Raw genomic sequence first — 57,671 nt, 5'->3', positions numbered from 1 at the left:
CGCAAAGCAGCTTCAAAACTGTCATATTTAACGTTGACCAAGTTTCTACAAGTGGGAATAGGGTCCAGACTCAACGTTATCTCGGTAACAAGCCCAAGCGTCCCTTCCGAACCACAGAGCAGTCGAGCAAGGTTAAGTCCCTCTGTCTCCGGGTCATAAACCTGCTTAAGATCGTAACCTGTCAAAAAACGGTTCAACTGGGGAAAGGTCTCTTCTATTTCGGAGCGCAGCTCACGGGATGTAGACCAGACTTGGCGATAAATCTCCCCTTCTCGATCCTGCAGGTCACGTTTGGCCTTTAGAGCAGCACCTGACACGGCATGGCAGTCAAGGACACTTCCATCTTCGAGAACGGCTGTTATCTCGAGGACATGATCAGAGGTCTTCCCATAGACCAGAGAGCCTTGGCCAGAGGCGTCTGTATTCACCATACCGCCAATGGTCGCACGATTACTGGTAGAAAGCTCTGGTGAAAAAAACAGTCCATGAGGTCTGAGGAAGTCGTTCAGTTGATCCTTAACCAGACCAGCCTCTACTCGAACCCACCTCTCTTCAACATTGAGATCTAGAATCCGGGTCATGTGTCTGGAGGTGTCAACAATAATGCCGTCATTGAGAGACTGCCCATTGGTCCCAGTACCACCTCCACGTGCGGAGAAACTGACACAACAATATTGTGGATCTTGAGATAGACGCATCAGCAGAGCCACATCTGTTGTATTGCAGGGAAAAACTACAGCCTGAGGAAGCCATTGGTAAACACTATTATCAGTAGCAACCGCAAGCCGACTAGCATAGGTGGTTTCGATTTCGCCAGCAAAACCAGCCTGAACCAACGCCTTCAGAAATAAGCGGTAGACAGGTTTTATGGTTTCCTGTTGAGTCAGTTTTGGGATCATACCTATAAAGCTCCAGACAAAGGATGTCCGTTAGCGGTTGCTAGCAACCAGCGTGATATTTTTACTTTATTGATTTCAACATTGCACAAGTGGGAGTACGACAGAGCACGGTGATAGCAACATATCGCTGCTATCACCCTTGACCCATCTTATTTCTAGTGATGCTCGTCACTAGAAGGCATTTTTGAATATCTGCAGAGCATCTCTATACTCGATTTTACACGGATTGTTATTCAGCAATCGCTCTTGCTTTAAGGTCAATTCAGCCAGCTTTTCCAAATCTTCTGCGCGGATATCAAATTCACGCAACCCCTTATTCAACTCTATTGACTCGATGATGTTCTCAAGGCGGGAAATCAAATATTCGGCAGCTTCACGGTCCGATTTGCCAATGACTTCAGGAAACAGATTTCTCGACAAATCACTATACAATGTGACCTCTTTGCCTATGTTGAATCTTAGAATGTGGATCAAAACCAGAGAATTGCTCAAACCGTGGGGCAAATGGAACGTCTCGGCCAAGGCATAAGCAAAAGCATGAACGGCAGCGACCGAAGAATTAGCAAAGGCTTGGCCAGCTAATGTCGAACCTAGCAACATTTTGGAACGACTTTCTTCCGCAGCAGATACCTGAAAAGAAGCCTCTATATTCCCGAGCAGGTATCTTAAGGCCTCACAAGCCAGCATGTCTGATATAGGATTCTTTTTAGTCGAACTGGTATAAGCCTCTATGGCATGAACAATCGCATCAACGCCCGTGGTTGAAACAATCTGCTTGGGCATCGAAGACAGCATTTCAACATCCAATAAAGCAATATCGGGTAACAGTGTTGGGTCAATCACCACGTTCTTTTTTCCACTTGCATGGGAGATAACTGAGGAACTTGTCACCTCTGACCCCGTTCCAGCTGTTGTCGGGATGAGCAACAATGGGAGCCTTCCACCACGCACCTGTTCGATGCCATAGATATCAGCTAAAGTACAACCATTTTTGGCAATAACAGCGGTCACCTTTGCAACATCCATGACGCTACCACCACCTATGCCAATAATGCAGTCAACGTTATTTTCCTTCGCAACAGAGACAGAAGCGCTGACCATCTCCTCTTTTGGATCTGGTCCGATATCGGTAAAAGCCACATTGACAATGTTAGAATCATTGAGTCCCTTGATCAATTTATCAAAAAGACCCGCGTTGACGATCCCCTTATCGGCGATCACTAACACGTTTTTGTAACCTAAAGGGGAGATAATTTCCCCGATATTGGAGACTCCACCGGGTTCGTTTATAATTGTAGACACAGTCGTAAACTTAAATTTCTTCACGTGTAACTCCTGGTAATTAAAGACTTCTAGGTGTGCTTATTAGCTCAGAGATATGTGGCTCACGTTCTACGAGCGGCAATACTTGCGGCTGATAGATTTCCTTAAATGCCCGCTCATTACGATGGGCCTCCCAATCCTCTTTTTTGTCCCACTGCTCAACGAGGACAAACAGGTTGGGATCGACCTGCGAGTGATAAACATCGAGCTTCTTACAGCAAGATTCTTCCTCTAAAGTGACGGCGGAAACTTGTGCTAAAAGAGTGGCGACAGTATCAATATCTCGAGGGTTTTTAACTTTCAGTAAAACCATAATATGAAACATCTCAGACCTCATTCCGCATATCACTTGAACATCTCAACAACAGTCAGTGAAATCGCGGGGAAATAGGTAGTCAGCAAAAGCACCGGGAGACAAATCAGAATAAACCCGAAAACGTGCTTGAGGACCTTGTCAAGGGTCATATCTCCGATCCGACAGGAGACAAAAACATTGGCGGAAAACGGTGGGGTTATCATGCCTATTTCTAAGTTCAGCAGCATAATCGCCCCAAAGTGAATGGGATCAACACCATAGGCCTTGGCCGCTGGAACCAAAATTGGGGCTAACAGCAAGATACTGGTGTTCGTCTCCATAAACATGCCAACAAGCAGCATAATGATATTTGCAATAATCAGGAACACGACCGGTGAATCGGTCAAGCCAAGGAGAAAATCTGTCACCTGAGCAACAGTGTTGCTATAAATAAACATTGCACTTGGAATGGCTGCAAATGCGATCAACAGACAGATCGTTGAGCTGGTGACCCCAGACTTTCTAAAAACTGAGACCAGTGCTCCAGTCGGTTTCTCTTTGAAAAGAATTGGGAAAATCAACCAGCCGGCAATAAGACCATATCCAACAGCAACAGCACCTGCTTCTGTAGGAGTCAACACCCCACCATAAACACCGCCAAAAATGATAATCGGCATCAACAGGGAAACCATCCCACGGGGAACACGAGAAATAATTTTTCCCCAATAGTCGGAGGTCTCTCCCTCTTGCACATCTGAGATTTCATATTTAGCAAAAAATATGCGGTTATAAAGGACAAAAGCGAGAGTGAGAAGCAGTCCCGGAACCGCTGTAGCAATCCACACATCAGCAACCGAAAGCCCCGATGACAACGCATAGACCAGACCGGGAATACTTGGAGGAATGAGTATCCCCAAGAAACCTGATGCGGCAACCAAACTAACCGCATATTCTTTTTTATATCCAGCACGACACATTTCAGGAATCATCATCCCACCAATGCCACTGACAGTCGCAATGGACGAGCCAGAAATCGTACCAAACAACATGGAGGCGATAATGGTCGTCGCCCCGACACTGCCTTTGATAGGCCCGAAAATGGAGCGCACAAAGGAGACTAAGGCGGTGGTGATTCCTCCGATACTCATAATGTCTCCAGCACAGATAAATGCTGGAATAGCTAAAAAAGCAAAAGAATCAAGACTATTGTAAATAGCACTCGGAATAATCCCTAACGGGACTCCTCCCCACAGCATGCCAACGATCCCCGCCGCTGCCGCTGAAAAGGGGATTGGGACCCGAATAATGGCCAATCCCATAAAAACAGCCAGAAAAATTAATACAATCTGCATTTAAATACCCTCTTTGCCGGCCCAATCTATGCTGATTTTGGGGCCTTCATTTCATTAATATTCCCAATGAACTGGACCAACGAGTGAAAAGACATCAAAACCATACTGATAAAAATAAAACCGGAGATAAAATACAAAGGAAAACCAAGAGCAGTTGATACCTGCTCAAATTTATAATCTTCAAATGCATAAATTGAACAATAGTAAGTTATTAACATTGTAATCATTAAAGTAATGAAACATTTAATAGTATCTAGAATTAACTCAACCTTTATAATTTTATCTTTTGATTTAATATATTTTTCAAAAATTACATGTGTCACGTTTATTTCAATATGTGAACTCTCTGCTAAAGCTATTGTTGCCCCTAGATAGCTAACAACAATAAACATATACCTAGAAACTTCTTCAGACCATGCAAGTGGCATTTCCAAAAAGTATCTACAAAATACCTGTGTAAGCATAACCAAAATCATAAGAATAAATAGTTTAGTCAATAAAAGATTTTGAACTTTTACAGCTAGAGCATCTATTTTAAGTATTATTCTCACAGATCAATACTCCAATTTAGTTTTGTTTATTCTGCTTCTCTAACAATGCGATCAATAATATCTTTTCCAAATGCTTTAACTGTTTCTGGATTCGTCCACACTTTTTTGGCAGCAACTTTCATATCAGCAACCAATTGCGGGGTGGCTTCAGCAACAATAACTCCTGATTCGCCGATTTTTTGGTAATACTCATTGACGATTGCGCGATTCAATTCAACCTGAAGCTTTGCTGCTTGCTTGGCTGCATTCGCCACGATCTGCTGCTGCTCAGCGGTAAGACGCTTATATTTTTTCTGATTGATCAATAGTTGTGAGCCGCTATAAATTTGATTGGCTTTGGTCATATACTTTTGAAATTGGTGCAGACCGAAATCGTATGTAATGATGGCACCATTATCCTGACCATCAACGGTCCTCTGCTGTAGAGCGGTAGGAACTTCGGTAATTGCCATAGGGGTAGGAAGAGCACCAAGATTGCGATAGAAAGCGATATAAATCGGAACTTCAGGTACTCGTAATTTTAAGCCTTGGAAATCTGCTCCTGAATTCAGAGGTCGTTTGGAGTTGGTGAGACCCCGAAAATCATTCTCCCCATGACTTAAAATAACAATCCCCTTCTTTACGGTTTCCTTCTCAAGAACTTTCCCCATCCAACCCTCGAGATAACGTTTGTCAACATCCTCATAACCGTCTAGAAGATATGGAAGATTCACAAACCCTAGCGATGGAAAGACCGCAGCAAGACCAATATCTGACGTCCACACCATATCCAGCATTCCACGCATAACCTCGGAAACCATCTTGCGTTCACCGCCGTGAACACCCCCCATTTCAATTTGGACCTTAACCTGCCCTTCTGTCTCCCGCTCTACTTGCTCCTTAAACGCCTCGGCTCCTTTATACCAAGAGTGTTCAGGTGAAACAGTCCCTCCGACATGCAGTGTCACTCCAGAAGCAAATGCTTGACCAACCGTCAACATGAAAGCAAACCCGACAACCATCGTGACCAATGCACAGCGAACAACATTCATATTTTTCTCCTTATGGAAGTGAGGTGAGACCCATTACTCACCTAAAAGCTAATGGAAAATGAAATCAAAAGTGACTGACATGTAACATATTAGTTTTTTTAACGTCAATACAATTCTGTTATAAATATCATATAATACTTAAATTAAAAAATCATATGCAAACGCTTATATCGTTGTTTTTCAAATGGTTGTAGACTTATAACGTAAATATTTGTGGGGAATTCATCCATTAAATACAACGCAGTTCTCCTTTTACCCTTTTTACTGATATGTTAGATATTCAAATTGCAAATCCACTCAATTTGCTGTTATATTACTCGTGAGGGAAAACTTTTTCGACTAAGGCAGTGTGAGACAATAACGACTTAATTGATCACTGCCTTTCCTGAAGATTTAAATAATCGGATACAGAACAAAGCACCCCGTTGCTTGCAACAGAGGATTAATGACTCGGACTTTTTGCTGTCTTTCGCCTTACAAGACCGAGAAACGAAATTCGAATTTGATTAAAGATGGAGACATTCAGCTATGAACCAACTTAAAAGGTCGAGAACATTAACGGAATTAGCCGCGAACAGAATAAGAAAGGCGATCATTGATAATGAATATAAGCTGGGTGAGCCACTTTCTGAGAGTTTACTCGCGAACTCTATGGGAACCAGCAAAACCCCCATACGAGAGGCTCTCGCTCTTCTTAAAATAGAAGGGTTAGTGAATATTTTTCCACAAAAAGGGACATTTGTTTTTACGTTAAGTCTTCTGGAAGTTAAACAATTAATTGAAATCAGGTTTATTTTGGAATCCGCAGCAATCAAGTTAGCCTTCTCCAACAACAGAGAAAAACTCTTGGAAGCATTAAGTGAAAATCTCATGAACATGGAAAATTCATTAAGAGTCAATGACATTAATGAATATCTAACGCATGACAGCAGATTTCACGAATGTTTTTTTACACTCTGCGAGAACCATTACCTGAGCGATGCGTACAGTCATATCATTGCAATATCTTCAGCCCTAAGAACAAGGGTCTCACACCAACCAAACCACACCAACAAGACCTTTGAAGAACATCAAATCCTTTACAATTTCATTACCAAAGGTGAGCTTGAAAAAGCGCTAGAGGTCCTCCACTACCATTTTTCAAGTTTTGAGAAGCTATACGCAACCTATTGTGATCAAATTACAACGTCCCACTTTTCATCGACTCGAAAAAATCGCCAATCTCACAAAGACGAGCGGGGGGATTAATTTCGCTATCTTGGCAAAACAAGAGTTGTATCGACAACCTGCCAAAATAGGGATTGAGGCGGCAAATTCCTATTTTTAAAACTTTCTCAATTCATTTATTTTGTTCTTCCATGCAGATATTTCATTTCTTTCGATTTTTTTGTTACCTGCAATTTATAGCTTTAGTTCCAAACCACAAACCCCTCAACTTCAAAAATTGAGGGGCCTGTGGTCACTATCTATATTTTGACATCATCATTCTGCTCTAGCAGCTCTAAATGAATATAAACGGCTACAGACGACTCCCACCCAAAACCTTATACAAATTGACCAGATTAGACAGATAGGCATATTTGATGCTGGTTGCTCCCTGTTGCGCAGCAAATAACGAGCGCTGAGAATCAAGCACGATCAAAAAATTATCAAGACCATTATCATACCGTGTTTTAGACAGCTCATAGGCCTCATTCGTAGCGCCGACAAGTGCGTTCTGGGCATCAAGCTGAAGTTGATAAGTTCTGCGTGCCGCCAGTTGATCAGCAACTTCGCGGAAGGCAGCCTGAATCACCTGCTCATATTGAGTCGCTGCCATTTTTTCATTCACTTCAGCAACAGCGAGAGATACTTTCAACTTGCCACGATTGAAGATCGGAATGGTCAATGAAGGGGTAAAGTTCCAAGCATACATGGCCCCTGATTGGAGCAGACCATCAAGACTATCACTAGCAAGACCAAAAGACCCCGTCAAACTGATCGACGGGTAAAGTGCCGCCCGCGCTGCGCCAATATCGGCGTTGGCTGATTTAAGCACGTGCTCTGCCTGACGAATGTCCGGTCGTTGCAACAACAGATCAGAAGGGAGACCTGCGGGCAAATTCTCGATCACCATCACTGTGTCGATGGTCTCTTCCTGACTGAGAAGATCACTCACGTCCCCCCCGGCCAGATAAACGAGGGCATTCTGGTCCTGAGCGATCTGCCTGCTATACTGAGCAATAGCAACACGTGCGTTTTCAACTGCAGTTGCCGCTTGGGCCACATCTAATCGAGTGATCGCGCCCACCTCAAACTGACGCTTGACAAGCCGGTAAGTTTCTTCCTGGGCAGCATGATTATCCTGCGCCAGTCGCAACAGCTTCTGATCTGCCAAAAGACTTAAGTAAGCATTTGCTGTCTCGGCAATCAATGAAATGCGCGCACTGAGCAATGCCTCTTCAGTCGCTAAATAAGTTTCTAAAGCAGATTGGTTGAGACTTCTGACACGACCGAAAAAATCAAGTTCATAAGAAACTAGAGCAACATTGGCATTCAAACTAGTCGCGGTATAGCTGCTACCGGTCGTACTGGTATCTTCTGGAACTCCGGTCCGGCTGGCAGTTCCATTGGCTGCAATCGTCGGTATCAGCGCTGTACGTTGAATGCGATAGGCGGCTTGAGCCTGCTCTATATTCAGAGCCGCGATGCGCAGATCGCGGTTATTCACCAATACCCGCTCGATCAAATTGTGAAGAGTCTTTGATTGGATATAATTTTCCCAGGATATCTCAGCAGCAACGTCAGTCGAGATATCTGCATCATCTGCCTGCTCCGGCCAGGTTGCAGCAACCGGAGGAGTTGGCTGTTGATAAACAGGAACCATCGAGCATCCGGCCATTACGGTTAGCAGCAGAAAAGCGGTCAGATTTTTATAGAGCATCGTTAACCTCACTTTTAATAACTGGTTTAACTTTTTTGCGTTTCAGCGACCACTTTTCAATGACGATGAAGAACATCGGCACAAAGACCATAGCCAAGGTGGTCGCCGCAATCATTCCACCGATAACACCGATGCCGATGGCATTCTGACTCGCTGAGCCGGCACCATTGGCTATCGCCAACGGTGTCACCCCGAGGATAAAAGCCATGGACGTCATCAAAATAGGCCGTAACCGTTGTTCGGCAGCTAACATGGTCGAGACAATGATACTGCGTCCACTCTCAACCAAATCCTTGGCAAATTCGACGATCAAAATCGCATTCTTCGCGACCAAACCGACGGTCGTCAGCAGGGCAATCTGAAAATAAACATCATTGGACAAACCTGTAAACCGGGTGGCTGCAACCGTACCAATAATGCCCAGCGGGACAATCAACATAACCGCAAAAGGGATCGTCCAACTCTCATACAAAGCAGCCAAACAAAGAAACACAATCAGTAACGAAACCGCATAAAGAAGGGTCGTCTGCGAACCAGCTAAGCGCTCTTCATAAGAGAGACCTGTCCACTCCAGAGAAATTCCCTCAGGCAGTTTTTTCGCCATGTCTTCAATAGCAGCCATAGCGACACCAGAACTGACCCCTTGAGCCGGAGCACCGAGAATCTCCATCGAAGAGCGACCGTTATAACGTTCAAGACGAGACGGGCCGTACTCCCAACTGCCGGTGACAAAGGAGGAAAATGGCACCATTTTATCTTTGTTGTTACGAACGTACCAGCGTTGCACATCCTCTGGAAGCATGCGGTAAGGGGCATCTCCTTGCATATAAACCCTCTTTATCCGCCCATTATCGACAAAATCATTAACGTAGGTCGATCCCCAGGCCGTTCCAATCGTGGCAGTGATATCACTGATAGACAACCCAAACGCCGAAGCTTTCTCTTGATCAATATCAAGTTTGTATTGGGGAACATCAGAGAGACCATTGGGACGGATCCCGATCATCCGGGAATCCTGTGACGCCATTCCCAACATCATATTACGAGCTTGCAGCAGAACCTCATGTCCCAGACCTGCCTGATCGATTAACTTAAAATCGAACCCACTAGCGTTCCCCAACGCCGGGATCGGAGGTGGAATAAAAGTATAAACGGAAGCATCTTTAATACTATAAAGATTACGCAGGGCACGTTGAGCAATCGCTGCAGATTTCTGATCGGGCCGAAGGCGCACGTCCCAGTCTTTGAGACGCACGAATCCAATACCGACATTCTGCCCCTGCCCCGCGAAGCTGAACCCCGTTGCAGTAAAAATACTGTCGACGTTCTCTTCTTCCTGAGTCAAAAAATATTCTTCAACTTTTTTCGCGCTTTCACGCGTTCGCTCTAACGTTGAACCTGGCGGCGCCTGAATCATCAGCAACATGATGCCCTGATCTTCATCCGGGAGAAAGGCGGTCGGTAACTGATTGAACATGACAACCAACCCACCGAGAATGATCAGGTAAACAATAAAAAATTTAATTGACCGGGCAGCAACAAACCCAACACTTTTGCGATAGGTTCCCTTGCCACGCTCAAAGGTGCGGTTAAACCAACCAAAAAACCCTTTTCTCTTCAGTCCATGCCCCTGTTCAACCGGTTTAAGCATGGTCGCACACAAAGCCGGTGTCAGCACCAGTGCCACCAGAACTGACAACGCCATAGCGGAAACGATAGTGATCGAAAACTGGCGGTAAATAGCTCCGGTTGATCCACTGAAAAAGGCCATAGGGACAAACACTGCGGAAAGAACCATAGCAATCCCGACCAGGGCTCCGGTGATCTGTTGCATCGATTTTTTGGTGGCCTCTTTCGGCGCCAATCCCTCTTCACTCATCACCCGCTCAACATTTTCGACCACAACAATGGCATCGTCGACCAATAAACCTATCGCCAGAACCATGGCAAACATCGTCAGGACATTGATGGAATAGCCAAAAGCAGACAAAATACCAAAAGTCCCGAGCAAAACGACCGGAACAGCGATGGTTGGAATCAAAGTGGCCCGCAGGTTCTGCAAAAACAGAAACATAACCAGAAACACCAACACAACGGCTTCGATGAGAGTTTTAAAAACCTCGTGGATAGACAACTCAACAAACGGGGTCGTATCATAAGGGAAAACGATTCGATAACTCTCAGGCATAAACGCCTTTAGTTCCTGTGCCTTAGCCTTGACCATCTCTGCAGTGTCAAGGGCATTGGCCCCGGTCCCCAGATAGATCCCCATACCACTGGCGGGAGATCCTTTATATCTGGCGATACGATCGTAAGACTGAGATCCCAACTCAACCCGGGCAACGTCACGCAAACGGACTTGTGATCCATCCTCATTCACCCTGATCAGAATGCCTTCGAAGTCCTCTACTGTTTCGAGTTTAGACATCGCCCGGATAGATGCATTAAGCTGCTGACCGGTAACGGCTGGCGCTCCACCAAGTTGACCGGCGGTCACTTCAACATTCTGAGATTGCACCGCAGCTTCAATATCAGCAGGCATAAGATTGTAACTGTTCAATTGCTCTGGATTCAACCAGATGCGCATAGAGTGCTGTTGGCCAAAAACCATGACATCACCGACACCGGTCACCCGACTGATAGGTTCTGCCATTTTCGATTTTAAATAATCACTGATTTCATGTTCGCTGACATCTGGATCTGTCGAATAGATCCCAATGACCATCAAAAAACTGGAAGATGATTTCTTGACGTTAACCCCCAACTGCTGCACGGTCTGCGGCAGCAAACTGGTGACTCCTGACACCTTGTTCTGCACTTGCACCTGAGCAATATCAGGGTCAGCCTCAGGTTCAAAAGTCAAAGTGATAGAAAGGCTCCCGTTTGAATCACTCGAAGATGAGAAATAGCGCAAGTAATCGATCCCAGTCAGACTCTGTTCGATAATCTGGGTGACGCTGTTCTCCAAGACCTCAGCCGAAGCTCCCGGATAGGAAGCATTGATGGTAACACTAGGAGGGGCAATTTCCGGATATTGTTCAACAGGAAGAGTTTCTATGGCAAAGACTCCTCCCAACATAATAACGATGGCAATAACCCATGCAAAGATGGGCCGTTCAATAAAAAATCTGGGCATTACTTTATCCTGTCATCACTGGGCTGAGGTGGAGGTCTCTACTGGGGTTACTGTGGCTCCGGGTTTAATTTTCTGCAGACCGGCAACCACGACTTTGTCTCCAGCTTGTAATCCAGAACTGATCAGCCATTTATCACCCAAGGCTTTTGTCACTTCAACTGGACGTGTATTGACAATGTTATCGTCACCAACGGCCCAAACTGTTGTCACACCGCCGGTACTTCTAATGACCGACTGCTGGGGCACCAGAATGGCATTCTCAAGCTGAGTCTGCGCCACCCGGGCTTTAACAAATAGTCCGGGAAGCAAATAGCGATCAGGATTGGGGAAGAGAATCCGTAATTGAACCATGCCCGTCCCCTCATCAACGCTAATATCGGAGAACTGAACTTCACCTTTCAGTTCATAAGGTTCTTTTTCACCCTCAAGGATCAACTCGGCATTAATACTTCCGGTTTTATCTCCTGGAGCGACCTGCTTACGCAAATTCATCAATTCAGTACTGGACTGACTGACATCAACGTAAATTTTGCTCAGGTTCTGTATCGTGGCGAGAGCGGTCGCCTGATTAGCCGTCACCAAAGCCCCCTTGGTAACAGAAGATTTACCAATCTGTCCCGAGATCGGGGCAAATACCTTCGTGTAATCAAGGTTGATCTTGGACGCAGTCACAGCAGCCTGCGCCACAGCAACATCGGCCTTGGCCTGTTCCAGAGCGGCTACGGTGTCTTCGTAGCTCTGCCGACTGACTCCCCCGATCTCGACCAGTTTCTGATAACGTTTTGCTTTGGGCTCAACCGCCTTCAGATTTGCTTCGGCTTTACGCAAATTTGCAACATTACTCGCGTGTACCGCTTCATACGGAGCGGGGTCGATCTGATAAAGTTGCTGTCCCGCTTTGACCAGACTGCCTTCGGTGAAAAGACGGTCGACGATAATCCCTGTCACTTGCGGACGAATTTCAGCAACCTGATAAGACGACGTCCGGCCGGAAAGGTCACGGGTTAGCAATGTCTTTTGAGGTGTAATAGTAAAAACCGTCACCTCCACCGGCGGCGGTTGCGGTGCTGATACCTGAGCCTCAGTCGCCACTGTTTTGCCAGTCGTGTAATAATAACCTGTGCCGATCAAAGCCAGAATAACAATCCCGGCCAATACTTTCATTTTCATAGTTTCTCCTGCTGTTTTAGTATGACAACTCTATCGATCAAAGCTTTCACATCCGTCTTCATGCGTTGTAAATCGTGATCAACCTCTGTGCGATAAGATAAAGTCGTTAGTGGTCCTATGATCGTGCCGAAGAGCATTTCCGCCATGACGTAAGGGTCAATCGCAATAAATTCTCCAGACTCTATTCCTTCACGGCAAAGATTAGCCAAAGGGTGGAGAATCAATTCAATTTTCTCCAGCAAGACATCCTCGGCTGACTTTTTCCGTCTGACAAACTGAAAGTAGATGCAGACTTCATCGTGAACACTGTAAGCGCGATCAACAAAATCATGTAATCGAGCAATAGGTTTACCATTGCCCATCAATACACGCTCATTCGATTCCAAAAGAGGAATCAGAACCACTTGATGCACATGAGCGATCAAATCATCCTTATTCTCGAAATAGTTATAAAGCGTCCCTTTCGCGACTCCACACCCTTTCGCCACTTCATCCATCGTGACCGGTTGATCACGTTTGATCAAGTCAAGGACGACATCAACAATTTCATCACGCAACATCTGATCTAGGAGCTTTTTTTTACGACTGACTTCTTTCATCTTCTTCCTTGAAAGTGATTATCCAAAAATAGCAATATCATCACCACTGACCCCTTGCGGCCAGAATTTAACAGGGCTGAACGATTATCGTTCAGCCCTGTTTTCTTCACTGAAAACCGATTATGACTTTCGGGTCACTTTATGACCATAAAGTCATCACTGTCAATAGTAAGATATCAAAAAAATTGCTTCGAGGTCTCACCCCACCATTCTCACCTCTTGCAGCTTCAACCTAGCGGTATCCCCTGTCCCTATTATCGTGAAGGAGATTTTTGCGTCGTGACATGTTTCAGTAGAAAAGACGAACAGCTAACAGAGGTGGGAATGGTGACAAACGAGGAATCAAGCAACAGACGAGAGAAGTAATCGTAAACAAGATTAAATTCAAAAGATATTTTTTGTCATTACGGCTAAAACAGAACCAATAGAACCTATCAGGTTGATAGGTTTTTAAAACGAAACAAGCTCATCCCCAGACCGATGAACAGCCCCCCGGTTATACGATGCAGCCAGACCATCCGGTTGCGACCTGCAAGCCATATTTTGGCTTTCTTTGCGGTAAAACCATAGGTGCATAACGAAGTAAATGATATCGCTAAAAAAATGGCCGTCATAATAGTAAATTGCGGTACCACGTTGGCATCCAACTCTAAGAATTGAGGAAATATTGCAGTAAAAAATAAAATGGGCTTGGGATTGGTCACAGCAAGAAAAAACGCCTCATAAAAATAGGAAGATCTGCGCCTTTTCAAATCGGTATCTGGATCTACTTTCTCAAAGCTGAGCGTCTGACCTTTCAAAAAACACTTCACGCCGAGATAGATTAAGTAGAGAGCTCCAACGGATTTGACGATCATAAAAATCGTTGATGATGTCGTCAGCAAAAGACCCAGGCCCAACATTGACGCCGCCGAAAGGATAAACAATCCCAAACTATTCCCCAGTGAAGCAATGGCGACTGTTTTCATATCGGTTCTGATCCCATTCAGAACGGCAAGAACAATAGCAGGCCCAGGACTGGTGATATAGAAAAAAGCTACGACAAAGTAAATCAGTAAAGTTTCATGATTCATAAAATAGAGATTATTGCCAGAAGAATTTTCTGGCCTCATCCCGAGCCTGCAACTCGGTTATTCCGATGTCATGAAGTTGATAGGGGGTCATTTCTGCCAGTTGTTTTCTGGATATTGCATTTTGCCGCCACTTTTGCAGTGTCGTCAAACATTCCTGAACTTGTTGGTTGATATTCCATTTGCTGTTGTCAAAATTGATTGCCGACGATTTGTTGATCATTAAAGATTTTCTCATCATGGTGAACTCCTATCCATTGTCATTATTTAACCGGCATGCTACACCCTTATTCTGAACCGTAACAGATTCAGAAGGTATTTTTCTCAACCAGTACAGATCATGGTAGGTAAAAACTGTACTGGTCATTTATCCATAAAACTGTACTGGTGAAGTCGATGGAAAATAATTTATATTCTCAGTTGGCGGGGAAAATGGCTGGACTCATACGGACTGGAGCAATAACCGTTGGTGAACGGATGCCTTCGGTCAGACAATTATCAAAACTGGAAAATGTCAGCATTTCGACTGTGACAGCAGCCTATCACCTCCTAGAAGAGCAAGGTTGGATCGCAGTACGGCCCAAATCGGGATATTATGTGCGCAGGCAGGTTCGTGACTCTCTGGAAGTACCGAGCACATCCGAGATCCAATCTCGTCCAGTGCTCGCAACAACGTCCCAGTTGGTTATGGATGTACAGCGGGAGATTTCAAAACCCAATGCCGTCAGTTTCAGTCGGGCTATCCCAGCCACCGACTTCCCCATAACTCGACACTTGGAGCGGACCTACACTCGATTATCCAGAATGCGTAAACATCTCGGGATCGGTCATACCAACCCCGTGGGTCCTTACGAATTGCGGCAACAAATTGCCCATCACGCTGTAGATGCCGGGGTGGCAATATCGCCAGCTAGCATTGTCACAACAGCCGGGTGCTTAAATGCCATGGGGTTGTGTCTCCAGGTTTTGACTCAGCCTGGTGATGTCGTCGCGGTAGAGTCCCCTTGTTACTATGGTATTCTACAACTGATCGAGGCCTATGGTTTAAAAGCTGTCGAAATTCCCGTCCATCATCAGACGGGTCTGAGTCTGGGAGCCCTCAAGTTGGCAATGGAACAATGGCCCATCAAAGTAGTTTTATCGGTGTCGAGTTTTTCAAACCCTCTGGGATGCAGTATCCCGGACGAACGTAAAAAAGAGTTGGTTTTACTGTTGGAACAGTATCAGGTTCCCCTCATAGAAGATGATATCTATGGTGATCTCTATTTTGGTAGACGGCGGACCCGTGCAATTAAAGCATTTGATACTCAAGGACTGGTCTTGTTATGTTCATCACTCTCCAAAACGATTGATCCACAACTCAGAGTGGGCTGGATACTCTCCGAACGCTATTACCAAGAATTACTCCATCGAAAATTCCTCAATATGCTGTCGACCCCAATTCTCCCTCAACTGGTCAGTGCAGAGATCTTAAGCCAGGGGATTTATGAGCGCCATCTACGTCACGCTAGAGAAGCCTATCAATACCGCTATCGACATCTGGTTGATCTGGTTTCAGAACATTTCCCCACAACAACCAAGATTTCCCGTCCGCAAGGCGGCATTGTCGCCTGGTTTGAATTGCCGAAACATGTTGACGCGACCGAACTGTACCATTATGGCCGCAAACATGATGTCCTCATCGCCCCAGGTGAAATGTTCTCCCTCAACAAACAGTATCAACATTGTTTCAGATTGAACTACTCTGCCCGCTGGACTCCCGAAAAGGAGAAAGCGATAGAGAAATTGGGACAATGGGTTGCTGCCCGGTGCTCGACCTGACAACATCGGGATTTATGGTCAACCGAAGCAAAACGAAAAGATCGTTTTGCTTTTTCCATGTTAAGAACAGTTCCCTTTCCCCCCTTATTTAGTATATGTTCCCACGCATGATATTCAACATCGAAAAACATAAAGCCCTCTATGTCGTTTTTCTGGCAATGCTTGCGGCAACGCCTCCCCTGTCAACCGACATGTATCTGGCAGCCATCCCGCAAATTGCAGAGGGGTGGAATATTGGCGTCGACCTGGCAAACCTGACATTAGTGTTGTGGTTTCTAACTTTCAGCATTTGCATTCTGATCGCTGGATCACTATCAGATAAATATGGGCGCAAACCGATTCTCATTGCGGGTCTACTCATTTTTATCTGTGCCTCGTTCTTCTGCGCAGCATCACAAAATATTCATCAACTAATCTTATCCCGAATTTTTCAGGGGATGGGAGCCGCCGCACCGTCAGCGATCGTTATGGCGATCATCCGTGACCGTTTCAGCGGCGTGGAGAGACAACAGGCGATTGCATACGTGATGACCATCGTTGCGATTGCACCAATGGTTGCCCCGCTAATGGGTGCTTTTCTTCTAGAGTGGTACAGCTGGCGCGTCATTTTTTTGTTGCAGGGGTCTATGGTCCTGTTGACGTTGGTGATTGCTTCCAGTTTTTCCGAAACGCTTAAAGAAAAACTGACAACGCCGTTGTTGCATCTGGTGACACGCTACCGCATCCATTTCAGTAACCGGGAATTCATGTTTGCCAGTCTGGGGATGGGTCTCTTAAGTCTCCCGTTCTATGGCTACCTCGCCTTTTCACCAATCTATTATATCTCCTTGTTTGGACTATCGGAAAAGTTGTTCGGCCTGTTTTTCGGCCTCAATGCACTCAGTTCCATGTTCGGTGCCTATATGGCCACGAGGATCGCCAGACGAGTTGGAAGCAAAGGGGCAATTACCTGGTCAATATGCGGTTGTATTCTGGCCGGTTCAGGGTTGCTGTTGTTGGCGGCCCAACACTATCTGTTTTTCCTCTTCTTTATGGCCCTGTTTGCATTCAGTATCGGCTTCAGTCGTCCAATCAGTGCAGCCTTGATCCTCGGCCTAGTGCAAACGGACGTCGGCTCAGCGTCGTCATTCCTGATCTTTTATCAGTTCATTTCAGGCGCCTTATGTATGGCGATCGTCACTTATCAGTGGAGTCATCCCGTCCTGGTCTACAGCCTGTTGACCTTGGTGACCTCTCTTGTCGTTTTGTTGATCTGGAAAATGATAGAAGGTCAAATCAACTCAGAACATTGAGTTGCGCCAGTGTGAATGAGCACCTTAAAATTTTCTGTATATGAGATGCTCATAGATGTAGACACATGATCACAGTTTTGAAAGCTGGATTTCTGCCGACTTTCAGGAATCCAGAATGATATCAAGACCGGAAAGGAGCGAGATAACTTCAGGCACAGAAAAGTGAGTCTGTTTCAATATATTATAATCCGGGTTAATGGCGTAATTGGTTGCCTGACGCATATCAGCTTGAGTGAAATTGGTTTTTGCAAAACGACTGCCTGAGAAATTAGTCAAAGCAAAGACACCTTTCGCCAAAATGGCTTCGGTAAAATCAACCTCCATGGCACTACAATCGGTCATTATTATCTTTGACAGGTTCAAACCAAAAAAAGATGAGGAATTAAGCGTGCACGCATAAAAATTAATCCTCGGGGACATCGATGCTTCAGCCCAATCGACTCCAATGGCCTTACAGTTCCTGAAATCAACATCAATAAAAGAACAGTCTTTAGGCTTTATCAAACTAAGATTGCACGCCATAAAGGTACTATTTTCAAAGCGACATTTATTAAACGTCGAGCCGCTAAAATTACAAGCGCTAAAGTCGCAATGATTAAATTCAAAACCATTTATATCCTGTTCCGTTATGCACAAATTTTTAAATTCAATCCCGTCATTATAATTTTCAAAATATGCCATCTTTTACCTCAGGCGATAAATCCCGTCCTTTTTGCATCGCGACAGATTGCTGCCTCTTAAATAGAAAAATTCATAGATCTGCATGATATCTTAAATTAATTCCCTGCACTCTGTTTATAGTACGGTACAATTTTAAGATCTACCCATTACCTGTTTGACTCATACGGTAGAGCTAGTCTGCCGACAAATCTGTTTTATTCGGCGGGAAAACGATGCTATTTTTAACCTGTATCTCAGCTTAAAAGGATGCAAAAAAAATAAAACTTAAAGGATTTATTATGCTGGATCCCAGCCTCGATTTTCAGATTGAACAACTTGGCAGTTGCCACTTTACATCACCCATGCGAGGGGTGCAGTTTGCCGACGAGAACGAACGACTACTCTACCATTCCAGTCCTGAAGATTTACGCCCTTATATTGCAGCGGGGCTTGAACCACCGAGTATGGAACGCGCAGGGCCTCGCCAGCAGATTTTCTTTGATCGGCATCAGCTTTCCTGCGGCATTGTCAGTTGCGGAGGGCTGTGTCCCGGCATCAACAATGTGATTCGTGCCGTGGTCATGAGTCTTTATCACCACTACGGAGTTAGACGCATTCTCGGTTTTCGCTACGGTTTCAAAGGGCTGGTCAAACGTCATGATGTTCCACCAGTCATTTTAAGTCCTGATGCCGTTAATCATATCAGCGAGTTAGGTGGAACGATACTCGCATCGTCACGCGGGCCTCAAGATGCGGTGGAAATGGTCGACTATCTGCAAGAATTAGGCGTCGGTATTCTCTTCACCATCGGAGGTGATGGGACTCTGAAAGGAGCTGCCACAATTGCCGCAGAAGTCAAGCGCCGGGGTTTGCCACTGAGTGTTATCGCCATCCCCAAGACCATTGATAACGACATTTGTTTTGTCAATAAAACCTTTGGCTTTGAGACCGCCGTTGCTGCTGCGCAGAATGCGATTAATGCCGCACACTCTGAAGCGACCGGCGCGTTCAATGGCATTGGTCTGGTCAAATTGATGGGACGCGATTCTGGCTTTATTGCGGCTCAAGCGACCCTGGTCAACGGCCAAGTCAATTTCTGTCTGACCCCTGAAGAACCTTTTAACCCCCATGAACTGATGCAGAAACTAGAAGAACGTTTAACACGCAGAGGCCACGCTGTCATTGTTGTCGCAGAGGGGGCGGGGCAAGAATTGATGACCGTCACCGGCAAACGTGACAGTTCAGGGAATCTACAGTTAGGAGATATCGGCGAGTGGCTGCGCGACACGATTAAGAGCCACTTTACCGAAATAAAAACAGAAATCACCCTTAAATATATTGATCCGAGTTACATTATCCGTAGTCAGCCTGCCAACGCCCACGATTCAGCATTTTGTCTGCTGCTCGGACACAACGCAGTCCATGCCGGCATGAGCGGGCGGACCAATATGGTCCTGGGTTCGTGGAATAATCAGTTTACCCATATTCCTATAGCGCTGGCGACGCGACAACGCAAAAGAATTGACCCCAAAGGCTGGTTCTGGAGCAGCGTACTCGCCTCAACCGGACAGCAAGGAGATATTGCGGAACTTTGATCAGCCAAGGGATAAATTAATAGTTTTGGCAGTGGAGCAATAAAACCACATCAAGGAGAGAAAAATGCAATCCAAACCCGAAAATATTCATCTCGCATATGACGAGGCAGGAACAGGTCAGGCGGTCCTGTTAATTCATGGATTCCCCCTCAACCGACAGATGTGGCAACCGCAAATTGAAGCATTGAGTGCTGCAGGCTTCAGAGTGATTGCCCCAGATCTACGCGGCTTCGGAGAAAGCGAGGCAGGAGAATCTCCCGGTACAGTCGAAGCGATGGTTGATGATCTGATCAACCTGCTGGATCGATTGCAGGTGGAAAAAGCTGTAGTTGCTGGTATGTCCATGGGAGGTTACTTATTACTTGACCTGCTCCAGCGTTATCCGCAACGGATAAGCGCCGCCTGCTTTGTGGTCACCCGCAGTGACGCCGACGATGAAACAGGACGAGCCAAGCGTGATCACCTAATCGCCGAGATTGAAGCGGGTCGTCCCCAGACCGTGGCCGATGCCTTTCTCCCAGTCCTCTTCGCCCCCCACAGCACACAAAACCGGCCGGAATTAATCGCTAAGGTCCAGAGCTGGATGACCGCGACATCAACAACAGGTCTTATCCATGGGTTGCAGGCGATCCGAGATCGACGCGACGCGACTCCATTATTGGCGACCCTGCAACTTCCGACGTTAATCATCGGTGCCGAAGACGACCAGGCCATTCCGCCCGAGAAATCAATCGCTCTGGCTGCACAGATCCCCGCCTCCAGACTTGCAATGCTGTCAGCAGTCGGACATCTGGGGAACCTTGAGAATGGAGATCTCTTCAACGAAGTCCTCATCTCTTTTCTCCGTTCAGTGCAGACGGTCTGATCACTGTCAAGTTTTATTGAGTTGAGTGAGCTTGCTTGTTTTGAAGCAGAAACGGCATCGACACATTTTCATCAGATTTATCACTCATTGGCTCCGTAGCAACTAACCATGGTTCAAACCGGCGACCGTACGCCACCTCAACCCGGTAACGGGGTGGCCTGAAATCAGGGGAACCTGACCTATCCTGAGCCAGGATACCAGCAAACATATTGCGGTGTTTGCGTGAAACATGGATATTGCCAATGCTTAATCGGGTGATAAGTCCGGACACAGATGTCTCTTTTTTAGCAACATAAGCCCCTGGCTTGACCAGCCCTTTGGTGATGATGAAAATTGAGCGATCAGGATATTGCTCTCTTAATTTTTGCGGATTGACTCCGGCGTCGATGGCAAACAGGCGAGATGCGGTAACCTGTTCACGCTTTACCCGCTTTTTTGCTTGCTCAACGCTCGCACGTATTTTTTTATCATCAGGAGCAGAATCTAATCTATCCTGCTCTTTTCTGAATGAAAGCACTGCTCTACTCACAGCTTTCTGGTAAGAGGCCCCATCATTTTCAAGCACAATAAAAACTTCTTTAGGGATTGACCGGCGGGCAAAAGATTGAGCGTTGTTGACATTGCTAACTTTATCGATATTAAAACCCAGCTCCGCTAATTTTTCAGCATCCAACCAGGCCGGTGCCCCCCAATAATTGTAATTATTTCCATCTTGATCCCGGCTTAAAGTCCGCCAGTTGAGATGGAGTTTCAGACCACTGTTTTCTCGACCAGAGTGATGCGATAACGACAATTCCCTCTCGGTAAGAGTTATCTGCGATTCTGGTGTCCCGAGTCTATTTATCACCACAACCGAGAGCACGACAACATTGGTCACGATCAGGATCGCAAATGCGAAAACATACAAAATCCGGGGGGACAAGGGTCGTTTCATATTGAAACCTCCTGACCCGATTGACTCTGTGTCTTTCGCAGCCGCTTGAAAATCAACAACATCAAGATAGCGGTCAGACCAATAAGGAGGAAAAAGAGCGACTTCGGCATCCAATCCCACCACCAATCATAAAATTTGGTATACAGAAAGATCGTGAAGAAAACATTGCCGCAATTGACAACCTCAGACCAGCCCTTCCTTATCCCCAGCCATATCGCAGCGGCGCTACAGATAAAGCCAATAAGCTGATAAAGACTCTCTACCCCTTCAGAACTCAGAGGCATGTAGCTGATCCTGCCCCAGTTGGATAGAATCAAAACGGGAACAAAAAACAACAGTAGCGCAAAGACTCGATAGATGACAGAAAAGCCTGAGTATTTATGATGGGGAAAAAGAGGGATCAAAAAAAGGAAGAGAGCCGCCGGAAAGAAATTCTCCGGTCGTTCGCCAAAATGGATCCAATAACAACCGCTCCAAGTTCCTGTCTGGGCCGACAGAAAAGCGGCACTACATATTATCCCCACGGCAAGCAGCAGGCGTACATCAGAGGCATAAGCAAGAAAAAATGCAAACATCGCCCATAACAGAAAAGCATTGGCAGATGGGGTTATATTGAAGATCTGTCCGAGCATAGATAGATTCAAAACAAAACAACCAAAGCTGACTAACCCCAGAAGCTTTGAAAAATAGCCGGTTTTCTCCCGGTACGAGGCGTAAACAGTCGCAGACAACCCCAGCAGGGGGGCAACGATTAAGATCAAAACCTGCGTTGCCGTTGTGAATCGTCCCCAGAATTGATAAAAAAGAAAAAACACACTGGCAGCCAGCCCGAGCGCCCCCAGGAACGAAGCGATCTTCATCCCGAGACTGAACTGTTTCTCCCGCTTATTGACATCGATATCAAAAGCAGCCGCCAGTTGTGCTATCAGGTCAGCATGGTAGTTGGCAATCGCAGAGCGGTCACTCTCTTGCAGGGAGATAATCTTTTCCTGTTCGATTAACGCCAATTCAGCCTGAAAATCAGCAATCTGATCAACTCTGCGCTGGGCATCAGCTTTTGACTGTAACTGCATAAATTTACCCCCTGACAACGTCATTATTTTAGTTATGCCAAGAAAGATAGACTCTTGCAAAACCCGATCAAGAGAGTCAAAATAACGGCGAGCCTTTTACCATTGGAAAAGTTATCAGCCATGAACAATAAACAAATCGAATCAATCACCACAGATATGACTTTGCTGGACATTATCAGTGCCCACCCTGCAACGGAAGCGATCTTCAAATCATACGATGGGCAGGTGGGAGAATGTATCTGCTGTCAGATGCTGTTTGAATCGGTACAGCAGGTTGCGGAAAAATATCACCTAAATTTAAACGAGTTATTGGCAAAATTGAACTCTGTTACAACTGATTGACCAGTAAAACCTACTGTCGCCCCTCATAAAGAACTTTCCAATCGCCCTGCTCTTTCACCATGTAGAGACGCTTATGGGTGTTACCGTTGAAGTTATTGGAACGGTAATGTTGCACAAAGTTAGCAACAACCATGGGGCGGGATTCTTTATCCCCCGGATAGCTTAAAACTGAGATATCAGAGAGGTCGATTTTCTGAAATTTCTTACTGGAAAACACCTGCCTTTTATATGTAGCCCACCCCTCTTTATCATACTTTTTTGACCAGAAATCCTCGGCATACATATCCAGATAAGAATTTAAATCCGCGCGTTCCCAATTTTGTCGCCAGTTTTCCAAAGCCGCTTGGACTTCAATATTCTGATCCAACCATTCCCGACTCGAGACCCAATCAACTGACTCACTGATAATAATAGGTGTGCGGCCGATTTCAACATACTGTCCAATGCGGGTAAACTCTTCGTTGGTTAAGACCACACATCCTTCACTATCCAGGGGGGGGCGACTATAGAGAGATTTATCGGTGCCATGTAGCCATATCCCCTTGCCTGTCTTGCGTAAACGATGATCGTATTCGTTTGGATAATTCACAGGAAAGGCACCACTACCATAGAGCGGTGGCAGTTTTTCATCGGGAAGGTAACTGGTGACAAAATAGACACCGCTGGGAGTTTTCAAGTCGCCTTCGCGGTATTTTTCACCGGTCTTTTTTCCTAGGACAACATAGAAATCGTCCACCAATTCAGGGGACAAGCCGGGGCCGGAGTTATGATAAACATACAGTCGATTCTTACTTTTATCGACCAGTAAGGCATACTCAGTTTCACTGCTTAAGGCAAGCAGAGCACGGGGAACCTCAACCCCGTCGACCAGAAATAGATATCCTTGAAGACGGGCTCTGGCTTCACTTTGAAGTTGTTGGATCCGTTTTTCCTGCGTACTGTTATTGGTTTGAATTAATCCATTGTGACCAAAAGCATCAACCTGATTGAACCGCGCCATCAGCAGATCGCCCAGAATTAAATGGGCGAGCTGAAATTTTGGCGCACGTTGCGTTAAGGTGCGTAATTCAGTAATCGCATCATCTAATCCGCCCACCTGAAACGATAATAAACCTTTGAGTAAACTTGCTTCATAATCATCAGGGTTGCGCTCTAACCGGCGGTTCAAACGATCAAAGAGAACCTCCACTTGGGAATTGACTTCTCCGCTCTGTGGCGACTTGATTCCTTGATCAAAAGATGGAAAAGACGGAGCCGTCGGCCCCTCTTGAACCTGCTGCTGAGTCCAGAGAGCTCCGACCTTAACCCCGGTCAGCCCCAAAAGTCCAACAATCAGAACAGAGATAGTAATCCGTTTCAGCATCAACGAACTCTCCCGATAGAACGCTCACGAACAATCTTCCAACCATTATCTGTCTGCTGCAAATCAAAAACTTTTTTAAAGCGATCACTCAGAAGGTTACTGGTATAACTCTGAATAAGCTCCACTTGTTGAACCTTATCTTCACCCGGTATCACTTGGAATGCATCCAGCGTTACCTGGATCTCTTTTGGCGCCCGTATCCGGGTGCGACGTTGAGCTTCCCAGTCAGCCCGGCTTCTCCCGGCAGGAGGGACAAACTGTTCTCCATAAAAACTCAGATAAGCATCGACATCCTGGTTTGACCACGCTTGTGCCCATCGTTGGAGAAAACTTTCAGGCTTCTCCGACGATAAATCGGTCGCAACATCTTCGTTCTTCCCATCGTTATCCGGAGCACCTTGTTGTGCGACCGCAACGATCAACTCTTCGGTATTATGGGCTTGCGCCTCCTCGGCAATTTTAACTGCAGGTGGCGACTGATTAACAGGACTGACAGCCGGCGTCTCCTCGGATTCAGGATTCAGAGTCGCAACAGAAGCAGAAATCTGCTCACCCGCTGTCGATAACGATGCCGTCGCTGTCGCTGTATCCGCAGCAGGGACCAAGCTCTTTCCAGCGACAGTGGTGTCCGATTGCAGTTTCACAACTCCCTTGCTAGAGAAAACCGGCAAGGAGACAGTCTCTTTAAGTCGATTAATCTGTAAAGCTCGACCATAGGCCCCCCTGGCCATTTCAGCATACACAGATCCCAGATTCCGATAGATCGTGGCATACTTCTCATCCGTCGCCAACGCCTGCTCTAAATAATCACGCGCCTGTTCATAATTACCCTGAGCCGCATAAAAAGCGGCCAAATTGTTGTAGGCTCGTGGATCCTCCGGATTCGCAGCAATATTATTTTTAAACTCAGCTTCAGCACCGTTGAAATCTTCATCCTGCCACAACTGCAATCCAAGATCTAAATCAGCTATGGTAGTATCGTCACCAATAACTGTTGATTCAACCACCGCAGGAACAGTTCCGGGGATCGACGGGCTGAGGAAAAAATACAAACCAGAACCGATCGCGATGCCAAGGAGCAGAATCAGAACAAGGCGTCCAAAGCCTGTCTTGTTTTCTTGAACAACTTGATCCAGTTCGACAACCGTATCAATTTGGGCCTCTTCTATCTGCGACACCAAGGGCTCTGAATCATGGAATTCAGTGGCATGCTCCTTGAGTCGGGCTTCAATGCGAGCAGCAAGTTCAGAACTATCCAGAGCCTCATCAAGGAGCGAGACACTTGCAGTTGTCGGGGAGTCTTCCACAGGATGATCTCCTGATGACCTGTCAGTCTCGATCTGATCAAGCAGATGTGATTCCGCTATATCACCAATGTTATGGATCAATTCATCCACAGTAATACGTTCGGCGCTACTCAGTTCTGTCATTGCAATCAGCAAAGGTTGAAGAACCTGTAAGCTTTCAGGAAGCGGGGGGAATTCTCCCTGAAGGTGCTGCTTGGCAATGGCAAAAGGCTCATCACCAGAGAAAGGGGGACCGCCGGTCAGCAGATGATAAAGAATACAGCCCAAGCTGTAGATATCGGAGGCACTACTTGAAGTTTCGCCACGGACTTGTTCCGGGCTGGTATATTGAGGGTCAATTCCGGAATGGAAATCCAGTCGGATCAGTTGACTCAAAGCAAATTCGGCAAGATAAGGGGATGCAGCATCAATATAGATGTTTTCTGGTGAAATGTTGCCATGCCAGAAACCGGCATTATGCACTGCACTCAAGTGAGTTGCAATCTTTTGCAGTAGGACCACAGCTTGTTGCGCCGAATAGCCATCCACAAGAGTTTGCCGTAAGGACCTTCCTTGCGGACGGAGGTAAAGATAGGCCAACTGTCCATCTATTTCTCCAGCGTTCAGAGGGACCCCTACCCCGGGGAAAGCTTGACTGGATAGCCAGCTCGCTTGCTCTATACATGCGTGTTGCTGCCGTTGATTCAACAACGGGTCAGGATGGAGCAGAAACAGTTTAGCGGTCTTGCCATCGACACAACGGGTCAGATAGCTCGCATAGATATTATTGTCCGATAACTGTTTGTCAATCTGACAATCAAAAACCGAGTCACCACTTTCCAGCATACAGATCCTCAAGAGATGAATAGATACAATAAGTTAGTCACTCATAATATGGACAGAAACAGCAAAAAGCAAGCCGCTATTGGATGGAGCCTGGGGCTAAGGAAACATTGGCACAATACCCAAACCGATCGCATCCTTAAAACCGCACATAATGTTCATATTCTGAACCGCCTGACCAGCAGCACCTTTAACCAGGTTATCAATAGCGGATATAACAATAACTCGCCCCGTATGTGGATCGCTGACAAGACCAATATCGCAGAAGTTTGTACCACGGATATAAGCAATGTTCGGAAGTTGCTCACCAGGCATCACCCGGACAAATTGCTCATCGGCATAGCGCTGTCGATACAGGTCAAGCAGCTCATCTGATGATTTTGTCTCAAGCAGATCAGCATAACAGGTAGAGAGTATCCCCCGGTTCACCGGGAGCAAGTGAGGGGTAAAACTTAAACGGATATCGGTCGCCGCAAGACTGGCGAGTTCCTGTTCGATCTCGGGAGTGTGTCGATGACTGGCGATACCATAAGCCTTAAACCCTTCATTGGACTCACAGAAGAGGCTCCCGAGTTTTACCCCGCGACCAGCGCCGCTGACCCCTGATTTACTGTCCACAATCAGAGTCTTGGGGTCGATCAACTGTTCCTCAAGCAAAGGGGCCAAAGCCAGGATCACACTGGTCGGATAACAACCGGGGTTGGCAATTAACCGCGCTGAACGGATCTGCTCAGCATAGAGTTCAGGCAGGCCATAGACAGCTTCAGCAAACAGCTCTGGACTGGTATGGGGTTGGTACCACTGCTGATAGACATCCTGATCTTTTAAACGGTAGTCCGCAGAAAGATCTATCACCTTACATCCAGCATCAAGGAATCCAGGCACAACTTCCATCGCTGACTTGTGTGGCAAAGCGGTAAAAACCACGTCAGCACGGGCTGCGATAGCGGCAACATCAAGGGGTTCACACAACAGGTCGCAGAAACCGCTTAAAGAAGGGAAAACCTGATGAATCGGCAACCCCTCATGTTGTCGAGAGGTGACACAACAGATTTCAACCTCGGGATGTCCAACCAGGATCCGTAACAATTCAGCACCGGTATAGCCACTGGCTCCGACAATAGCAACTTTCAACATAGAGTTCTCCGTATTCAACAAAAATGATTAAGCACTCAATAAATCTTAGACAAAAAAAAGGGAAACCCAGCTGGGCTTCCCTTTTTCTTTTATTATATCCAGCAGATAATTGCCAAAAGATGGAATTAACGTTTGGAGAACTGGAAACTCGCACGAGCAGCTTTACGACCGTATTTCTTACGCTCTTTAATACGACTGTCGCGAGTAATAAATCCTGCTTGCTTCAGAGTGCCCCGAAGTTCTGGGTTAACATCCAGCAGAGCCTTGGTGATTCCATGTCTGATTGCACCAGCTTGGCCAGAAATACCGCCTCCGGAAACGTTGATAAAAAAGTCAAACTTACCAAGATTATCAGTCAACTCCAGAGGTTGATGAATAACCATTTTTGACGTCTCACGACCGAAGAAAACATCCAAAGGACGTTTATTCACGGTAATCACACCCGTACCTGGTTTCATCCAAACACGTGCGATTGAGGTTTTTCTTTTGCCAGTTGCATAATACTTCTGCTCAGCCATCTATATCTCCCGGTTTTATAACTTCAGTTCTTTAGGTTGCTGTGCGGCATGAGGATGTTCACCACCGGCATAAACCTTGAGTTTACGAAACATTTTACGACCCAACTTATTCTTGGGCAGCATCCCCTTGACAGCGGTTTCAACCAGCATCTCAGGTTTCTTTTGAAGTAATTTCTCAGCACTGATTTCCTTGATACCGCCCTGGAAACCGGTGTGGTGATAATACTTTTTATCTGCCATCTTGTTGCCTGTCAATCTGATTTTATCAGCATTGAGAACAACAACAAAGTCACCAGTATCTACACTGGGGGTATAAATCGGCTTGTGTTTACCACGTAAAACACGAGCTATTTCAGTTGCAGCACGACCAAGAACGACATCTTCTAAGTCTACAACAAACCAATCTCTTATAATATCTTGCTCTTTAGCGACCAAAGTACTCATCGCATTCCTCTCTGAACTTATGACATAAGGGTTGTAGGGCTCACAAAGCGGATAACCTATCCGACTAGCCCCTTGCTGTCAAGAAAATTCGACAGCCGCGAAATTGACTTTCCTAGTTTCTGCCTCTTAGGATTATAGATTCAAAACCAAACTTCCATCAGGCAGAGCCCCTGTGCAGGAGCCGTGAGGGGTGAAGGGGCAGACCCTGCATCTACCAAGAGTGACCGTATCGTACTCACGGGTCTTTTACCTCGCCCTATTTGTACCAGAGTCCCAACCATCATTCTAATCATATTGCGCAAAAAACCACTACCACAAACATCAATATAGAGCAAGGGTGCATCGCCACTGAATGTGATTGAAAATATTTCTCGAACAGTGGTGCCTGCGGAACAGCCCGAAGTACGAAATGCAGCAAAATCATGCTGACCGATAAAGCTCTGTGCTGCTTGTTGCATCTTTTCAAGATCAAGCGGTTTCTTAACTTGCCAACTGTCGATGCGATCCAAAGGTGAGCGAACGGGATCACATAAAATAGTATAGCGATAACGCTTGCCCCGCGCTGAAAACCGGGCATGAAACTGTTCATCCACCTGTTCTGCATGGCGGACGACAATATCATCGGGCAAAAACCGGTTCAACCCTTCCCGCCAGGCAGTCTCCGGAAGTATTTTTTCAGTATCAAGATGGCAGACCATCCCCCGGGCATGGACACCGGAGTCAGTTCGCCCCGAGGAGTAGACCCTGTGGGTAATCCCGGTTAAATCCTTTATTGCTTGCTCTAACCGTTGCTGAACAGAGATGCCGTTCGGTTGATACTGCCAGCCAACATAATTTGTCCCATCATAAGAGACGATCAATTTGATCCTGACCATCTCAAACCTGCCACAGCAATAGAATGATAATTAAGCCGCCAACGGCTGTCATTAATGCGTGACGATCAAACTTAGCGCCTTCCCGATCGGCACCCTGCTCCAGCAGTTGAGATCCCGAATTGATCTCTCTTGCCAACGCATCGGCACCATCAAACAATCGAGTCAGCAGAGGCTCAACATGACAAATCCAGCCTTTAATCCCGGAACGACCGGCATGATTTTCTTTGCGCTCTGCTTTTAGAATAGCAACCTCAGCTTGAATCAGTGGAAAGAAATGGAGCACCAGCAATAACATCCCCCCGGCCTCTTTCACCGGAACACGCAATCGTTGCAATGGTGCCAGAAGGGTTGTCAGTCCTGCTGCCAAGGCTTCAGGGCGAGTCGTCCAAGCAAGCAGCAACGAAAACAAAACCGCCAGGACAAATTGGGTATTAATCATCAAGCCGCGCACTAAGCCATCATATGAAATCCAACTGGTGCCAAACAGGGTGCGTCCAGGGGTAAAAAACAGATGAACGATGAGGGTAAATACAAGCAGCCAGCGCAACATCTTGATGATCCTCAAGACATCATAAAAAACCTGAGTTGAGACTCCTGCCACGGCAAACCAAAGACAACAAATCAACAGCAGCCTTTGTGGGGTCGTGGCGGAGAACAAACAAACGGCCAAACCCAGAACCAGTAGCAACTTGACCCGCGGATCGGTTCGGTGTAGAAAACTATTCCCAGAACGGTAAGAACCTTCAGTCATAACCAACAAATACAGACAGGTTCATCCAGGGGACAGACGTCATTGCCTGTCCCCCGAACAAAATCAGCGATTAAGTTGAGCAATGATTGCATCACCCATCTCAGAGGTATTAACTTTCTTCTCGTTATCGCCTCCTTGATAAATATCACCAGTGCGATAACCGTTATTCAAAACTACTTCAACAGCAGCATTGATAGCATCAGCAGCGGCAACCATATTAAAAGAGTAACGTAACATCATTGCAGCGGAAAGAATCTGTGCGATCGGATTAGCGATCCCCTGTCCGGCAATATCTGGAGCACTCCCACCTGAAGGCTCATACATGCCGAAGGAACCTTCGGCCAAGGAAGCAGAAGGTAACATGCCAAGCGAGCCCGTCAACATTGCGGCTTCGTCGGAAATAATATCGCCAAACATATTACTACAAAGCATGACATCAAACTGTTTCGGCCAGCGCACCAACTGCATCGCCGCGTTATCAACATACATGTGGGACAGCTCAACATCGGGATACTCTTTGGACACACGTTCCACAACTTCACGCCAGAGTACCGAGGTTGACAACACATTAGCTTTATCGATAGAGCAAACTTTGCTGCCACGCTTTCGAGCAGCTTCAAAAGCAACGTGGGTAATTCGTTCTACCTCTGCGGCGGAATATTTCATGGTATCAAAACCAGTCTTTTCACTACCCTCGCCTTCAATCCCTTTAGGAGTTGAAAAATAAATTCCCCCAGTCAACTCACGGACAACAAGGATGTCGAAACCACCTTTGATCACGTCATCTTTTAAGCTCGAAGCCCCCGTCAGTGCCGGAAAAATAATCGCCGGACGCAGGTTACAGAACAGACCGAAAATTTTCCGTAAAGGGAGTAGAGCTCCACGCTCTGGTTGTTCGTCTGGAGGGAGAGTCTCCCACTTGGGACCACCGACGCTACCGAAAAGTATCGCATCAGATTGCTTACAAATATCCACAGTGGTATCAGGCAAAGCCTTGCCTTCATTGTCAATACCTGCGCCGCCAACATTGGCGAGTGTCCGTTTAAAACTGACGTCATATTTTTTTTCGACAGCATCCAACACTTTAAGTGCTTCTGCCATCACCTCAGGACCTATCCCGTCTCCGGGCAAAACCGCAACTGTAAAACTGTTAGCCATGTTCAAGTTCCTCCATAAAATAAAACCCCTATAAATTATGCGGGGTAAAGCGGCTAAACTATAGGAAAAAGGATCTTTTGTGTCAAACCATTTCTGACGATAGGGACGACTGGAAGCATCAGTGTAGATGTGTTATTGTTCCACGTTCTATTGAATACCGATGACACAGCAGATAAATCAAACTGACTCAAACAATGCACCATCAACAGGAGGACTTATGCGTCTGATTTTACCGTTTTTCATAATCTTTGTCTTAACTGCGACCCTGCCCACATACGCGGCAGCCGACAGCGATGGCAACCAACAGCTTTCTAAAGATGATGCCATCAAGGCCTTGCAAGGGATTCAAGGTGAAGTGGTCTCAGTAGACCCCGCAGAAATGCCTGGGTTATTCCGTGTTGCCATGAGAATGCAAGGGAAGGTCATCCCCCTCTACCTTGATGCCAGCGGTGCATATTTATTCACCGGAAACGTCATCAGGATTGAAGACCGCAAGAATCTGACTGAAGCATACTACCAAAAACTGAACCCGGTTGACATATCAACCATCCCGCTTGAAGATGCCCTGATCTTGGGCAACCCGGAAGCATCCCAACGGACAATAGTGTTTACAGACCCCCACTGTCCCTACTGCACCAAACTTCACAAAGTTCTCCATGACGCGATCAAGACAAATCCGGATCTAGTGTTTTACATCAAGCTGATCCCTTTTAAACAAAGTTCGCAAAAGATCACCCAAACCATCCTTTGCAACAAATCAATGGAACAGCTTGAAATGGCGTTCTCAGGACAGGCGCTTCCTGAACCGACCTGTGAGACAGACACCATTGCTAAGAATCTGGCTCTAGCTCAGGCATTAAATATTCGTGGAACTCCTGCACTGGTCTTACCCAACGGACAACTCTCCTCGGGATATAGTCCGCTGGAAGATCTCTTAAAAATGATTGAAGAAAACCGCGTTGCCGCTAAATAACGTTAAAAATTCAAAGAGCCGATGTACTTGAGTACTTCGGCTCTTTGAATCCTATCAACAGAAGTGTTAGCGATTAGCCTTTAATTGTTCCAGATCACGCACTGCCCCACGTGCCGCGCTGGTCGTTGTTGCCGCGTACGCCTGCAAAGCACGACTGACAACTCGTTGTCGCAGGGTCGGTTGCCAGGCCTGATCTCCTCTGGAAAGCATCTCGGTCTGACGCTGCTGTAACACCTCTTCGCTAACTTGCATTGAAATTTTTCGTGCCGGGATATCAATATCAACCCGATCACCGTCTTGCAGTAATGCTATTGATCCACCTTCAGCGGCTTCAGGTGATATATGTCCAATCGACAACCCTGAAGTTCCACCAGAGAAACGGCCGTCGGTAATTAACGCGCAGGCTTTTCCAAGACCTTTCGATTTCAGATAACTGGTTGGATAGAGCATCTCCTGCATACCGGGGCCCCCTTTTGGCCCTTCATAGCGAATCACCACCACATCACCGGGCTGGACGACGTCACCAAGAATCCCTTCAATCGCATCCTCCTGGCTTTCAAATATGCGAGCAGGGCCAGAGAAGGTCAGGTTCGACTCATCAACGCCAGCAGTCTTGACAATACAGCCATCAAGGGCCAAGTTGCCATAAAGGACGGCCAGACCACCATCCTGACTGTAGGCATGTTTCTGATCCCGGATACACCCTTTTTCACGATCCAGATCAAGGGAAGTCGAACGATTATTCTGGGCAAACGCCTCGACACAACGCACACCACCGGGGGCTGCACGATAAAATTCATGCACATCAGGGGCATCAGTACGCAAAACATCCCAGCAATCCAGCGCTTCTCCCAGGGTTGGACTATGCACTGTCGGGACATTGCGTTGGATCAATCCGGCTCGGTCCAATTCTCCAAGAATAGCAAAGATACCACCGGCGCGATGAACATCTTCCATATGATAATGTTGAACCGCTGGAGCAACTTTACACAGATTTGGCGTCTGTAAGGACAGGCGGTTAATATCGGCCATGGTAAAATCAACTTCACCTTCACGGGCAATTGCGAGCAGATGAAGAATGGTATTTGTCGATCCCCCCATAGCGATATCAAGACGCATGGCATTTTCATAGGCACCACGGCATGCGATAGATCGTGGCAAAACCCGCTGATCATCGTCTTCGTACCACCGTTTCGTTAAATCCATAATCCGCTTTGCTGCTTCAAGAAATAGCCCCTTACGATCCGCATGGGTAGCAACTAGACTGCCATTTCCTGGCAATCCCATGCCTAAAGCTTCCGTCAAGCAATTCATCGAGTTGGCGGTAAACATCCCCGAACAGGAGCCGCAGGTTGGACAGGAACTCCGTTCGTAAACAGCAACATCTTCATCACTCACTTCCGGATTGGCGGCGGCAACCATAGCGTCCACCAGATCCAATGCGAGCTTCTTTCCCTGGAGTGTCGCCCGTCCTGCTTCCATAGGACCGCCGGAGACAAAAATTGTCGGGATATTCAAGCGCATAGAGGCCATCAACATACCAGGGGTAATCTTGTCACAGTTAGAGATACAGACCAACGCATCAACACAATGGGCGTTGGCCATATACTCAACAGTATCAGCGATCAGCTCACGTGAAGGGAGACTGTAGAGCATCCCCTGATGTCCCATTGCAATGCCGTCACAGATCGCCATGGTATTAAACTCTTTAGCGATACCGCCATGTGCTTCAATCTGAGAAACGACAAGCTGACCCAGATCTTTTAAGTGCACATGACCTGGGACAAATTGGGTAAAAGAATTCACCACCGCGATAATCGGCTTGCCAAAATCTTTTGGTTTGACCCCCGTTGCCAACCACAGGGCGCGGGCCCCAGCCATGTTCTTCCCCTGAACGGATTGTGCAGATCTATAAATTGGCATAATGTCCTCTTTGTTGATGTTAAAATGATATTTAGTTATTCGTATTTCTTGTAAATTTCGCGGCAAATATTAGCACATTTTGCTGCCCTCTGTCATGAACTGTCGTAGACAAGCTGATATCAATCAAGGGCATCAGGAGCCAAAGTCAACACGACTGACAATCGAATTGAGAATGTCGCAGTATCGACTGAAGCGACCACCAACTCGTCATCGTCGCTATCAGTAATTTCGATTGTTTCACTCATTGCTTCATTGGCAAGGGTTAGAGCCGTGGTTGAGAACAATGGCTCCGGGAGAGGATCAACAGCATTACAAACAAATTGTCCGTCGCCCCATAAAAACATCACGATTGAATCAAAATAAAATCCAACCTTCCTCCTGGTGCCAAGCCTAAAATATTACTTTATTTTAATTATCTTATCCTGTACATTTGAATTTACTTTTAAAATGGACTATTTATCGCATGCGTTTGATCCTTCTTCACATAAAAGAAGCGCTACCTTTTATAAAAAGAATGAAATATGAAGCAAAGTTCTCAAAGCCTGACCAGAAGTTTTTATCGCCGTAATTTTCTCAGCATTCTTCTGGCTGTATTTCTTTTAGGTTCGTTCTGGTTTATCAGCAGCTATCAACAACTGGTCTCAACCACAGAACTCCTCAAAGAAAAAGCGATACAACAACAACGGCAAGAGCTTAAACAGCGAACATTATACATTCTCAACATCATCAAACATGAACAACAGGCCCTGCAAAAAAACATCAATGAAGAGGTCCGACAGAGCACCAATGACGCTTATGCCATTGTCAAAGAATTGTATAATTACCACAAAGAAAACGGGAGTATGGAACAGATCCGCACGGAGATAAAAAACGTTTTGAAAGGTCTCCGTCATGATGAAGCACGTGGTTATTATTTTACTCTGAGCTTGGACGACAGCATAGAGAAGATCGCCCTCTCAGTACGACATTTAGAGGGAACAAGCTTCTTCAAAAATAGTGATATAGGCACACAATCAATTCTTCAAGACCTGATGAATATTGCCCGTAACAAAGGAGAAGGTGCTTATAACTATACTTGCAAGATTCCCAACGACCCCCAGGGTCAACACAAGAAAATAGCCTATGTCAAATATTTTGCTCCGCTGAACTGGGTTATTGGAATTGACGAATATGTCGATAAAATTGTCAGTGATCATCAAAAAAACCTGATAGAACGTATTGAAAAAATTAAGTTTGACAACAACGGATATGTTTTTGTTACCGACTTCAGCGGCTTGAGCCTCTCTTTCCCCGCAAAAGGCCGAAACATGTATGAAGTCAGGGACAACAATGGTCTAAAAATTGTTCAAGAAATGATAGCAATTGCCAAAGAAGGCCAAGGCTTCCTCGAATATGTCATGCCCCCTCTTGAAGGAGAACGTCCTGAAGCCAAAATAAGTTATGTTGCGGGAATTCCTGAGTGGGGATGGTATGTCGGCTCTGGAGACTTTATCGCAGATCTGGATGCTGAAGTCTCAGCAATGCTTAAAGAGAGAAAGATATCCCTGATTCAAGAAATGATAACAATTCTTTGTACTCTTATTGTTTCATTGCTCCTTCTTGCTTATTCGTCACATCGCTTTAACAAGCAGATCATCTCCAGCTTTAGCAATTTTCGCGATTTTTTCCACCATGCGGCCGACAACGCAATATCCCTTGACCTCAACGAACAAAAATTCATTGAATTTCAACAGCTAGCTTTAGACGCTAATAAGATGGTTGACAAGCGCCGGGAAGCCGAAAACTTTCTTAGATCTGAGGAATTCAAATTTCGCACCCTGTTTGAACACGTCTCTGACTATGTACTAATTTTACAATATCAAAAGGAGCAACTCATCATCGTCAACGTGAGTGAATCGGCCTGTCGCAAACATGACTATACACGTGAAGAATTGATTGGCAAGCCGCTTACATTTCTTACCCTTTCTGAAGAAGGGGGCTTAGACAATGACAAACAATTGAGACTGCTACAAGAAGGGAAGACTGTCAGGATCGAAGTGTCCCACCGAAGAAAAGATGGCAGCATCTTTCCCGTTGAAACCACCTTAAAAATGGTTGAAATTGAAGGGGAATCTTATCTGTTTGCAATCGAACGTGACGTGACGGAACAAAAAAAGCTTAAACAACAACAATTGGAGATGGAAGAGCAATTACGGCAAAGATATAAAATGGAGGCCGTTGGACTCATGGCCGGGGGGATGGCACATAATTTCAACAATAGCCTGGCTATTGTTCTCGGAAACCTAGAGATGGCTCAGAGAAAGCTATCACAGCCCGAAAAACTGCAAATTTATCTCACCAATGCCTTGAATGCAATTATGAACACGCGCAGTCTCATCAATCAAATCATGACTTACAGTCACAAAGGAAACCATGAAAAAAAATCTGTGCAACTCTCGATTGTCATTGAAGACACGTTAAAGCTTCTCCATTCTACCGCGCCAACCACTCTCAACCTCAGTTACTCCGTCACCGATAAAGATAAAGAATTGAAGGTTTATGCTGACAGTGAACAGCTTCAGGAAACGCTCCTAAACCTCTACACCAATGCCTTGCATGCAACAGACGAAGAAGGTGAAATCAGGATGACCTTACAATCGGTAAAGCTCGATCAAACCGAAATACCCGCGCATCATGATAAGGGGCCTGGAATTTATGCAAAACTGTCCATTAAAGATAATGGCTGCGGAATCGCGCCTGCAACCCTGGATAAAATATTTGATCCATTTTTCACAACCAAAGATGTTGGCAAAGGAACTGGCATGGGCTTATCATCTGTACAAGGGATCATGGAACAGCATGCAGGGTTCATAAACGTAATCAGCTCGGAAGGGCAAGGAACAACATTTGAACTATACTTTCCCACCATCACAAATCAAACCAACAACCCCTTAGATCTGAAAAACGAAACAATTTTAAAAGGGTCTGAAAATGTCCTTTTGGTCGACGATGAGAAACAGCTCATCCATATCGATGGAGAGATACTCACAGATTTAGGTTATAAGGTCACTTCTGTCTCCAGTGGCAAACAAGCACTGGAATTAATTCAGAAAAACCCAGAGAGTTTTGACCTGATCCTAACAGATCAAACCATGCCTGAAATGACAGGCAAGGAATTAGCTGTGGAAATCCGAAAAGCGGGCCTAAAACTTCCAATTATCCTCTGTACCGGTTACAGCTCTAAAATCACAAAAGATGAAATCACCAGTTTCGGCATAACAGCTTATTGCACCAAACCTCTTCGCCTAAGTGAATTTTCACACATTGTCAGAGAAACCTTAGATCATTCCAGCAAAATCAAATAACGGGGTTAGGGGTTAAAAACTTCACACCGCGATGGATTAACAACACCAAAACAAAAGGGGCGCAAATAGATATCTGCACCCCTTTTACATTTTTCACAAGTTACGTCATTAATAACGCGCGTCGGCAAATTCAACCCAGCCACCAGCCGCAACCAGTGCTTTATCAAACTGGCTGATTTCAAACTGGAACCGTTTTTCTTCAACACCAGCCTTGGCAATGACCGACTGCCCATCAAGATCAACGGACACCGTCACATCACCCAATTCTTGCATCTTCATCAATTGGTCAATATCTGTTTTTGGCAATTCAATCGCCAACATCCCCCCATTAAACATATTCTGACGAAAGATCCGCGCATAACTCTCAGCGATGACGGTGTGCACATCGTTCACTTCAAAGACCCAAGGTGCATGTTCGCGGGATGACCCACAACCAAAGTTCTCGCGTGAAACAACAACAGTGGCGTTCTTCAGTTTATCCCCTTTAGGATCAAAACCTTCCAGCTTTAAATCTTCAAGAATATATGGGGTCAAAGCCTCTTTGGTCACTTCAGTGAGGTACTTGGCCGGAATAATTTCATCGGTATTGATATCAGATCGATCAAGAAAGATTGCCGATCCACCAAATTTTTTCTGCATCTCTATTCTCCTGATCGTTAAAGGGTTCTGGCGTCAGTGATAACACCCGTCAAGGCGGTCGCTGCTGCCGATTCTGGGCTCATCAAATGGACCATGCCACCCTTACCCATGCGACCGTTAAAGTTCCGGTTACTGGTCGCCGCGGCCACTTCCCCTTCAGCAAGGACCCCATTACTCATCCCCAGACAGGCACCGCAGGTCGGATTGGTGACACAGAAACCTGCGTCCATGAAAATCTGAATAAGTCCTTCTGCCAAAGCATCACTAAAAACTTTTGGCGTTGCTGGAGAAACAATTCCCCGAACAGAATCAGCTATGGTTTTACCCTTCAGGATAGCAGCGGCCTGACGCAAATCTTCAATCCTGCCGTTGGTACAGGTCCCTATATAGACTTGATCGACCGGGGTTCCGCCCATCTCCTGCATCGACTTGACACAATCAGGCTTATAATCGTATGTCACTTGCGGTTCCAGACCTGAGACATCAATGTCCAGAATACTGGCATAATCAGCATCAGCGTCGGAGACCCATTGTTGATAATCAGCTAATGCCGCTTCTTTCGTCGGGAACTCATCTTTTATAAATTCCCAGAGATATTCGACAGTGGTCATATCGGGCATACAGACGCCAGATGTTCCACCCGCTTCAACCGCCATATTGCACAAAGTCATCCGTGCTTCCATACTCATTTGATCGACGATTTCTCCGCGAAACTCTATGACCCTGTCGGTCGCACCATTCACACCCAGCTGAGCGATCACATGGAGAATAACGTCTTTGGCGTAGACACCTTTTGGCAACGTCCCATTCAGATTGACACGAATCGTTTCCGGTTCTCGGAAAGCACAGACACCTTTCAAGATCCCGACTTCAAGATCTGTCGTCCCCACTCCGGCAGCAAAGGCTCCAAAAGCTCCGTGAGTGCAGGTATGGCTATCCCCCATAATGACGGTAAACCCTGGTCGGATAAAACCTTTCTCAGGGAAAATGGCATGACAAACGCCATTGCGGCCGACATCAAAGAAATCTGGAATTTCATGACGCCGAGCCCAGTCACGCAAGATCTTTGCTTGAGTGGCCGTTTTAGTATCTTTGGAGGGAGTCACATGATCAATGACAACTTTGAGCTTATTTCGATCATATACCCGATCTTTTCCTCTCCAAACAAGGTCAGCAATCGCTACTGGTGTTGTAATTTCATGACAAAGAACTCGATCGAGATTAAGAACTTTGGTCCCCGTAAAGGGTTCATCACGCAGATGGCGGTCAAAAATCTTTTCCGCTAATGTTTTTCCCATGGATACTCCTATTTCCTCCATTGCAATATGATCAGATGGTGGTATGTGAACGTTTTTCCGCTACAGCCAGATTATTTAATGCGTTGATATACGCCTTAGCACTGGCAACAATAATATCTGAATGGGCACCCTGACCAAGCACCTCACGCCCCTCAACAGAACGCAGACGCACACTGCATTCACCTTGAGCATCGGTACCACCGGTAATAGCCCCCAGAGAGAAGTTGAGTAATGTCGCCTTGCTCTTCGAAAGTTTCTTGATCGCTTTAAATGTCGCGTCAACCGGACCGTCGCCGATCACCGCAGTTCTCTTGATTTTGCCATTGATTTCCATGGCAACAGTCGCCGTTGGTGCAGCAAAAGAACCAGAACTGACATTCATCTGCTCCAGCTTATAGATTTCGGGAACCCGCAAGACTTCGTCAGCAACGATGGCATCCAGATCTTCATCAAAAATCTCTTTTTTCATGTCGGCCAAAGTTTTAAAGCGGACAAAGGCTTTCTGATTCTCCTCAGGAGACAGGCTGTAACCCAGTTGATTTAAACGGTCAATAAACGCATGACGGCCAGAATGCTTACCGAGAACCAGCTTGTTCTGATTTAAGCCGACCGATTCAGGTGTCATGATTTCATAGGTCGACTTATCCATCATCACCCCATGTTGATGGATTCCAGCTTCGTGGGCAAAGGCATTGGTCCCAACGATCGCCTTGTTTGGCTGAACATGAATGCCGGTGATAGTCGAAAGCAACTTACTTGCCTGGGTAATCTGCTCGGTCACGACACTGGTCGTGTAGGGGAGAATATCGTGACGCGTACGCAGCGTCATCACTGCCTCTTCGAGAGAACAGTTCCCCGCCCGCTCACCAATACCGTTGATAGTACACTCCAGTTGCCGGGCACCAGCTTGAACGGCAGCTAAAGAGTTAGCGACCGCCAGACCAAGGTCATTGTGACAGTGAACCGAAATAATGGCCTGGTCTATGTTGCTGACATTCTTTTTGAGATAGCTGATGATGTCATAATATTCCGATGGGATCGTATAACCGACCGTATCGGGGATATTAACCGTTGTCGCCCCAGCTTCAATCACCGCCTTAATCACTTTCGCCAAAAACGGCAGTTTTGTCCGTACCGCATCTTCAGCAGAGAATTCAACATTCGGAGTGTATCCAGAAGCACGCGTGACCGCAGCTACGGCGGCATCCAAAACCTCCTGCTCACTCATCTTAAGCTTGTATTTCATGTGGATATCACTGGTAGCAATAAAAGTATGAATTCGCCCGCGCTCTCCGGCATATTGTAAAGCATCCCAAGCGCGATCAATATCCATATTGCTTGACCGTGAAAGTCCTGCTATCTGCGATCCCTTGATCGTTTGCGCGATTTTCTTAACGGCCTCATAATCACCGTCTGATGCAATCGGAAAACCCGCTTCGATAACATCAACATTTAAACGCTCCAGTTGATGGGCGATCCGCATCTTCTCTTCAATATTCATACTTGCGCCGGGAGATTGTTCACCATCACGCAAAGTGGTATCAAAAATAATAATTTTATCTTTTTGACTCATAATAAACTCCTTAAAAGGGTTGTCCCGATCACTCGATGTCGGGGCAGTTCGTGTTGACTTCATTCATCAGACGCTGTTGCTGTTTTAGATCACCTAGGTCAGATTCCACTCAGAACCACCCCCTTTCCCTCTGAAATAATTTTCTCTGCTAAAAATAAAAAAAGCCCTCGCCCCTGTATAAAACAGGGGCGAGAGCTTAAGCTTCGCGGTACCACCCTGGTTCGTTCGCCTATATAAACAGGCAAACCTTCATTATCCTTTTACGCAGGCTCACGACAGAGACTAAACCCGTTATGGCTTCATCCCGGCAGCTCCAAGGCGAGTTCAACTTTTTCCGTATCGGTTCACAGCAACCACCGACTCTCTTAAACGGAGAATAAAGTTTACTACTCCTCTTCAACGCTTTTGAACTAAAGTAAGATTCAACCGAAAACAGTCGATTAAGTCAAGAGAATAAATGACACAATAATATTTTTACCTATCTCCACGATCAATAAATTGACAGCTTCAAGACTCATTTGCGGTGGAATGATCACCGTTCTGACGGTTTTTTCTCCACCCAATATAGAAGCCAATGGGGCCAGAGAGCAGATAAGCAATACCAATCAAAAACAACATGATTTGGGGCTTTGCAACAATGACGATCAACAGCATGATCGCAACCACCAACAACACAAAAGGTTGTCGCTTGAACAGATCTGGATCCTTCAAAGAGAGGTATTCGATATTACTGACCAACAGAAAGGCCAGCAAGAAAACCAGAAAAACCATGGAAACCATTTTTATCGTCCCGGTCCCACCCAACTCATAAAAGAGTAATACGCAGGTTGCAACGATACAGGCTGCAGCAGGAATCGGCATACCAACAAATCGCCGTGATTCAACCGTCGAGACCTGAACGTTGAATCGAGCCAAGCGCAAGGCACCACAGATAACGTATAAAAATGCAGCCAGCCACCCTAATTTACCAAACGGTCTTAACGCCCAGAGGTATAAGAGGACCCCCGGAGCGACACCGAAAGAGATAACGTCTGCCAGAGAATCGAGTTCGACACCAAACTTACTGCTGGTTCCCGTTAAGCGTGCCACCTTACCATCCAGACCATCAAAAATAGCCGCAAGGAGGATAAACCAAGCCGCCCGTTCATAATTGCCATCAGTGGCGGCAATAATGACGTAGAAGCCTGCAAAGATTCCCCCTGCCGTAATCAGGTTGGGAAGGAGATAAACCCCTTTACGGATGTTCTCTCGCTTTTCACTTCTTAAACAATTCTCAGTCAATGTATTGTCCCCAGCACTGTCTCTCCGGCAATAGTCCGCTCACCAAGAAGGACAGTAACATCTGAATTTTCAGGAAAATAGATATCAACACGGGAGCCAAATCTGATTAATCCATAACGCGCTCCACGTTGCAATAAATCACCCACAACGGGATATGTGACAATCCGCCGCGCAATCAACCCGGCAATCTGCACAAACAGGATTTGCGAGCCACTCGCCGTTTCCAGAAGGATTCCTGACTGTTCATTCGATTCACTCGCTTTATCATAAGAAGCATTAAGAAACTGCCCCTTATTGTAGTACATTTCGACAATTTTACCATCACAGGGGACCCGGTTCACGTGGACATTGAACACTGACATAAAGATACTAACTTTCGTCACCCGTTTCTTAAAATAACGATCCTCCTGAACGTCGCCGACAAAAATGACTTTTCCATCAGCTGGGGCGACAACCAGATCATCCCCCGTAGGAACAACCCGTTCAGGATTACGGAAGAAATAGACACTGAACAGGGTCAGAAGCAAGAGGAGAAAGGTCAGCACCTCCCAGTCCAAAAGTGCTAAAACCAAAGTTATGAAAGCAAACAGAGCAATGAAAGGGTAGCCTTCTCGCGCAATCGGTTGATTTTTATTCTGCATAAAATCCTCAGTTATGTTGAATTAACCTACAACCCCTTTGGCACCACGCCCGATCACAACAGGACCGGAACGGACAACTTCCTTAATCCCCATCGGTCGGAGTAACTCCAAGATACCATTGATCTTTGCTGGCGCCCCGGTAATTTCAATGGTGTATGATTTCGGGGTCACATCGATAACTTTCGCACGAAAGATATCAACAATCCGCAAAGCTTCCGCCCTGGTTTCTGCATCCGTGGCAACCTTAATCAAAGCCAGTTCACGTTCAATATATTCCCCATCGGTAAAATCAACAACTTTTATCGTAGAGATAAGTTTATTGAGGTGCTTGGTAATTTGCTCCAGAATATGATTATCACCCCGCGTGACCAAGGTCATGCGGGAAAGATCAGGATCCATCGTCGGTGCGACAGAGAGACTCTCAATATTGAAGCCCCGTCCTGAAAATAAGCCTGAAATTCTGGAAAGAACACCAAATTCATTCTCCACCAGAACTGAAATTGTGTGTTTCATTTTTTTATCCTCCCGATCAAATTGTTCACCGAACTTTCATTCACTTTGCTAGGATGCAAGAACCATTTCATGAATCGCTTTACCAGCAGGAACCATCGGCAGAACGTTTTCTTCCCTTGAAACTTTAAAGTTCATCAACACTGGGCCGGGAGTCTCCAAAGCTTGCTTTATTGTCGCTTCGACCTCATCCACTTTGGTCGCTTGCAAGCCGGTTGCACCATAAGCCTCAGCCAGTTTGATAAAATCAATGGGCAGTTCCATAACCGTTTGACTATAACGCTTCTCAAAGAACATCTGCTGCCACTGGCGAACCATCCCCAGATAATTATTGTTAAGGATCGCAATTTTCACCGGCAATTGATACTGCACCAAAGTCGCCAGCTCTTGAGAGTTCATCTGGAAGGAACCATCGCCAGAAATATCAATAACCTGACGGTCAGGATATGCAACCTGGGCTCCCAGAGCGGAAGGGAGTCCGAAACCCATAGTTCCCAAACCACCGGAAGTTAAGAATGTTCTCGGTTTTCTGAAAGTATAAAATTGCGCTGCCCACATCTGATGCTGTCCAACTTCAGTTGTGATAATAGCGTCTTCAGCAGTCATTTCACTGATTTTTTCAATCACGAACTGCGGCTTAATCACCGATTTGGAGGAGCGATACGTCATCGGTTGGCGGACTCTCCACTCGGCAATCATTGCCCTCCAATCTTCAGTTCCTTCAATGAGATCTTCGACCAGCTCGGGCTTTTTATCCAAATATCCATGCAACTTACCCAAGACATCTTTCAAATCACCGACAATAGGGAGATCCACACCAACATTCTTGCCAATCGACGTCGGATCAATATCCACGTGAATAATTTTCGCCTTTTCGGCAAAGCTGTCGATTCGGCCAGTCACCCGATCATCAAATCTGGAACCAACGGCAATCAAGAGATCACACTCAGTGACCGACATATTGGCATAAAAGGTTCCGTGCATCCCTAACATCCCCAAGGCCAGAGGGTGACGCTGCGGAAAAGCAGCCATGGCCATCAAAGTCGTCGTCACAGGAATTTGCGTCTGCTCTGCCAACCGGAGCAATACGTCATCGGCACCAGACAGGGCAATGCCGCCACCGACATAGAGAACCGGTTTACGTGCCGCCAGAATCAACTTGGCTGCTTTTTCAACCTGCCGCATATTGCCACTGTAAGTTGGTTTATAACCGCGTAAACTGACAGTTTCCGGATATTTAAACTTATAATGACTGACCTGAATATCTTTGGGGAGATCCACGAGAACTGGACCTGGGCGTCCCGTTCTGGCGATATAGAAGGCCTCCTTGATGGTCTTTGCCAGATCACGGATATCTTTCACCAAAAAGTTATGCTTGGTACAGGGTCGGGTAATTCCGCAGATATCTGCTTCCTGAAAGGCATCATTACCAATGAGTGGTGTAGGGACCTGACCGCAGATAATAACCATCGGCACCGAGTCCATATATGCAGTCGCGATTCCGGTGACAGTATTCGTCGCTCCCGGACCACTGGTTGCGATGGCGACACCAACCTTGCCAGTGCAGCGAGCATAACCGTCAGCCGCGTGAACAGCGGCTTGTTCATGCCGAGTTAAAATATGCTTGATAGATGATTCGAAAAGGTCATCATAAATATTGATGACTGCCCCACCGGGGTATCCAAATACCGTATCGACCCCTTCACTCTTCAAGGATTCAAGCAAAATCTGAGATCCGGTCAATTCCATCTGTTCCTCCTCAACTTAAGTTTTTCATAAATCTTTCAACCACAGTTGCAAAATTCACAAGAGGGTCAGCTTTCTTAGAAACCTGGCTTTTAAACCTTAGCAGTTGATAAAACGGCACGAACACCTGCCAGTACATCATCAATTAAATACAGCAAAGGGCTTAAGCCTCCGCTTAAACCCTTTGCTGTATCGAATCTTCCCGTTGTTACAAAACGGGGTCAGGTGGTAACAGACTGTATAATCTCTTCCATCTCATCCTTACCAACGAGCTTCATTTTTTTTACCTTATTTTTTTCAAGTAGCTCATGAGGAGATAAATACCCTTTTTTATCATACTCAGAAAGTTGTTTCTCAAACAGGGTATGTTCCTCATAGAGCATGCGAAAACGGGGGTTAGTCTCGGTAAGATTTTGCAAAAGGGTTTGATCAATGTCCATTGGCACCTCCGCGCATGTAAGTAAGATTAAGCATTCAAAACACCATAACTAAGTAACCAAATTGATGCAAATTTGTCAACAATTAACCGGTTTTAAATACCTCCCTTACGAGATAAATTTAATTCCGCATCAGAAGGGCGAATATAAACAGGGAGAATGTCTGCCGCACTCTGTGCTAATCCACTTCGCCAGGCCTGCAACGCTAACCAGGATGCTTGTGCAGCACGAAGTTGATGCGCTGTAGCAACAGGGATGAAGGCACGATCTGCCAGATGCGTATCAATAAGATGACGATAAATTGGTACACCATCACCGACCAAGGCGACCTCACCAGGCAGCTGCAGCAATAAAGTTTCTGGCGGCAGAACAGAAGGGTTCCCAATCGCAACAGGCCCCTCAGAAGCACGCCATGAAAACAATTGGCTATAAACTTCCTGTTTTCTGGCATCCAAAAATGCGCAGATTGGAACCGGTGATAATGGCAGGTTCATCGCTATCGTTTGCAGAGCAGAGACAGGAACAACCGGTTTATTCAAAACCTCAGCCAACCCTTTAACAGTTGCAATCCCAATCCTTAGCCCCGTAAAAGAACCTGGACCAGTCACCACGGCAAGAAGATCAAGATCTTCCAGCGTCCAGTTCGCTGCATCAAGAAGAAGATCAATCTGTTTGAGAAGTTTTTCACTGTGGGTACTCCGAACATTTAAGAGAGATTCTGCAATCAGAACTTCCCCATGGCACAGAGCAACACTTCCTGTGAACGAAGAGCTGTCAACAGTAAGAATTTTAATTTTCCCAGATGTCTCCATCAACCCCATAACCTTACGATATCATTATAAAAAGCCAGAACCATCAGCATCAGTAGCAGTGCCATTCCAACTTGCTGAGACATTTCTCTAACACGGATCGATACAGGCCTGCGAATAATCAGCTCAATAAGATAAAAAAGAATATGCCCACCATCCAAAATAGGGATTGGCAATAAATTCAAAATTCCCAATTGAATCGAAATGAAAGCCAGAACCGACAATATTGCGGGGAGATCTGTCTGCGCTGCCTGGCCTGCAATCTGGACAACGGTAATGGGGCCCCCAATATTTTTTGTGGAAACATTGCCTGAGAACAATTTCTGCACAAAAACGACCGTTAATTCTGTCAGTTCCCAGCTTCGATAAGCCCCTTCACGGATCGCATCAAAAAAGCCCAAAGATCTCAGTTTAGAATCGTAGAAAGGGGCAACACCGAGCAAATAATCACCCTCTCCATCACGTTGTGACGGAGTCAAATCAACAACCATTTGCTTCCCATCACGTTCTATCTGAACCGGAACCACCTGATCCCCAATTTTTTGAATAACCGCTTTGAGATCATACCAAGACGAAATCGGGTAATCACCTATCTGTAAGATCAAATCACCTTCCAGTATGCCCGCCTTAGCGGCAGGCATATCGGCAACTAAGCCACCGATTTCAGCGGCTTGTTGTGGTAGCAAGCCCAAAGCCTGCATCCCTTGCAAACTGTCATTTTCCGCAGAAACTTCAAACTGCAATTCCTGTCCATCTCGTTGAACTTGGAACACCAAGGGTTTTCCAGCTTGGGCAATAAATCCTTTATTGGCACCATTCCAATTCTCAACCTCTTGCTGATTAATTGTGGTCACACAATCTCCAGCGAGAAGCCCGGCCTCCGCAGCATTCGAACCCGGCACGACATAGCCAATACAGGCCGGCTGCTCCAGATAAATCGGCACCTGTACCCCGACCATAAAAGATATCGGCAGAATCAATAGAGGCAGCATCAGGTTCATTATCGGCCCAGCAGAAACAATCGCTAACCGTTTACCAACGGGCTGTTCTGCAAATGAACGAGCTTTCTCTTCTGCGGTCAGTTCCGCATCCTCCCCCTGCTCACCACCCCCTTCGCCCAACATTTGGACATAGCCACCAAGAGGAATTGCACAAATCTGATATTCGGTCTCACCGCGTTGCCGAGAAACCAGTTTGGGACCAAAACCAAGTGAAAACTTCAAAACCTTAACGCCACACAGCTTTGCGATGGCGAAATGTCCAAGTTCATGAATAAATACCAGAACTCCCAGCATCAAAATTCCAGCTATAATTGTGATCATACCAGTCCTCCATTGATGAACTCTTGTGCCTTATGTCTGCCCCACAAGTCAGCGTGCAAAGCCTGCTCTACGGAGGTAAGGTCTTCATTTTTGTGTTGCAACATTGTTTTTTCTATGACCTTTGCAATCCCCTGAAAGCTGAGCCGGCTATGTAAAAAGGCTTCAACAGCAACCTCATTTGCCCCATTCATCGCCGCTGGAACAGTCCCACCAACCGCTAACGCTTCATAAGCTAGCTGCAAACACGGGAAGCGCTCAACGTCTGGGACGGAAAAAGATAATTGCCCGAGCTGACACAGGTTGAGTGGTGGCTGCTCCAAAGGTAAGCGTTCCGGCCAGGATAAGGCATAAGCTATGGGGGTTTTCATGTCTGGAACACCTAACTGCGCCATAACTGCGCCATCCTGATACTCTACTAACGAATGAATAATACTCTCTGGGTGGATGTGCACGTCAATCATCTCTGCCGGAAAATCAAACAGCCATCGGGCTTCAATCACTTCCAGACCTTTATTCATCATAGTCGCAGAATCAATTGAAATTTTTTGCCCCATCTCCCAGTTCGGATGAGCCAGTGCTTCTGCCGGAGTGATCGCCGCAAACTGAGCCGCTCCATACTCTCGAAACGGCCCCCCGGATGCGGTCAAAATCAAGCGTTGAACATCTTCACGACGCTGCCCAGACAACGATTGGAAGATCGCAGAATGTTCACTATCGACCGGCAGAAGGTTAACCTTCTGCCGCTTGACCTCATCAATAATCAAGCTACCGGCTATAACTAGAGTCTCTTTGTTGGCCAAAGCAACGTGTTTCCCTGCTTTGATCGCAGCCATCGTCGGCATTAACCCTGCGGCACCAACTATCGCCGCAACCACCATTTCGACTTCTGATGCCGTCGCACAGCGGATCATCCCTTCGGCTCCACAACAAACCTCAACATCAACCCCCTCGAGTTGCTGCCTGAGTTTTTCTGCCTCGAGCTCAGAAACAACCGCAACAATGCGCGGATGAAAAGCATGGATTTGTTGCAGTAATAACCCAATATTCTTCCCGGCAGTCAGGGCAACCACTTGAAAGCGCTCAGGAAAATCTTTTAAAACTGCTAAAGTGCTGACACCGATTGACCCTGTTGAGCCAAGAACTGCTATTTTTTTCAACCGCGCTCTCAGCCTCCGTAACAGTATCGTGCAAGATAATAGACAACAGGAAACGTAAATAACAAGCTATCGAGACGATCGAGCATCCCCCCGTGTCCTGGAATGATATTCCCAGAATCCTTCACTTGGCAGGCACGCTTTAACAGTGACTCAAACAGATCTCCGAGCTGCCCCAACACTCCAAGCAATAGCGCAATGAACACACCATCAACAACGCCGAGGGCCGGAAGAAAGGTAAATTTGACGACCATCATGGCCAAAACAGAGCCAAACAGACCTCCAAGCCCCCCTTCAACCGTCTTATTTGGACTCACGGCCGGGTAGAGTTTTCGTTGACCGAATCTCCGCCCAACAAAATAGGCAAAACTGTCACAACTCATAATCACAATGAGGGTCATAAATATCCACTGCCGCCCTTCGGGGAGCAATCGGAGTAACATAAGATGGCTGAAGAGGAAGGGGAGATAAACCAGACCGAGCACTATCCAGCCCAGCCGATAATGCACGACTGTCAACTCCGGCAAGCGGAACAGGAACAAGATAGCCAGAAGTATCATCGTCGCCGTGTATAAAGGCAAAAGCAGAGCGATATTGCCATACAGCAGCATCGGGATAACCGCCGCACCGCTGATCGCAGCAAGCCACTGCTCCAAACCATGCTCATCGCCAAGGCTCATGCGATTAAACTCGATTAGGCTCAGAAACAGAACAATCGTTAAAAAAACAGAAAAAACTGCAGGGGAAGCATATCCCAGCAGCAAAATCAGGAGGGGCAAAGCTATAGTGGCGGTGATGATACGTTGTTTAATCGTTTCTCTCCTATACGTCTTCTAACTGGTCGTCGGTGAGCCCAAAGCGGCGCTTACGTTTTCGATAATCTTCCAAAGCGATGCGAAGATCAGCGGCGTCAAAATCAGGCCAAAGGACGTCGGTAAAATAGAATTCAGCATAGGCAGATTGCCATAGCAGAAAATTACTGAGTCTGATTTCACCGCTAGTTCGAATCAACAAGTCTGGCTCGGGAATATCCCCAGTGTCCAAAAAACCAGAGAAAGTTTTATTATCAAGCTTATTGATGTCAAGATCGCCATCAAGTGCACTTTGAGCAATCTTTTTGGCAGCGCGCATGATTTCGTCCCTCCCCCCATAGGACAGAGCCAGAATCAAAGTTAAATTGCGTCCCGTCGCGGTCTCCTTTTCAACATCAACCAAAGCCGATTGGACCGGCACAGATAGACGCGAAAGATCACCAATAACCCGCAAGCGAACTCCGTCATCGAGCATTCTCTGCCGCTGTGATGCCAGAAATTGCAACAGCAGGGACATCAGGGCATCAACCTCGTCACGAGGGCGACCCCAGTTTTCAGAGCTGAACGCAAACAAACTGAGAAAACGAATCCCTTGTAACACGCACTCATCGACAACCCGAACGACTGTCTCAACTCCCCGTTGATGACCGGCGACTCTGGGTTGGCCATGCTTCTGCGCCCAACGTCCGTTTCCATCCATGATAATGGCGAGATGGTCTAGGGGGGGATTATTTGTCATTACAGTCAATTTAGTGTCCATAAATTTCGAGATAAAGTCGACTTCCAATATTGAAATCCAGCTAAAAAAAATAACACGGCAGACATTGGAACAGCAAGACGTTGCTTTTTAAATAACGCAAAACGCATAAAAAAAGGGCGTTATCAAACGCCCTTTTTTATCATTCTGGATCGATTAAATCAGTCGACGATTGCATTCACCGGACAACTATCAACACAGGCACGACACTCTGTACACTCGTCAGTGATGGTATAGATATCACCAGACTCAACAATAGCACCCATAGGACAGGTGTCGACACAAGTACCGCAACCAATGCATTCTTCATTGATTTTCAGAGCCATTTTTTCTCCTTTAGGACGGTTCGTTACAACCGATCAGATCTCCATGACTTCCTGCTCTTTGTTCTGAACAATGGAGTCGACAGTATTAACAAACTCATCTGTAATCTGCTGAACATCCTTTTCACTGCGCTTAAGATCATCTTCAGTAATTTCTTTTTCTTTTTCCAACATCTTCAGATTTTCGTTCGCATCGCGGCGCGCATTACGCACCGATATCTTCGCATCTTCAGCCATCCGTTTAATAATTTTGACCATTTCCCGACGTCTTTCCTCGGTCAGGGCCGGTACCGGCAGGCGGATCAACACACCATCGGATGAAGGTGTCAAGCCAAGATCGGCCTTAAAGAGGGCCTTTTCTATCTCAGAAATCAGGTTTTTTTCCCACGGTTGAACGGTAATCATACGTGCCTCTGGGACCGAAAGTGTCGCCACTTGACTCAGAGGGGTTGGGACTCCGTAATACTCAACCTTAACGTCATCCAACAACGAAATACTTGCCCGGCCAGTACGAATCTTGGTCATATCTTTTTTTAAAGACTTTACCGCTTTATCCATTGCGGTTCGAGTCTCTTTCAAAATTTCCTTAACCATCTTCTTCACCTCCCATGACAATTGTCCCAATTTTGTCGCCAAGCACAACCTTCTTGATATTACCTCGATGAGTCATGTCAAAAATTATCATCGGCAGATCGTTATCCATACATAATGAAGTTGCTGTTGCATCCATAACCTGCAACCCTTTCTGCAGAACTTCTAAGTAAGTTAACGTTGGCAGCTTAACTGCATTCTTATCTTTCTTGGGATCGGCCGAATAGATACCATCGACCTTGGTTGCTTTAAGAATAACCTCAGCGTTAATTTCCATAGCCCGCAAACTAGCAGCGGTGTCAGTGGTAAAATAAGGGTTACCAGTCCCGGCACTGAAAATAACAACACGCCCTTTCTCCAAGTGACGCACTGCCCGACGACGAATATACGGCTCAGCGATCTGCTGCATATCAATGGCCGATTGAACCCGGGTGACAACCCCCTGTTTTTCCAGAGCGTCTTGCATCGCAAGGCTATTCATGACTGTTGCCAACATTCCCATATAATCAGCGCTGGCACGATCCATCCCCTTAGATGATGCGGCCAAGCCGCGGAAAATGTTTCCGCCACCAATCACAACAGCGATCTCGACACCCAGACCAATAACCTCTTTGATTTCAGAAGCAATGCCGCTAATAACATCAGGATCTATACCATAGCCCTGCTCACCAGCCAAAGCCTCGCCACTCAGCTTTAGTAGAATACGTCGATACTTTATCGTAGCCACAACAACTCCTGAAGATCGTAAGTATAGATTACTGTTTGCTCATCGCTGCAACCTCTGCAGCAAAATCATCCTCTTTCTTTTCAATCCCTTCACCAAGCTGATAACGAACATAACTGTTCAACTTGATTTCGCTCCCAAGCTCTTTACTTAAAGCCGCAACCAGCTTGCCAACTTTCTGGTCAGGATCCATGACAAACGCCTGCTCCATGAGGCAAACCTCACCAAAGTATTTGTTGATCTGACCGAGGATGATTTTTTCGACGATCTTCTCTGGCTTGCCACTATCAAGAGCTTTCACGCGCATAATTTCTTTTTCTTTGGCCACAACGTCAGCAGGGACACTATCACGGTCCAAATACTGTGGAGCCGCAGCAGCAACGTGCATGGCCAGTTTTTTCCCGAGGTCAACAACTTTTTCATCGGTTGATGCTGTTTGCAATTCCACCAGAACACCAATTTTACCGGCGCCATGAACGTAGGAAGTCACAATCCCCTGACCGGCGTCGGCACGTGCTAAGCGACGAATGCTCATGTTTTCACCGATGGTGGCAATCTGATGGGTCAATTCTTCGGCGACGGTGCGACCGGTGCCGGGATAGGCAGCAGCTTTAAGAGCCTCAACATCGGCAATATCAATCGCACGAACAATGTCACAAACATCAGCGACGAAGGTTTTAAATGCCACATTCTTAGCGACAAAATCTGTCTCCGCATTGACTTCAACGATAGCGCCGACAGATCCTTCTGCTGTGGCAACAACTGCCCCCTCAGAGGCAATCCGACCGGATTTCTTTGCGGCAGCCGAAAGCCCCTTTTTACGTAGAAAATCGACGGCTTCGTCCATATTTCCACCAGTCTCTGTCAGAGCTTTTTTACAATCCATCATCCCTGCTCCGGTTTTTTTACGTAACTCGGAGACCATTGCTGCTGTAATACTCACGTTCTTTCCTCCATATTTTGATAGACGGGAGATTTTCCCGCGACATTTTCCAATTAAACCAACGGCCGAGCCTGAGCCCGGCCGCAGGCCTGTCTATAGATATTAAAAACTAACTTTTTTATTCAGCTGCTGATTCTGAACTTTCAGCTACAGGTGCTTCAACAACTGGTGCTTCGGAAACAGTTTCTTTTTCCACAACAGGAGCGGGTGCTGCCTCAACAACGGGCTCATCCTTACCTTCTGCGGCGGACTGTTTCTTTTCCTTGCGTCGCTGATCGCCTTCAACACAAGCTTCCGCCATCTTCGAGGCGAACAACCGAATTGCGCGGATGGCATCGTCATTGCCGGGGATAATATAATCAATATTATCCGGATCACAGTTGGTATCAACAACAGCAACAACCGGAATTCCTAGTTTATTCGCTTCCTGAACGGCGATCGCCTCTTTTTTAGGATCAATAATAAAGATAGCACCTGGAAGTTTGCTCATATGCTTGATACCACCGAGGTTCTTTTCCAGTTTTTCGCGCTGGCGTTCAAGTTGCAAAGCTTCTTTTTTGGTATATTGTTCAATTGTACCGTCAGCAACCATTGCTTCTATTTTTTTCAACCGATCGATACTGGCTTTAATCGTGGTAAAGTTTGTCAACATTCCACCCAACCAGCGGTTATTCACAAAATACTGATCTGCGCCCAGAGACTCTTCTTTGATGGCATCTTGTGCTTGTTTTTTAGTACCAACAAAAAGGACTTTATCTCCCTTGGCAACGGTATCCTGAATAAATTGGTAGGCAGTTTTGAAATAACGTACGGTCTTTTGCAGGTCGACAATATAGATGCCATTACGTGCACCAAAGATGTACGGTTTCATCTTGGGGTTCCAACGTTTGGTCTGATGACCGAAGTGAACACCTGCTTCTAACATTTGCTTCATGGTGATTTGTGCCATTTTTTTCTCCTCAGTTTCTGGTTTGGTTCCTCCGCTCCAATCTTCTCCGGCAGGTCTCAATCGATGATCGAGAACCATCCTGTCCGCATCATGAAGCGTGTGAATTGATTAACTGCGGACATATACCACCATATTCCCCCAGCAGGCAAGTGAAAAGTTAGATCAAGAGATAAACAACTCACTAGAATACAACTGGTAATCCAGCTTGATACCAGTGACAACGTCTATCGTTGAAGAGGTTGTTACTGCCCCGCCAATCCCCACAATTAAACTCCCCAGTCAGCTTTTGCCGATTTCTGCACTCGATAGTGACAAAGGGAGTTTACAGGATCAAACCTGTCGTACTAACATGCAGCCCCATGTCAAATGCCCGCATTCATAAATATATTCTCACGGAAATCAGCATCCCGGCTTTTTTAAGCTTGTTGATCTTCACTTTCGTCCTGCTTATGGGGAAAATTCCCCGTCTGGCTGAACTCGTGATCAACAATGGGGTGCCCAGCGGCCAAATATTGCAGCTTTTCAGCTACCTGCTACCAACCTTTTTAAGTGTCACCATCCCTCTTTCTTTTTTACTCGGCATTCTCTTGGCATTTGGCCGTTTTTCTGCGGATAGTGAGTTCATCGCTCTTAAAGCATCGGGGGTCAGCTTATACAATATGGTCAAGCCGGTTTTTATTCTGGCAATACTGTTCAGCTTACTTACCGCTTGGATCACTATCAGCATAGAACCTGCCAGTAAAACTGCCTTTCGGAGTAAACTATTTCAAATAGCCTCCAGTAACGCCAGTGTCAGCGTCAAAGCAGGCGTCTTCAATGATGAATTCGATGGTCTTGTCCTCTATGCCCGTGGCGTTGATGAAAATCGTGGCATCATGCAGGATGTTTTTATTTCTGATGGCCGGGAAGATGAAACGCCAGCCATCATCACAGCGCAGCAAGGTCGCTTTATCTCTAACCCCAACCACTACAGCCTGATGCTACGATTGAATAATGGGAGCATCCATCGTCGACCGACGAAAGAGAAAAAATCAACCTATCAAGTCATCGGCTTCACCAGTTACGATATTAATCTGGATATTGGTAGCGAACTCGATAACAAGAAACGACGTCGGTCAAAGAGCGAACTTTCGTGGACAGAGTTAAATAATGCCATTGATCAGGCAAAGAATACCGCAAGTATTTCCAGCCTTCTGGTGGAAAAACACGAGCGGGTGGTTATCGCCTTTGCCCCCCTCGTCCTCGTCCTGATCGGTGTCCCCCTGGGATTGCAGTCTCAACGTTCAGGTAAGGGGGCGGGTTTTGCTCTGGCTCTGGTGGTTTTTCTGGTTTATTACGTGTTGTTGAGTTTTGCTGGGACCCTAGCGGACAAAGGGATCCTGCCCGCGGCGATCATCCTCTGGCTGCCAAACGTCTGTTTCTTACTCGGCGGCTCCTGTTTTTTACATAGTACCGCGACTGAAAAGCCTTTTCGACTTTTCAGTATCCCGCGACAACTGCTTCGCCAATTCAGGTCTCAAGCTAAAAAAGATGGTGGGGGTTCATGAAAATTCTCAACCGCTTCCTCATCCAACATTTCAGCCGGATCTTGATTCTCTGTGTGACAGCCTTTATCGGCATCTACTTGCTGATCGACTTCTTTGAAAAAGTTGATGACTTCATTGACCACAAAGCGGCCCTCAGTGATTATCTTGTCTATATCTCCAACAATATTCCGGTCATCTTTGCCCAGATTCTACCTTTGGCAATTTTAACAGCCATGGTTCTCACTCTCGGAGGTCTCAGTCGCACCAACGAGGTGACGGCCATGCGTGCCTGCGGAATCAGTTTATGGCGAATCGTCCAACCCTTAATGGGGCTAGTGCTAGTGCTTTCTTTTTTGCTCTTGCTGTTAAATGAATTTGCTATCCCATGGAACACGAAACAGCTCAACACTCTGCTAGAAGTGAAACTCAAGGGCAAAACACAAGTTCAATTAACCCGCAATGAGATCTGGTATCGGAGCAATAGTCGGATTATCAATATTGCCATTGCTCACCCTCAAGACCAGAAGCTCGAAGGGGTTGTTATCTTCACCTTCGATGAGCAGCAAAAAATTAAACAACGGCAGGATATCGATCAGGCTATTTTTATAAATGGAAGGTGGTTCGCGAGCAACCTGACAAACAGAAAATTTGATGCAAACTCGGGAGACATGTTAAACGTCGATCAACTAGAAAATGTTGCATTGGATCTTGATCGCACACCGGAAGATTTTTCTGGCCGGGAAAACATGAATAATGAGCTAAACTTCCGTCAGCTCCTCGCGGTGGCAAAAAAACTGGACCAGGAGGGCTATAACTCGACCCGGCAACGTGTCGACATGCATAATCGGATTGCAGCTCCCTTCACCTGCTTAATCATGGGATTCTTAGGAATTCCTTTTGCCTTACAACGAGGTCGCAACAGTAATCTCGCTCTCGGAATCGGGCTCAGTCTGGGGATTGGTGTGGTGTACTTTATTATCCAATCACTCGTCACCGCCTTCGGTTATTCTAACGCCCTCCCCCCGATCTTCGCGGCTTGGACTGCTAACTTCATTTTCCTGTTGTTGGGAATTTGGTTGTTGTTGAACGTCAAGGAATAGAACCACTACAAACAAAAAATCCCCGGCACAAGCCGGGGACTCCCTGTCTACAACGGCTACAACAAGTTTTCAATATCGATAAGTATCCGGTTTAAACGGGCCAGAAGTGGGCACCCCCAGATATTTAGACTGCTCATCAGTAAGAACCGTCAACTTGGCCCCTAACTTTTCCAGATGCAACCTTGCCACTTTTTCATCAAGAAGTTTCGGCAAAACATACACTTTGTTTTCATAATTTTCAGCATGATTAAACAACTCAATTTGCGCCATAACCTGATTAGTAAAAGAGTTAGACATGACAAAGCTCGGGTGACCTGTTGCGCAACCCAGATTGAGCAGACGCCCCTCAGCAAGGACAATAACTCCATGGCCATCTTCAAATATCCAACGGTCAACCTGAGGTTTAATATTTTCCCGCACAACAGATGAATCTCTTTCGACGGCCATCATCTCAATTTCATTATCAAAATGTCCAATATTGCCAACGATGGCGTTATGCTTCATCTGCCGCATATGCTCAAGGGTAATAACGTTCTTGTTGCCGGTCGTCGTCACATAGATGTCAGCATAATCAAGAACATCTTCAACCCGCTTGACCTCATACCCTTCCATCAGGGCCTGGAGGGCACAGATCGGGTCAATTTCGGTCACAATCACTCGCGCACCCTGTCCACGCAATGATTGACAGCACCCCTTACCAACATCGCCGTAACCACAAACAACAGAGACTTTGCCGGCAAGCATCACATCCGTCGCACGCATAATGCCATCAACTAAAGAGTGGCGACAGCCATAGACATTATCGAACTTTGACTTGGTCACCGCATCGTTAACATTCATGGCTGGAAATAACAAACTCCCCTCTTCAGCCATCTGGTACAGCCGGTGAACACCGGTGGTCGTCTCTTCCGTAACCCCCTTGATAGAAGCCGCGGTTTGAATCCATCTTCCTGGATTTTTGACAATAGATTGCCCCAATGCTTTCACTAA

At 46.2% G+C, this 57,671-nt stretch carries 53 protein-coding genes, 1 pseudogene and 1 other annotated feature (2 of these 55 cut by a window edge); of the genes and pseudogenes, 10 read left to right on the top strand and 44 right to left on the bottom strand.

The window, feature by feature from the left end; all coding sequences use genetic code 11:
• From ydiJ to BLU87_RS05815, 6 genes are all read right to left on the bottom strand, one after another.
• Positions 1–899 carry the 5' end (the start) of a D-2-hydroxyglutarate dehydrogenase YdiJ gene (ydiJ, locus tag BLU87_RS05840; RefSeq protein ID WP_092345686.1) on the bottom strand. Its footprint begins 2,161 nt before the window's first position, so the window shows 899 of its 3,060 coding nt (coding positions 1–899); its start codon is at positions 897–899; the stop codon falls past the left edge of the window.
• A gap of 171 nt (positions 900–1,070) precedes the next feature.
• Positions 1,071–2,225, bottom strand: a complete 1,155-nt coding sequence (locus BLU87_RS05835; RefSeq protein ID WP_092345684.1) for an iron-containing alcohol dehydrogenase — start codon at positions 2,223–2,225, stop codon at positions 1,071–1,073.
• A gap of 16 nt (positions 2,226–2,241) precedes the next feature.
• Positions 2,242–2,547 (bottom strand): putative quinol monooxygenase, encoded by a 306-nt coding sequence (locus BLU87_RS05830; protein WP_175498281.1) that lies wholly within the window; start codon positions 2,545–2,547, stop codon positions 2,242–2,244.
• 20 nt (positions 2,548–2,567) lie between these two features.
• On the bottom strand, positions 2,568–3,869 hold the full coding sequence (locus BLU87_RS05825) for a TRAP transporter large permease (RefSeq protein WP_092345680.1): 1,302 nt from the start codon (positions 3,867–3,869) through the stop codon (positions 2,568–2,570).
• 26 nt (positions 3,870–3,895) lie between these two features.
• Positions 3,896–4,420 (bottom strand): TRAP transporter small permease, encoded by a 525-nt coding sequence (locus BLU87_RS05820; RefSeq protein WP_092345678.1) that lies wholly within the window; start codon positions 4,418–4,420, stop codon positions 3,896–3,898.
• A gap of 26 nt (positions 4,421–4,446) precedes the next feature.
• Positions 4,447–5,451: a TRAP transporter substrate-binding protein gene (locus tag BLU87_RS05815; RefSeq protein ID WP_092345676.1), complete on the bottom strand. Its 1,005-nt coding sequence runs from the start codon at positions 5,449–5,451 to the stop codon at positions 4,447–4,449.
• Positions 5,452–5,979: 528 nt separating this feature from the next.
• Between BLU87_RS05815 and BLU87_RS05810 the strand changes: the two genes are divergently transcribed.
• A complete protein-coding gene (locus BLU87_RS05810; protein WP_092345674.1) occupies positions 5,980–6,699 on the top strand; it encodes a GntR family transcriptional regulator in 720 nt (239 codons plus the stop codon).
• A 271-nt stretch (positions 6,700–6,970) separates the two neighbouring features.
• Here the strand turns inward: BLU87_RS05810 and BLU87_RS05805 are convergent, their stop codons facing one another.
• From BLU87_RS05805 to BLU87_RS05780, 6 genes are all read right to left on the bottom strand, one after another.
• Complete coding sequence (locus BLU87_RS05805) at positions 6,971–8,374, bottom strand: efflux transporter outer membrane subunit (RefSeq protein WP_092345672.1); 1,404 nt, start codon at positions 8,372–8,374, stop codon at positions 6,971–6,973.
• Positions 8,364–11,510: an efflux RND transporter permease subunit gene (locus tag BLU87_RS05800; protein WP_092345670.1), complete on the bottom strand. Its 3,147-nt coding sequence runs from the start codon at positions 11,508–11,510 to the stop codon at positions 8,364–8,366. Before BLU87_RS05800 ends, BLU87_RS05805 begins: the two co-directional genes overlap by 11 nt.
• A 15-nt stretch (positions 11,511–11,525) precedes the next feature.
• On the bottom strand, positions 11,526–12,680 hold the full coding sequence (locus tag BLU87_RS05795) for an efflux RND transporter periplasmic adaptor subunit (protein WP_092345668.1): 1,155 nt from the start codon (positions 12,678–12,680) through the stop codon (positions 11,526–11,528).
• On the bottom strand, positions 12,677–13,279 hold the full coding sequence (locus BLU87_RS05790) for a TetR/AcrR family transcriptional regulator (RefSeq protein ID WP_092345666.1): 603 nt from the start codon (positions 13,277–13,279) through the stop codon (positions 12,677–12,679). The genes BLU87_RS05795 and BLU87_RS05790 overlap by 4 nt, the downstream gene beginning before the upstream one ends.
• Before the next feature lie 434 nt (positions 13,280–13,713).
• A complete protein-coding gene (locus BLU87_RS05785; RefSeq protein WP_092345664.1) occupies positions 13,714–14,352 on the bottom strand; it encodes a LysE family translocator in 639 nt (212 codons plus the stop codon).
• A 10-nt stretch (positions 14,353–14,362) separates the two neighbouring features.
• Complete coding sequence (locus BLU87_RS05780; protein WP_092345662.1) at positions 14,363–14,590, bottom strand: DUF1127 domain-containing protein; 228 nt, start codon at positions 14,588–14,590, stop codon at positions 14,363–14,365.
• A gap of 155 nt (positions 14,591–14,745) precedes the next feature.
• On the opposite strand from BLU87_RS05780, the gene BLU87_RS05775 reads away from it, so the two are divergent.
• Positions 14,746–16,170, top strand: coding sequence for an aminotransferase-like domain-containing protein (locus tag BLU87_RS05775; protein WP_092345660.1), 1,425 nt, complete (start codon positions 14,746–14,748; stop codon positions 16,168–16,170).
• A 107-nt stretch (positions 16,171–16,277) separates the two neighbouring features.
• Positions 16,278–17,462, top strand: coding sequence for a multidrug effflux MFS transporter (locus BLU87_RS05770; RefSeq protein ID WP_092346253.1), 1,185 nt, complete (start codon positions 16,278–16,280; stop codon positions 17,460–17,462).
• A gap of 102 nt (positions 17,463–17,564) precedes the next feature.
• On the opposite strand, the gene BLU87_RS05765 is transcribed toward BLU87_RS05770, so the two are convergent.
• Positions 17,565–18,143, bottom strand: a complete 579-nt coding sequence (locus BLU87_RS05765) for a pentapeptide repeat-containing protein (protein WP_092345658.1) — start codon at positions 18,141–18,143, stop codon at positions 17,565–17,567.
• Between the two features lie 278 nt (positions 18,144–18,421).
• Between BLU87_RS05765 and BLU87_RS05760 the strand changes: the two genes are divergently transcribed.
• Positions 18,422–19,717 (top strand): ATP-dependent 6-phosphofructokinase, encoded by a 1,296-nt coding sequence (locus BLU87_RS05760; RefSeq protein WP_092345656.1) that lies wholly within the window; start codon positions 18,422–18,424, stop codon positions 19,715–19,717.
• A 64-nt stretch (positions 19,718–19,781) separates the two neighbouring features.
• Positions 19,782–20,582: an alpha/beta fold hydrolase gene (locus BLU87_RS05755; protein WP_092345654.1), complete on the top strand. Its 801-nt coding sequence runs from the start codon at positions 19,782–19,784 to the stop codon at positions 20,580–20,582.
• A gap of 13 nt (positions 20,583–20,595) precedes the next feature.
• Here BLU87_RS05755 and BLU87_RS05750 read toward each other — a convergent pair whose 3' ends face one another.
• The gene (locus BLU87_RS05750) at positions 20,596–21,516 is read right to left on the bottom strand and encodes a DUF4824 family protein (protein ID WP_092345652.1); all 921 of its coding nucleotides are present in this window, start codon (positions 21,514–21,516) and stop codon (positions 20,596–20,598) included.
• Positions 21,513–22,589: a DUF2157 domain-containing protein gene (locus BLU87_RS05745; protein ID WP_092345650.1), complete on the bottom strand. Its 1,077-nt coding sequence runs from the start codon at positions 22,587–22,589 to the stop codon at positions 21,513–21,515. The genes BLU87_RS05750 and BLU87_RS05745 overlap by 4 nt, the downstream gene beginning before the upstream one ends.
• Positions 22,590–22,709: 120 nt before the next feature.
• On the opposite strand from BLU87_RS05745, the gene BLU87_RS05740 reads away from it, so the two are divergent.
• Positions 22,710–22,931: a hypothetical protein gene (locus BLU87_RS05740; RefSeq protein WP_092346251.1), complete on the top strand. Its 222-nt coding sequence runs from the start codon at positions 22,710–22,712 to the stop codon at positions 22,929–22,931.
• A 10-nt stretch (positions 22,932–22,941) separates the two neighbouring features.
• On the opposite strand, the gene BLU87_RS05735 is transcribed toward BLU87_RS05740, so the two are convergent.
• The 8 genes from BLU87_RS05735 to leuB all read right to left on the bottom strand — a co-directional run bounded on the left by BLU87_RS05735 (position 22,942) and on the right by leuB (position 31,306).
• Entirely contained in the window at positions 22,942–24,294 is a 1,353-nt protein-coding gene (locus BLU87_RS05735; RefSeq protein ID WP_092345648.1) for a L,D-transpeptidase Cds6 family protein, read from the bottom strand.
• Positions 24,294–26,426, bottom strand: a complete 2,133-nt coding sequence (locus tag BLU87_RS05730; RefSeq protein WP_092345646.1) for a protein kinase domain-containing protein — start codon at positions 26,424–26,426, stop codon at positions 24,294–24,296. The genes BLU87_RS05735 and BLU87_RS05730 overlap by 1 nt, the downstream gene beginning before the upstream one ends.
• A 96-nt stretch (positions 26,427–26,522) precedes the next feature.
• Entirely contained in the window at positions 26,523–27,560 is a 1,038-nt protein-coding gene (gene argC, locus BLU87_RS05725) for an N-acetyl-gamma-glutamyl-phosphate reductase (RefSeq protein WP_092345644.1), read from the bottom strand.
• A 125-nt stretch (positions 27,561–27,685) separates the two neighbouring features.
• Positions 27,686–28,078: a 30S ribosomal protein S9 gene (rpsI, locus tag BLU87_RS05720; RefSeq protein ID WP_092345642.1), complete on the bottom strand. Its 393-nt coding sequence runs from the start codon at positions 28,076–28,078 to the stop codon at positions 27,686–27,688.
• 15 nt (positions 28,079–28,093) lie between these two features.
• The gene (rplM, locus tag BLU87_RS05715; RefSeq protein ID WP_092345640.1) at positions 28,094–28,522 is read right to left on the bottom strand and encodes a 50S ribosomal protein L13; all 429 of its coding nucleotides are present in this window, start codon (positions 28,520–28,522) and stop codon (positions 28,094–28,096) included.
• A gap of 140 nt (positions 28,523–28,662) precedes the next feature.
• Positions 28,663–29,397 carry a tRNA pseudouridine(38-40) synthase TruA gene (gene truA / locus BLU87_RS05710; protein WP_092345638.1) on the bottom strand — a complete coding sequence of 245 codons (735 nt, stop codon included), beginning with the start codon at positions 29,395–29,397 and terminating at the stop codon, positions 28,663–28,665.
• A gap of 1 nt (position 29,398) precedes the next feature.
• On the bottom strand, positions 29,399–30,148 hold the full coding sequence (locus tag BLU87_RS05705) for an energy-coupling factor transporter transmembrane component T family protein (RefSeq protein WP_092345636.1): 750 nt from the start codon (positions 30,146–30,148) through the stop codon (positions 29,399–29,401).
• 63 nt (positions 30,149–30,211) lie between these two features.
• Positions 30,212–31,306, bottom strand: a complete 1,095-nt coding sequence (gene leuB, locus BLU87_RS05700) for a 3-isopropylmalate dehydrogenase (RefSeq protein WP_092345634.1) — start codon at positions 31,304–31,306, stop codon at positions 30,212–30,214.
• 217 nt (positions 31,307–31,523) lie between these two features.
• Between leuB and BLU87_RS05695 the strand changes: the two genes are divergently transcribed.
• Positions 31,524–32,279 carry a DsbC family protein gene (locus BLU87_RS05695; RefSeq protein ID WP_175498280.1) on the top strand — a complete coding sequence of 252 codons (756 nt, stop codon included), beginning with the start codon at positions 31,524–31,526 and terminating at the stop codon, positions 32,277–32,279.
• Positions 32,280–32,345: 66 nt separating this feature from the next.
• Here BLU87_RS05695 and ilvD read toward each other — a convergent pair whose 3' ends face one another.
• The gene (gene ilvD / locus BLU87_RS05690) at positions 32,346–34,202 is read right to left on the bottom strand and encodes a dihydroxy-acid dehydratase (protein WP_092345630.1); all 1,857 of its coding nucleotides are present in this window, start codon (positions 34,200–34,202) and stop codon (positions 32,346–32,348) included.
• 119 nt (positions 34,203–34,321) lie between these two features.
• Positions 34,322–34,549, bottom strand: a complete 228-nt coding sequence (locus tag BLU87_RS05685; RefSeq protein ID WP_139167475.1) for a hypothetical protein — start codon at positions 34,547–34,549, stop codon at positions 34,322–34,324.
• A gap of 174 nt (positions 34,550–34,723) precedes the next feature.
• Here BLU87_RS05685 and BLU87_RS05680 point away from each other — a divergent pair, with 174 nt between their 5' ends.
• Positions 34,724–37,546, top strand: a complete 2,823-nt coding sequence (locus BLU87_RS05680; RefSeq protein WP_092345626.1) for a cache domain-containing protein — start codon at positions 34,724–34,726, stop codon at positions 37,544–37,546.
• 108 nt (positions 37,547–37,654) lie between these two features.
• On the opposite strand, the gene BLU87_RS05675 is transcribed toward BLU87_RS05680, so the two are convergent.
• From BLU87_RS05675 to rpsB, 18 genes and pseudogenes are all read right to left on the bottom strand, one after another.
• The gene (locus tag BLU87_RS05675; protein WP_092345624.1) at positions 37,655–38,185 is read right to left on the bottom strand and encodes a 3-isopropylmalate dehydratase small subunit; all 531 of its coding nucleotides are present in this window, start codon (positions 38,183–38,185) and stop codon (positions 37,655–37,657) included.
• 17 nt (positions 38,186–38,202) lie between these two features.
• Complete coding sequence (locus BLU87_RS05670; RefSeq protein ID WP_092345622.1) at positions 38,203–39,483, bottom strand: 3-isopropylmalate dehydratase large subunit; 1,281 nt, start codon at positions 39,481–39,483, stop codon at positions 38,203–38,205.
• 31 nt (positions 39,484–39,514) lie between these two features.
• Positions 39,515–41,056: a 2-isopropylmalate synthase gene (locus BLU87_RS05665; protein ID WP_092345620.1), complete on the bottom strand. Its 1,542-nt coding sequence runs from the start codon at positions 41,054–41,056 to the stop codon at positions 39,515–39,517.
• 181 nt (positions 41,057–41,237) lie between these two features.
• Positions 41,238–41,465: a binding site (T-box leader), on the bottom strand.
• A 98-nt stretch (positions 41,466–41,563) separates the two neighbouring features.
• Complete coding sequence (gene pssA, locus BLU87_RS05660; RefSeq protein WP_245706389.1) at positions 41,564–42,337, bottom strand: CDP-diacylglycerol--serine O-phosphatidyltransferase; 774 nt, start codon at positions 42,335–42,337, stop codon at positions 41,564–41,566.
• Positions 42,334–42,978: a phosphatidylserine decarboxylase family protein gene (locus BLU87_RS05655; protein ID WP_092345618.1), complete on the bottom strand. Its 645-nt coding sequence runs from the start codon at positions 42,976–42,978 to the stop codon at positions 42,334–42,336. Before BLU87_RS05655 ends, pssA begins: the two co-directional genes overlap by 4 nt.
• 21 nt (positions 42,979–42,999) lie before the next feature.
• A complete protein-coding gene (ilvN, locus tag BLU87_RS05650) occupies positions 43,000–43,491 on the bottom strand; it encodes an acetolactate synthase small subunit (RefSeq protein ID WP_092345616.1) in 492 nt (163 codons plus the stop codon).
• A 48-nt stretch (positions 43,492–43,539) separates the two neighbouring features.
• Positions 43,540–45,237 (bottom strand): biosynthetic-type acetolactate synthase large subunit, encoded by a 1,698-nt coding sequence (ilvB, locus tag BLU87_RS05645; RefSeq protein ID WP_092345614.1) that lies wholly within the window; start codon positions 45,235–45,237, stop codon positions 43,540–43,542.
• A gap of 218 nt (positions 45,238–45,455) precedes the next feature.
• Positions 45,456–45,674: a DUF465 domain-containing protein gene (locus BLU87_RS05640; protein ID WP_092345612.1), complete on the bottom strand. Its 219-nt coding sequence runs from the start codon at positions 45,672–45,674 to the stop codon at positions 45,456–45,458.
• A 92-nt stretch (positions 45,675–45,766) separates the two neighbouring features.
• Positions 45,767–46,483, bottom strand: coding sequence for a tRNA (adenosine(37)-N6)-threonylcarbamoyltransferase complex dimerization subunit type 1 TsaB (gene tsaB / locus BLU87_RS05635; RefSeq protein ID WP_175498279.1), 717 nt, complete (start codon positions 46,481–46,483; stop codon positions 45,767–45,769).
• Entirely contained in the window at positions 46,483–47,802 is a 1,320-nt protein-coding gene (gene rseP, locus BLU87_RS05630; RefSeq protein ID WP_092345608.1) for an RIP metalloprotease RseP, read from the bottom strand. Before rseP ends, tsaB begins: the two co-directional genes overlap by 1 nt.
• Entirely contained in the window at positions 47,799–48,959 is a 1,161-nt protein-coding gene (locus BLU87_RS05625) for a 1-deoxy-D-xylulose-5-phosphate reductoisomerase (protein ID WP_092345606.1), read from the bottom strand. The genes rseP and BLU87_RS05625 overlap by 4 nt, the downstream gene beginning before the upstream one ends.
• An 8-nt stretch (positions 48,960–48,967) precedes the next feature.
• A complete protein-coding gene (locus BLU87_RS05620; protein WP_281242516.1) occupies positions 48,968–49,753 on the bottom strand; it encodes a phosphatidate cytidylyltransferase in 786 nt (261 codons plus the stop codon).
• 25 nt (positions 49,754–49,778) lie between these two features.
• On the bottom strand, positions 49,779–50,507 hold the full coding sequence (uppS, locus tag BLU87_RS05615; protein WP_175498294.1) for a polyprenyl diphosphate synthase: 729 nt from the start codon (positions 50,505–50,507) through the stop codon (positions 49,779–49,781).
• Between the two features lie 179 nt (positions 50,508–50,686).
• A pseudogene (locus tag BLU87_RS05610) lies at positions 50,687–50,860 on the bottom strand (DUF362 domain-containing protein); the annotation flags it as partial.
• Between the two features lie 24 nt (positions 50,861–50,884).
• Positions 50,885–51,442, bottom strand: a complete 558-nt coding sequence (frr, locus tag BLU87_RS05605; RefSeq protein ID WP_092345600.1) for a ribosome recycling factor — start codon at positions 51,440–51,442, stop codon at positions 50,885–50,887.
• Positions 51,435–52,166, bottom strand: a complete 732-nt coding sequence (gene pyrH, locus BLU87_RS05600; protein ID WP_092345598.1) for a UMP kinase — start codon at positions 52,164–52,166, stop codon at positions 51,435–51,437. The genes frr and pyrH overlap by 8 nt, the downstream gene beginning before the upstream one ends.
• A 28-nt stretch (positions 52,167–52,194) precedes the next feature.
• Entirely contained in the window at positions 52,195–53,106 is a 912-nt protein-coding gene (gene tsf / locus BLU87_RS05595) for a translation elongation factor Ts (protein ID WP_092345596.1), read from the bottom strand.
• A 118-nt stretch (positions 53,107–53,224) separates the two neighbouring features.
• A complete protein-coding gene (gene rpsB, locus BLU87_RS05590) occupies positions 53,225–54,055 on the bottom strand; it encodes a 30S ribosomal protein S2 (RefSeq protein WP_092346245.1) in 831 nt (276 codons plus the stop codon).
• A 359-nt stretch (positions 54,056–54,414) separates the two neighbouring features.
• On the opposite strand from rpsB, the gene lptF reads away from it, so the two are divergent.
• Positions 54,415–55,602 carry an LPS export ABC transporter permease LptF gene (gene lptF / locus BLU87_RS05585; protein ID WP_092345594.1) on the top strand — a complete coding sequence of 396 codons (1,188 nt, stop codon included), beginning with the start codon at positions 54,415–54,417 and terminating at the stop codon, positions 55,600–55,602.
• The gene (gene lptG, locus BLU87_RS05580; protein ID WP_092345592.1) at positions 55,599–56,681 is read left to right on the top strand and encodes an LPS export ABC transporter permease LptG; all 1,083 of its coding nucleotides are present in this window, start codon (positions 55,599–55,601) and stop codon (positions 56,679–56,681) included. Before lptF ends, lptG begins: the two co-directional genes overlap by 4 nt.
• A 69-nt stretch (positions 56,682–56,750) precedes the next feature.
• Here the strand turns inward: lptG and ahcY are convergent, their stop codons facing one another.
• Positions 56,751–57,671: the 3' portion of an adenosylhomocysteinase gene (ahcY, locus tag BLU87_RS05575; RefSeq protein WP_092345590.1), read on the bottom strand. 519 nt of this gene lie beyond the right edge of the window; the window shows 921 of its 1,440 coding nt (coding positions 520–1,440); its start codon lies off the right edge, out of view; its stop codon occupies positions 56,751–56,753.

It is taken from the genome of Desulfuromusa kysingii, from assembly GCF_900107645.1.
GTDB lineage: Bacteria > Desulfobacterota > Desulfuromonadia > Desulfuromonadales > Geopsychrobacteraceae > Desulfuromusa > Desulfuromusa kysingii.
Note: the sequence above shows the minus strand (reverse complement) of the source record. Positions and strands in the feature narration are given on the sequence as shown.

Bases quoted from the DNA above. Each gene is read 5' to 3' on its own strand.
- BLU87_RS05785 (WP_092345664.1), bottom strand. From the start codon at position 14,352: ATGAATCATGAAACTTTACTGATTTACTTTGTCGTAGCTTTTTTCTAT.
- BLU87_RS05805 (WP_092345672.1), bottom strand. From the start codon at position 8,374: ATGCTCTATAAAAATCTGACCGCTTTTCTGCTGCTAACCGTAATGGCC.
- BLU87_RS05665 (WP_092345620.1), bottom strand. From the start codon at position 41,056: ATGAGTCAAAAAGATAAAATTATTATTTTTGATACCACTTTGCGTGAT.
- BLU87_RS05755 (WP_092345654.1), top strand. From the start codon at position 19,782: ATGCAATCCAAACCCGAAAATATTCATCTCGCATATGACGAGGCAGGA.
- ilvD (WP_092345630.1), bottom strand. From the start codon at position 34,202: ATGCCAATTTATAGATCTGCACAATCCGTTCAGGGGAAGAACATGGCT.
- rplM (WP_092345640.1), bottom strand. From the start codon at position 28,522: ATGAGTACTTTGGTCGCTAAAGAGCAAGATATTATAAGAGATTGGTTT.
- lptG (WP_092345592.1), top strand. From the start codon at position 55,599: ATGAAAATTCTCAACCGCTTCCTCATCCAACATTTCAGCCGGATCTTG.
- BLU87_RS05675 (WP_092345624.1), bottom strand. From the start codon at position 38,185: ATGCAGAAAAAATTTGGTGGATCGGCAATCTTTCTTGATCGATCTGAT.
- lptF (WP_092345594.1), top strand. From the start codon at position 54,415: ATGTCAAATGCCCGCATTCATAAATATATTCTCACGGAAATCAGCATC.
- BLU87_RS05670 (WP_092345622.1), bottom strand. From the start codon at position 39,483: ATGGGAAAAACATTAGCGGAAAAGATTTTTGACCGCCATCTGCGTGAT.
- ilvN (WP_092345616.1), bottom strand. From the start codon at position 43,491: ATGAAACACACAATTTCAGTTCTGGTGGAGAATGAATTTGGTGTTCTT.
- truA (WP_092345638.1), bottom strand. From the start codon at position 29,397: ATGGTCAGGATCAAATTGATCGTCTCTTATGATGGGACAAATTATGTT.
- BLU87_RS05825 (WP_092345680.1), bottom strand. From the start codon at position 3,869: ATGCAGATTGTATTAATTTTTCTGGCTGTTTTTATGGGATTGGCCATT.
- BLU87_RS05830 (WP_175498281.1), bottom strand. From the start codon at position 2,547: ATGTTTCATATTATGGTTTTACTGAAAGTTAAAAACCCTCGAGATATT.
- BLU87_RS05750 (WP_092345652.1), bottom strand. From the start codon at position 21,516: ATGAAACGACCCTTGTCCCCCCGGATTTTGTATGTTTTCGCATTTGCG.
- BLU87_RS05745 (WP_092345650.1), bottom strand. From the start codon at position 22,589: ATGCAGTTACAGTCAAAAGCTGATGCCCAGCGCAGAGTTGATCAGATT.
- uppS (WP_175498294.1), bottom strand. From the start codon at position 50,507: ATGACAAATAATCCCCCCCTAGACCATCTCGCCATTATCATGGATGGA.
- BLU87_RS05740 (WP_092346251.1), top strand. From the start codon at position 22,710: ATGAACAATAAACAAATCGAATCAATCACCACAGATATGACTTTGCTG.
- BLU87_RS05780 (WP_092345662.1), bottom strand. From the start codon at position 14,590: ATGATGAGAAAATCTTTAATGATCAACAAATCGTCGGCAATCAATTTT.
- BLU87_RS05640 (WP_092345612.1), bottom strand. From the start codon at position 45,674: ATGGACATTGATCAAACCCTTTTGCAAAATCTTACCGAGACTAACCCC.
- BLU87_RS05790 (WP_092345666.1), bottom strand. From the start codon at position 13,279: ATGAAAGAAGTCAGTCGTAAAAAAAAGCTCCTAGATCAGATGTTGCGT.
- frr (WP_092345600.1), bottom strand. From the start codon at position 51,442: ATGGTTAAGGAAATTTTGAAAGAGACTCGAACCGCAATGGATAAAGCG.
- BLU87_RS05680 (WP_092345626.1), top strand. From the start codon at position 34,724: ATGAAGCAAAGTTCTCAAAGCCTGACCAGAAGTTTTTATCGCCGTAAT.
- leuB (WP_092345634.1), bottom strand. From the start codon at position 31,306: ATGGCTAACAGTTTTACAGTTGCGGTTTTGCCCGGAGACGGGATAGGT.
- tsaB (WP_175498279.1), bottom strand. From the start codon at position 46,483: ATGGAGACATCTGGGAAAATTAAAATTCTTACTGTTGACAGCTCTTCG.
- BLU87_RS05730 (WP_092345646.1), bottom strand. From the start codon at position 26,426: ATGCTGGAAAGTGGTGACTCGGTTTTTGATTGTCAGATTGACAAACAG.
- BLU87_RS05695 (WP_175498280.1), top strand. From the start codon at position 31,524: ATGCGTCTGATTTTACCGTTTTTCATAATCTTTGTCTTAACTGCGACC.
- rpsI (WP_092345642.1), bottom strand. From the start codon at position 28,078: ATGGCTGAGCAGAAGTATTATGCAACTGGCAAAAGAAAAACCTCAATC.
- ilvB (WP_092345614.1), bottom strand. From the start codon at position 45,237: ATGGAATTGACCGGATCTCAGATTTTGCTTGAATCCTTGAAGAGTGAA.
- BLU87_RS05735 (WP_092345648.1), bottom strand. From the start codon at position 24,294: ATGCTGAAACGGATTACTATCTCTGTTCTGATTGTTGGACTTTTGGGG.
- rseP (WP_092345608.1), bottom strand. From the start codon at position 47,802: ATGATCACAATTATAGCTGGAATTTTGATGCTGGGAGTTCTGGTATTT.
- argC (WP_092345644.1), bottom strand. From the start codon at position 27,560: ATGTTGAAAGTTGCTATTGTCGGAGCCAGTGGCTATACCGGTGCTGAA.
- BLU87_RS05760 (WP_092345656.1), top strand. From the start codon at position 18,422: ATGCTGGATCCCAGCCTCGATTTTCAGATTGAACAACTTGGCAGTTGC.
- BLU87_RS05770 (WP_092346253.1), top strand. From the start codon at position 16,278: ATGATATTCAACATCGAAAAACATAAAGCCCTCTATGTCGTTTTTCTG.
- BLU87_RS05815 (WP_092345676.1), bottom strand. From the start codon at position 5,451: ATGAATGTTGTTCGCTGTGCATTGGTCACGATGGTTGTCGGGTTTGCT.
- BLU87_RS05775 (WP_092345660.1), top strand. From the start codon at position 14,746: ATGGAAAATAATTTATATTCTCAGTTGGCGGGGAAAATGGCTGGACTC.
- BLU87_RS05655 (WP_092345618.1), bottom strand. From the start codon at position 42,978: ATGCAGAATAAAAATCAACCGATTGCGCGAGAAGGCTACCCTTTCATT.
- BLU87_RS05795 (WP_092345668.1), bottom strand. From the start codon at position 12,680: ATGAAAATGAAAGTATTGGCCGGGATTGTTATTCTGGCTTTGATCGGC.
- BLU87_RS05705 (WP_092345636.1), bottom strand. From the start codon at position 30,148: ATGACTGAAGGTTCTTACCGTTCTGGGAATAGTTTTCTACACCGAACC.
- BLU87_RS05810 (WP_092345674.1), top strand. From the start codon at position 5,980: ATGAACCAACTTAAAAGGTCGAGAACATTAACGGAATTAGCCGCGAAC.
- BLU87_RS05800 (WP_092345670.1), bottom strand. From the start codon at position 11,510: ATGCCCAGATTTTTTATTGAACGGCCCATCTTTGCATGGGTTATTGCC.
- BLU87_RS05765 (WP_092345658.1), bottom strand. From the start codon at position 18,143: ATGGCATATTTTGAAAATTATAATGACGGGATTGAATTTAAAAATTTG.
- rpsB (WP_092346245.1), bottom strand. From the start codon at position 54,055: ATGGCACAAATCACCATGAAGCAAATGTTAGAAGCAGGTGTTCACTTC.